General features: G+C 40.2%; 51 protein-coding genes and 1 tRNA gene. 14 read left to right on the forward strand and 38 right to left on the reverse strand.

Translation table 11 applies throughout. The features are described 5' to 3' along the window. The 4 genes from EZL74_RS12010 to EZL74_RS12025 all read left to right on the forward strand — a co-directional run. Positions 1–903 (forward strand): IS3 family transposase (locus tag EZL74_RS12010; RefSeq protein ID WP_131476864.1); only part of this gene is annotated, 903 nt, incomplete at its 5' end. A gap of 293 nt (positions 904–1,196) precedes the next feature. Next, positions 1,197–2,888, forward strand: coding sequence for a lysine--tRNA ligase (gene lysS / locus EZL74_RS12015; protein ID WP_131476865.1), 1,692 nt, complete (start codon positions 1,197–1,199; stop codon positions 2,886–2,888). A 102-nt stretch (positions 2,889–2,990) separates the two neighbouring features. Beyond that, entirely contained in the window at positions 2,991–3,434 is a 444-nt protein-coding gene (locus tag EZL74_RS12020) for a hypothetical protein (protein ID WP_131476866.1), read from the forward strand. Between the two features lie 63 nt (positions 3,435–3,497). Beyond that, positions 3,498–3,833, forward strand: a complete 336-nt coding sequence (locus EZL74_RS12025) for a hypothetical protein (protein ID WP_131476867.1) — start codon at positions 3,498–3,500, stop codon at positions 3,831–3,833. A gap of 36 nt (positions 3,834–3,869) precedes the next feature. On the opposite strand, the gene hemL is transcribed toward EZL74_RS12025, so the two are convergent. The 4 genes from hemL to EZL74_RS12045 all read right to left on the reverse strand — a co-directional run bounded on the left by hemL (position 3,870) and on the right by EZL74_RS12045 (position 7,455). Then, on the reverse strand, positions 3,870–5,156 hold the full coding sequence (hemL, locus tag EZL74_RS12030) for a glutamate-1-semialdehyde 2,1-aminomutase (protein ID WP_131476868.1): 1,287 nt from the start codon (positions 5,154–5,156) through the stop codon (positions 3,870–3,872). 34 nt (positions 5,157–5,190) lie between these two features. Further along, positions 5,191–6,099 (reverse strand): glucosaminidase domain-containing protein, encoded by a 909-nt coding sequence (locus EZL74_RS12035; protein WP_131476869.1) that lies wholly within the window; start codon positions 6,097–6,099, stop codon positions 5,191–5,193. Continuing rightward, positions 6,092–6,994, reverse strand: coding sequence for a 1-aminocyclopropane-1-carboxylate deaminase/D-cysteine desulfhydrase (locus EZL74_RS12040; RefSeq protein ID WP_131476870.1), 903 nt, complete (start codon positions 6,992–6,994; stop codon positions 6,092–6,094). Before EZL74_RS12040 ends, EZL74_RS12035 begins: the two co-directional genes overlap by 8 nt. 134 nt (positions 6,995–7,128) lie before the next feature. Next, positions 7,129–7,455: a hypothetical protein gene (locus EZL74_RS12045; protein WP_161971733.1), complete on the reverse strand. Its 327-nt coding sequence runs from the start codon at positions 7,453–7,455 to the stop codon at positions 7,129–7,131. Positions 7,456–7,486: 31 nt separating this feature from the next. Between EZL74_RS12045 and EZL74_RS12050 the strand changes: the two genes are divergently transcribed. The 4 genes from EZL74_RS12050 to EZL74_RS12065 all read left to right on the forward strand — a co-directional run bounded on the left by EZL74_RS12050 (position 7,487) and on the right by EZL74_RS12065 (position 11,086). After that, positions 7,487–7,669, forward strand: coding sequence for a DUF5522 domain-containing protein (locus EZL74_RS12050; RefSeq protein WP_131476926.1), 183 nt, complete (start codon positions 7,487–7,489; stop codon positions 7,667–7,669). 29 nt (positions 7,670–7,698) lie between these two features. Continuing rightward, entirely contained in the window at positions 7,699–9,684 is a 1,986-nt protein-coding gene (locus tag EZL74_RS12055) for a urocanate hydratase (RefSeq protein WP_131476872.1), read from the forward strand. A 17-nt stretch (positions 9,685–9,701) separates the two neighbouring features. Next, positions 9,702–10,232: a DUF4136 domain-containing protein gene (locus tag EZL74_RS12060; RefSeq protein ID WP_131476873.1), complete on the forward strand. Its 531-nt coding sequence runs from the start codon at positions 9,702–9,704 to the stop codon at positions 10,230–10,232. A gap of 89 nt (positions 10,233–10,321) precedes the next feature. Beyond that, on the forward strand, positions 10,322–11,086 hold the full coding sequence (locus EZL74_RS12065) for a polysaccharide deacetylase family protein (protein ID WP_131476874.1): 765 nt from the start codon (positions 10,322–10,324) through the stop codon (positions 11,084–11,086). A gap of 31 nt (positions 11,087–11,117) precedes the next feature. On the opposite strand, the gene EZL74_RS12070 is transcribed toward EZL74_RS12065, so the two are convergent. The 28 genes from EZL74_RS12070 to alaS all read right to left on the reverse strand — a co-directional run bounded on the left by EZL74_RS12070 (position 11,118) and on the right by alaS (position 42,380). After that, complete coding sequence (locus EZL74_RS12070; RefSeq protein WP_131476875.1) at positions 11,118–13,163, reverse strand: alpha-ketoacid dehydrogenase subunit alpha/beta; 2,046 nt, start codon at positions 13,161–13,163, stop codon at positions 11,118–11,120. A 57-nt stretch (positions 13,164–13,220) separates the two neighbouring features. After that, positions 13,221–14,291: a branched-chain amino acid aminotransferase gene (locus tag EZL74_RS12075; protein ID WP_317125837.1), complete on the reverse strand. Its 1,071-nt coding sequence runs from the start codon at positions 14,289–14,291 to the stop codon at positions 13,221–13,223. A 4-nt stretch (positions 14,292–14,295) separates the two neighbouring features. Beyond that, complete coding sequence (locus EZL74_RS12080) at positions 14,296–15,606, reverse strand: dihydrolipoamide acetyltransferase family protein (protein ID WP_131476876.1); 1,311 nt, start codon at positions 15,604–15,606, stop codon at positions 14,296–14,298. A gap of 1 nt (position 15,607) precedes the next feature. Further along, positions 15,608–16,204, reverse strand: a complete 597-nt coding sequence (locus EZL74_RS12085) for an acyltransferase (protein ID WP_131476877.1) — start codon at positions 16,202–16,204, stop codon at positions 15,608–15,610. 77 nt (positions 16,205–16,281) lie between these two features. Further along, positions 16,282–17,031 carry an enoyl-CoA hydratase/isomerase family protein gene (locus EZL74_RS12090; protein ID WP_131476878.1) on the reverse strand — a complete coding sequence of 250 codons (750 nt, stop codon included), beginning with the start codon at positions 17,029–17,031 and terminating at the stop codon, positions 16,282–16,284. A gap of 74 nt (positions 17,032–17,105) precedes the next feature. Continuing rightward, positions 17,106–19,601: a phenylacetic acid degradation bifunctional protein PaaZ gene (gene paaZ / locus EZL74_RS12095; RefSeq protein WP_131476879.1), complete on the reverse strand. Its 2,496-nt coding sequence runs from the start codon at positions 19,599–19,601 to the stop codon at positions 17,106–17,108. Positions 19,602–19,649: 48 nt separating this feature from the next. Continuing rightward, a complete protein-coding gene (pcaF, locus tag EZL74_RS12100) occupies positions 19,650–20,852 on the reverse strand; it encodes a 3-oxoadipyl-CoA thiolase (protein WP_131476880.1) in 1,203 nt (400 codons plus the stop codon). Between the two features lie 88 nt (positions 20,853–20,940). After that, complete coding sequence (locus EZL74_RS12105) at positions 20,941–21,348, reverse strand: PaaI family thioesterase (protein ID WP_131476881.1); 408 nt, start codon at positions 21,346–21,348, stop codon at positions 20,941–20,943. Position 21,349: 1 nt separating this feature from the next. Then, complete coding sequence (locus EZL74_RS12110; RefSeq protein WP_131476882.1) at positions 21,350–22,498, reverse strand: 3-hydroxyacyl-CoA dehydrogenase NAD-binding domain-containing protein; 1,149 nt, start codon at positions 22,496–22,498, stop codon at positions 21,350–21,352. A 1-nt stretch (position 22,499) separates the two neighbouring features. Beyond that, positions 22,500–23,282: an enoyl-CoA hydratase-related protein gene (locus tag EZL74_RS12115; protein ID WP_131476883.1), complete on the reverse strand. Its 783-nt coding sequence runs from the start codon at positions 23,280–23,282 to the stop codon at positions 22,500–22,502. Positions 23,283–23,311: 29 nt separating this feature from the next. After that, a complete protein-coding gene (gene paaD, locus EZL74_RS12120) occupies positions 23,312–23,812 on the reverse strand; it encodes a 1,2-phenylacetyl-CoA epoxidase subunit PaaD (protein WP_131476884.1) in 501 nt (166 codons plus the stop codon). Between the two features lies 1 nt (position 23,813). Beyond that, positions 23,814–24,566 (reverse strand): 1,2-phenylacetyl-CoA epoxidase subunit PaaC, encoded by a 753-nt coding sequence (gene paaC, locus EZL74_RS12125; protein ID WP_131476885.1) that lies wholly within the window; start codon positions 24,564–24,566, stop codon positions 23,814–23,816. Position 24,567: 1 nt separating this feature from the next. After that, positions 24,568–24,852, reverse strand: coding sequence for a 1,2-phenylacetyl-CoA epoxidase subunit PaaB (gene paaB, locus EZL74_RS12130; RefSeq protein ID WP_240034599.1), 285 nt, complete (start codon positions 24,850–24,852; stop codon positions 24,568–24,570). A gap of 47 nt (positions 24,853–24,899) precedes the next feature. Further along, positions 24,900–25,856 (reverse strand): 1,2-phenylacetyl-CoA epoxidase subunit PaaA, encoded by a 957-nt coding sequence (gene paaA / locus EZL74_RS12135; RefSeq protein WP_131476886.1) that lies wholly within the window; start codon positions 25,854–25,856, stop codon positions 24,900–24,902. Positions 25,857–26,028: 172 nt separating this feature from the next. Next, positions 26,029–27,102, reverse strand: a complete 1,074-nt coding sequence (gene paaE / locus EZL74_RS12140; RefSeq protein ID WP_131476887.1) for a 1,2-phenylacetyl-CoA epoxidase subunit PaaE — start codon at positions 27,100–27,102, stop codon at positions 26,029–26,031. A gap of 115 nt (positions 27,103–27,217) precedes the next feature. Next, positions 27,218–27,796: a TetR/AcrR family transcriptional regulator gene (locus tag EZL74_RS12145; protein WP_131476888.1), complete on the reverse strand. Its 579-nt coding sequence runs from the start codon at positions 27,794–27,796 to the stop codon at positions 27,218–27,220. Positions 27,797–27,841: 45 nt separating this feature from the next. After that, positions 27,842–28,489 (reverse strand): response regulator transcription factor, encoded by a 648-nt coding sequence (locus EZL74_RS12150; protein ID WP_131476889.1) that lies wholly within the window; start codon positions 28,487–28,489, stop codon positions 27,842–27,844. 1 nt (position 28,490) lies between these two features. Beyond that, positions 28,491–30,269, reverse strand: a complete 1,779-nt coding sequence (locus EZL74_RS12155) for a tetratricopeptide repeat-containing sensor histidine kinase (protein ID WP_240034597.1) — start codon at positions 30,267–30,269, stop codon at positions 28,491–28,493. 224 nt (positions 30,270–30,493) lie between these two features. Beyond that, a complete protein-coding gene (locus tag EZL74_RS12160) occupies positions 30,494–32,404 on the reverse strand; it encodes a tetratricopeptide repeat-containing sensor histidine kinase (protein WP_131476891.1) in 1,911 nt (636 codons plus the stop codon). Between the two features lie 52 nt (positions 32,405–32,456). Then, positions 32,457–32,735, reverse strand: coding sequence for a hypothetical protein (locus EZL74_RS12165; RefSeq protein WP_131476893.1), 279 nt, complete (start codon positions 32,733–32,735; stop codon positions 32,457–32,459). 36 nt (positions 32,736–32,771) lie between these two features. After that, positions 32,772–33,272: a hypothetical protein gene (locus EZL74_RS12170; protein ID WP_131476895.1), complete on the reverse strand. Its 501-nt coding sequence runs from the start codon at positions 33,270–33,272 to the stop codon at positions 32,772–32,774. 33 nt (positions 33,273–33,305) lie between these two features. Further along, positions 33,306–33,848, reverse strand: a complete 543-nt coding sequence (locus tag EZL74_RS12175; protein ID WP_131476897.1) for a DUF6252 family protein — start codon at positions 33,846–33,848, stop codon at positions 33,306–33,308. 89 nt (positions 33,849–33,937) lie between these two features. Further along, positions 33,938–35,353: a TolB-like translocation protein gene (locus EZL74_RS12180; RefSeq protein ID WP_131476899.1), complete on the reverse strand. Its 1,416-nt coding sequence runs from the start codon at positions 35,351–35,353 to the stop codon at positions 33,938–33,940. A 66-nt stretch (positions 35,354–35,419) separates the two neighbouring features. Beyond that, the gene (locus tag EZL74_RS12185) at positions 35,420–37,261 is read right to left on the reverse strand and encodes an outer membrane protein assembly factor BamB family protein (protein ID WP_131476901.1); all 1,842 of its coding nucleotides are present in this window, start codon (positions 37,259–37,261) and stop codon (positions 35,420–35,422) included. 27 nt (positions 37,262–37,288) lie between these two features. Continuing rightward, positions 37,289–37,660: a hypothetical protein gene (locus EZL74_RS12190; RefSeq protein ID WP_131476902.1), complete on the reverse strand. Its 372-nt coding sequence runs from the start codon at positions 37,658–37,660 to the stop codon at positions 37,289–37,291. A 75-nt stretch (positions 37,661–37,735) separates the two neighbouring features. After that, positions 37,736–38,689, reverse strand: coding sequence for a GSCFA domain-containing protein (locus EZL74_RS12195; protein WP_131476904.1), 954 nt, complete (start codon positions 38,687–38,689; stop codon positions 37,736–37,738). A 67-nt stretch (positions 38,690–38,756) separates the two neighbouring features. Then, a complete protein-coding gene (locus EZL74_RS12200) occupies positions 38,757–39,548 on the reverse strand; it encodes a hypothetical protein (protein ID WP_131476906.1) in 792 nt (263 codons plus the stop codon). A gap of 195 nt (positions 39,549–39,743) precedes the next feature. Further along, complete coding sequence (gene alaS / locus EZL74_RS12205; protein WP_131476908.1) at positions 39,744–42,380, reverse strand: alanine--tRNA ligase; 2,637 nt, start codon at positions 42,378–42,380, stop codon at positions 39,744–39,746. A 277-nt stretch (positions 42,381–42,657) separates the two neighbouring features. Between alaS and EZL74_RS12210 the strand changes: the two genes are divergently transcribed. The 5 genes from EZL74_RS12210 (at position 42,658) to EZL74_RS12230 (ending at position 45,938) form a co-directional block, all read left to right on the forward strand. After that, a complete protein-coding gene (locus EZL74_RS12210) occupies positions 42,658–43,638 on the forward strand; it encodes a M23 family metallopeptidase (RefSeq protein WP_131476909.1) in 981 nt (326 codons plus the stop codon). A 52-nt stretch (positions 43,639–43,690) separates the two neighbouring features. After that, complete coding sequence (locus tag EZL74_RS12215) at positions 43,691–44,023, forward strand: MerR family transcriptional regulator (protein ID WP_131476911.1); 333 nt, start codon at positions 43,691–43,693, stop codon at positions 44,021–44,023. A gap of 65 nt (positions 44,024–44,088) precedes the next feature. Beyond that, complete coding sequence (locus EZL74_RS12220) at positions 44,089–44,682, forward strand: LemA family protein (protein WP_131476913.1); 594 nt, start codon at positions 44,089–44,091, stop codon at positions 44,680–44,682. 9 nt (positions 44,683–44,691) lie between these two features. Further along, positions 44,692–45,129 carry a TPM domain-containing protein gene (locus EZL74_RS12225; RefSeq protein ID WP_131476915.1) on the forward strand — a complete coding sequence of 146 codons (438 nt, stop codon included), beginning with the start codon at positions 44,692–44,694 and terminating at the stop codon, positions 45,127–45,129. Then, positions 45,129–45,938, forward strand: coding sequence for a TPM domain-containing protein (locus tag EZL74_RS12230; protein ID WP_131476917.1), 810 nt, complete (start codon positions 45,129–45,131; stop codon positions 45,936–45,938). The genes EZL74_RS12225 and EZL74_RS12230 overlap by 1 nt, the downstream gene beginning before the upstream one ends. Positions 45,939–46,004: 66 nt before the next feature. Here the strand turns inward: EZL74_RS12230 and EZL74_RS12235 are convergent, their stop codons facing one another. Together EZL74_RS12235 and der are read right to left on the reverse strand one after the other, a co-directional pair. Next, a complete protein-coding gene (locus tag EZL74_RS12235; RefSeq protein ID WP_131476918.1) occupies positions 46,005–48,788 on the reverse strand; it encodes an outer membrane beta-barrel protein in 2,784 nt (927 codons plus the stop codon). Positions 48,789–48,889: 101 nt separating this feature from the next. Further along, entirely contained in the window at positions 48,890–50,200 is a 1,311-nt protein-coding gene (gene der / locus EZL74_RS12240) for a ribosome biogenesis GTPase Der (RefSeq protein ID WP_131476920.1), read from the reverse strand. Between the two features lie 92 nt (positions 50,201–50,292). Here der and EZL74_RS12245 point away from each other — a divergent pair, with 92 nt between their 5' ends. Then, the gene (locus tag EZL74_RS12245) at positions 50,293–50,796 is read left to right on the forward strand and encodes a cation diffusion facilitator family transporter (protein ID WP_131476922.1); all 504 of its coding nucleotides are present in this window, start codon (positions 50,293–50,295) and stop codon (positions 50,794–50,796) included. On the opposite strand, the gene era is transcribed toward EZL74_RS12245, so the two are convergent. The 4 genes from era to EZL74_RS12265 all read right to left on the reverse strand — a co-directional run. Beyond that, positions 50,797–51,687 (reverse strand): GTPase Era, encoded by an 891-nt coding sequence (gene era, locus EZL74_RS12250; RefSeq protein WP_131476924.1) that lies wholly within the window; start codon positions 51,685–51,687, stop codon positions 50,797–50,799. A gap of 118 nt (positions 51,688–51,805) precedes the next feature. Next, a complete protein-coding gene (locus EZL74_RS12255) occupies positions 51,806–52,084 on the reverse strand; it encodes a GIY-YIG nuclease family protein (RefSeq protein WP_240034598.1) in 279 nt (92 codons plus the stop codon). A 23-nt stretch (positions 52,085–52,107) separates the two neighbouring features. After that, positions 52,108–52,180, reverse strand: a tRNA-Met gene (locus tag EZL74_RS12260). Between the two features lie 336 nt (positions 52,181–52,516). Beyond that, a partial coding sequence (locus tag EZL74_RS12265) for an integrase core domain-containing protein (RefSeq protein ID WP_204745140.1) occupies positions 52,517–52,838 on the reverse strand: 322 nt, incomplete at its 5' end.

A 52,838-nucleotide genomic window follows, 5' to 3' on the forward strand; every position in this document is an offset into this window, starting at 1 on the left:
ATGAAACAAGACTTTCCTAAACTGGGAATAGCTGTTTTATGCCGATTGTTTGGCAAAACAAGACACGCCTATTACGATTGTTTATGGCGTAAAGAAAGTAGTTTAGTCAAAGAAGATGTCATTCTTCAGGAGGTGCTCAACATTAGAAAAGACTTACCGCGACTGGGAACCAGAAAGCTGCATTATTTAGTTCAAAATAAGTTAATGTCGCATCAAATAGCTTTTGGTAGGGATTATTTATTTGATTTATTGTCAGAACATAAACTGTTGATTCGTCAAAGAAAAAGAAAAGCCATAACYACTGATTCCAGACATTGGATGAGAAAGTATAGCAATCTGCTAAAAGGACTTGCTGTAACAAGACCAGAACAAGTTTGGGTAAGTGATATCACTTATATCCGCCTAACCAATCAGTGGGGCTACCTGAGTTTAATAACCGATGCTTATTCAAGAAAAATAATGGGATATAGTTTTCGTCAGGACCTGGCAGCAGAAGGCTGTATTGAAGCTTTAAAAATGGCATTGAATAACAGACAGTATGGTCAATCGATTATTCATCATTCCGATAGAGGCTCTCAATATTGTTCTCATAACTACGTTGATTTATTAATGAAAAATAATATTGCTATAAGTATGACTGAGAACGGAGATCCCTATGAAAATGCATTGGCAGAGAGAGTTAACGGCATCATTAAAACAGAGTTCAACCTTTACAGTAGCTCATTAGGCTTTGATCAAACAAAACATAGAATAAGTAAAAGCATTAAGTCTTATAATGAACTAAGGCCACATGCCAGTTGTGATTATTTAACCCCTAACCAAGCACATTTACAATCAGAAATATTAAACAAGAGATGGAAAAACTATAATAGAAGTTTTAATCATGAAAAAGCAATTGTATAGCAACTTTAGGATTAAAAAGTATATTTGTATAGCTATAATAGGATTTATTTAATAACTTGTATAGTTATTTTAGGACGGGTCAGTCATCTGTTTGTCTGTCTTGTCCCACATAGCAAAGGCATAGATAGTGCATGAAGAGTGTATGAAAACAAGCATTATGTAAAACAGACTCCTCACCAAACGGCAAAACAAAACCAAACCCATTCACCCCCGCAAAGACAAACATTTTCAAATTCCTGCAGTAGCAAATTTTCAAATTATCGTTATCTTTGCACGCTTAAATACAATACGATATGCAACTTTCCGAACAAGAAATCATTAGAAGAGAGAAGTTAAACGCTCTGAGAAACTTAGGAATCAACCCTTATCCGGCGAATTTATTTCCCGTAAGCCACACATCAAAGCAGGTTAAGGAAAATTTCGAAGAAGGAAAGAAGGTTATTTTGGCCGGACGCATCATGAGTGACCGCGATATGGGAAAAGCGTCATTTGTAGAACTACAGGACAGCGAAGGGAGAATCCAATTGTATTTTAACCGCGACGTACTTTGTCCGGGTGAAGACAAAACGCTTTACAATCAGGTTTTCAGAAAACTAACCGATTTAGGGGATTTCATAGGTATAGAAGGAGAATTATTTTTAACCAAAGTAGGCGAAAAGTCTGTTCGGGTTGACCAATTCACTTTTTTAAGCAAAACATTACGCCCGCTGCCATTGCCAAAAGTAGATGACGACGGAAAAGTACACGATGCCTTTAACGACGCTGAGTTGCGTTACCGCATGCGATATGTGGATTTGGTAGTAAATCCACACGTAAAAGAAGTATTCATCAAAAGAACCAAGTTGTTCAATGCCATGCGTACCTTTTTTAATGCGGCCGGTTATATGGAAGTCGAAACCCCGGTATTACAATCAATAGCCGGTGGTGCCGCAGCACGCCCGTTCATCACCCACCACAACAGCTTAGACATTCCGTTGTACATGAGAATTGCCAACGAATTGTATCTGAAACGATTAATCGTAGGTGGATTTGACGGGGTATATGAATTCTCTAAAAACTTCAGAAATGAAGGAATGGACAGAACCCATAATCCTGAATTTACAGCCATGGAAATTTATGTAGCTTACAAAGACTACAATTGGATGATGGAATTTACCGAAAACCTGCTCGAATATTGTGCCTTACAGGTAAACGGAACAACTGAAACTACCTTTGGCGAACATAAAGTGAACTTTAAAGCACCTTATGCCAGAGTTACCATGACCGATGCCATCAAAAAATTCACCGGTTTCGATATTTCAGGAAAAAGTGAGGCCGAACTTTTTGAAGCAGCCAAAAACATGGGTATAGAGGTAAATGAAACTATGGGTAAAGGTAAATTGATTGATGAAATTTTCGGCGCCAAGTGCGAAGGCAACTTCATCCAGCCGACTTTTATTACCGATTATCCCAAAGAAATGTCGCCTTTGTGTAAAGAACACAGAGACAACCCCGAATTGACGGAACGTTTCGAGTTGATGGTTTGCGGAAAAGAAATAGCCAACGCCTATTCAGAATTAAACGATCCTATTGATCAAAGAGAACGTTTTGAAGCCCAGTTGAAACTCGCAGAACGCGGTGATGACGAAGCCACACAGTTCATAGATAACGATTTCTTACGAGCACTCGAATACGGAATGCCGCCAACATCAGGATTGGGAATAGGAATGGATCGATTAACCATGTTTTTAACCAACAATGCCTCCATACAGGAAGTATTGTTCTTCCCGCAAATGCGTCCGGAGAAAAAACAATTGGATCTAACCGAAGACGAAAAACTAATCATCAGTTTATTGAAAACCGAAAACAATCAAAACCTGGCCCAACTCAAAGACAAATCGCAATTAAGTGGAAAAAAATGGGATGCTGCAATGAAAGGATTAGCCAAACACGGCCTTACCAAGGTAATGGTTGACGGAGATAACAAAACAGTAGTTTTAAACTAAAAGAAAGGAACTCGATGGAGTTCCTTTTTTATTTTTTCATAAAGATTAAACCTTTTTTTCTCATCTTTGTCTCATATCAACTTAATTTAAAAAACAATAACAATGAAAAAAGTAGTATTAGCCGTAGTAATGTTAGTGGGATTAACTACATGGGCTCAGGAAAAAGAAACCAAAAAAGCAGACCGAAGAGAGTTAACGACCGAACAAAAAGTAAACTTACAGGTTGAAAAAATGACCAAAGACTTGGAACTAAATGAGAAACAAGCCAAAGACGTCAAGGCATTGGTGACCAAACAAGTTGAAAAAAGAGAAGCTAAAAGAGAAGAACTTAAGCAACTCAAACAGCAAAAAGACCTGAAAAGAGGAGAAATGAAAGAGCAAATGGAGAAAGAACAAGAGGCTAATACTGCTGAAATGAAAAAAATCCTGACTCCGGAGCAGTTCGCCAAATGGGAAAAAATGAGAGACGAAAGAAAAACCATGGTAAGAGAAAAAATGCTGGAGAGAAGAGAGCAGAAATTAAATCCGATGGAAAAACAAAAATAAATTTTGAAAAGAACTAAAAAGACCTTAGCTTTGAGGTTATTATTTCACTAAAAAAACTTCAAAATGAAAAAATTAATTGCTGCTTTAACTCTATTATTAGCCTTTTCAATAAGTGCAAATGCACAGGAGAAAAAAGCTTCTGACTTTTCACCTAAAGAATTAGGTCAAAAAGATGCTGATGATTTGACCGCGCTATTAGGCTTAAATCCAACAGAAAATGCAGATTATGCAAGACTCTTCGAAGGCAAATACAAAACATTGGAAGACAAAACTCTTTCACAAGAGCGCAAAGATGTTTTAGCAAGAATCATTGAAGACAAAATAAAAGCAGGTTTAAAAGCGGAACAAGTGGATAAACTTGACAAAAACCAAGAGTTGTTAAAGCGCTTAACACATTAATCAAATAAAAAAGCCTCGATTCTCGAGGCTTTTTTATTATAGCGTTTGGGCAACTTTATTGATTGCGTTTATTGTGAAATCAAGATCCTCATAAGTCAGAGCATCTGTAATAAACCAGGTCTCATATGCAGAGGGCGCTATGTAAACCCCTTCATTTAAAAGCCCGTGAAAAAACCTTTTGAACGTATCATTATCTCCGTTCTTAGCCGTTTGAAAATCAACTACAGGTTCGGCATCAAAATGCACTGAAATCATCGAACCTACTCTATTGATAGTAAAAGCCATCCCATTATCAGTCAATACTTTATGAATTCCTCTGTGCAAATACGAAGTTTTCGCTTCCAATCGCTTAAAAACTTCAGCATCCTTATGTAAGGCTTCCAACATAGCCAACCCCGCTGCCATAGCCAACGGATTACCCGAGAGAGTACCCGCCTGATACACAGGTCCTAGTGGTGCCAGATGATTCATAATCTCGTTACGTGCCGCAAAAGCACCCACTGGCAAACCGCCTCCTATTACTTTTCCGAAACAAACGATGTCCGCTGTAACTCCATATAATTCCTGAGCTCCTCCTTTGGCCAAACGGAACCCGGTCATAACTTCGTCAAAGATTAACAAAGCGTTATTTTCATCACAAATCTGACGAAGAGCCTGCAAAAAGCCTTCTCTAGGAGGAACACATCCCATGTTCCCGGCAACAGGTTCAATGATAATGGCGGCAATTTCATTTTTATTGGCGTCAAACAAAGCTTTTACATTTTCCAAATCATTGTAATTGGCCAATAAGGTATCTTTAGCAGTTCCCTGTGTTACTCCCGGACTGTTAGGGGTGCCGAAAGTACTGGCTCCGCTCCCCGCCTGAATCAAAAACGAGTCAGAGTGCCCATGATAACAACCGGCAAATTTGATAATCTTATCGCGTTTGGTATAACCCCTGGCCAGGCGAATAGCACTCATACAAGCCTCTGTTCCCGAATTCACAAAACGAATTTTATCGATATTAGGAACCATCGAAATGGCTAAGGATGCAATTTGAGTTTCCAATTCGGTGGGCATTCCAAAAGACGTACCGCTCTTGGCTCTTTCGATTACAGCTTCAACAACAGGAGGAAAAGCGTGTCCCAATATCATGGGTCCCCACGAATTAATATAGTCTATCAATCGGTTCCCGTCTTCATCATACAGATAGGCTCCTTTCGCACTTTTAGCAAATAACGGAGTACCCCCGACTCCTTTAAAAGCTCTTACCGGAGAATTTACTCCCCCCGGAATTACTTTTTCAGCGTCAGCAAACAACTGACTGCTTCTTTGATAAATCATAGAATGAGATTTTAATGTATTTTCTTTGGAAAATTTATTTAACAATGATGCTTTGTCCCAACGACAAAGTATTGTCGGTCATATTGTTTTTCTTTTTTAATTCTTCAACCGTAATGTTAAATCTTTTTGAAATAGAATACAAGGTATCACCTTTGACAACAGTATAGGTAGAAACATCATCGTTATAAACAATCTCCTTTTTAGTGATGGTTACCGGAGCAACAAATGGTTTTCCTAAAACCTCCGCATCGTATTTACTGAGCTGATAACGCTCAATCAATGCAATTAGTTTCTCCGGATATTTAGGGTCGGTAGCATAACCGGCATTTTTTAAGCCTTTTGCCCATGCCGCATAATCATCTTGCCCCAACTGAAACAAAGGAGAATAGCGCGGTCTGCTGGTTAAAAAGTAAGAATGATCCCGAAAAGACTCACTGGGATCCTGATACTTGCGGAAACACTCATTTTCTTCATCATCGGTATAACTGATGCTCGGACCGTCCCACTCCTTATGGCACTTGATTCCAAAGTGATTGTTAGCCTGAACGCTCAATGGCCCTGTTCCGGCACCCGATTCTAAGATAGCCTGACCCAAGGTCACACTGGCAGGAATCTTAGTTCTCACCATGTTGTCTTTGGCTACATCTTTGTACTTATCAATGTAATCCAACACCATTTGTGTAGTAACTTTTACACGAGTGGTAGCCTCTAAAACTACAGTAGAATTAGACCTGTTTTCATTGGTTGAAGTAGTCTTTTTTTGAGACTCCGCAACTTCAGACTGCTTTTTGTTCTGTGGTGTATAAATAGGTCTTTTCGTCCTTTGCACTACCGGAGCATTCGTTTTCCTCGGATCGGGCTTAGTCATTCTGACTACTGCCTTGTTGCTGCTACAGGAAGCAGTAACAATTAAAAGAAGCAATAAAATAAGTTTCTTAATCATTGATAATTATTTCAGTTAGTTTTTTTTGTCGCAAACTCTTATTCATTCCGGCTATTCCTTGCAGTCCTCCGGTGTGAATCATCAGTATTTTAGAATCTTCCGGAAACTTATTCTTGTGTATCATATCTAAAACTCCAAAAACCATTTTACCGGTATAAACAGGATCCAGAGGAATTTGGTATTTCAGATAAAACTCGTTTACAAAAGCAATCAATTCGTCCGATACTTTAGCATATCCTCCGAAATGATAGTCCGTAATCAGTTCCCAGTTGGTATTCTTAGCAAAGCTACAAATATCTTCGTTCAAAAAATCACCTTTTAACACCGGAAAACCCAAAACTTGTTGACCGCTTTTTGAACAATTGATAAGACCCGAAATTGTACCTCCTGTACCAACTGCACAGCAAATATAATCAAACGCCGCATCCTCATCCGTTAAAATCTCCTCACATCCCTTTACTGCCAAATCATTGGTTCCGCCTTCAGGCAACAGATAGAAATCGCCAAACTTATCCATCAAACATTCCAAAAAAGTGATTTCATTTTTTTCCCGGTAGGCTTCTCTGGACACAAACTCAAAAACCATTCCCAATTCTCTCGCTTTATACAGTGTCGGATTTTCGGCAACTTTATCTTCCAACTCTTCCCCTCTGATAACCCCTATAGTCTGAAAACCGTACTCCTTACCGGCAGCGGCCACCGCCAGGATGTGATTGGAAAAAGCACCGCCAAAAGTCAACAGAGCGGTCTTTTGCTCATGTCGGGCTTGCGCCAAATTGTACTTGAGTTTTCTGTATTTATTCCCCGAAATTAAAGGATGTAACTCATCTTCACGCTTAATATAAAGAGTGATGCCTGAGCCTTCCACTGTTATTTTTTGATTGTAACTTTTCAAAAAAATATTTTTACAAAGGTACGAAAAGCGCAGTGTATGGCGAAAAAAGAACTCCGAAATTACAACCTGAGAAAACAGGATTTGATTCTGTTTTTAACAGCATTGCCCGGGAAAAACTATTCAAAAACCAACCCTTATTTTCTCCTTCTGATGAAATTAAAAAACGGCCGGCTCTTTAAATACTCAAAATCATTCTCCTTTTCGTAAGCTTCTTTTTCAAAAGAAATCTCTCTGTAGGCTGCATTCCAGTTTCTCAACCTGCAGTAATGCACTAAAAACGCAATGAAATACCAAATCAAAAAAGGCAAAACCAAAAGCTCTGATTGTTGTCTGAGGTGAATTCTTTCGTGATTCAGCAACACCTTGTCCTGTTTAGCCGTTTCGTTCTTTAAGAAGACAAAAGGAAAAACCGCAAAAGCTTTATATCCTTCAGGAAGTAAATATTTGGAAACGATGAGTATCATTACTGCTAAAGTCTTTAAATTTGTAGTTATGATTGAGCAAAATAACGAAAATAAACTAACCAAAGGAGAGGATTATTACCTAACCCCCGAAGGATATAAAGTGTTTACCGAAAAATACCATCTCAAACGAGGGTATTGCTGTCGGAGCGGTTGCCGCCACTGCCCCTACGGTTTCGACAAAAATACCGGTACCATAAGGCCCAAAAAATAACACCAAACTAAAAATATAATTTAACTCAAATGACTTTTCAAGAACAAATTTTAGCAGGAATTCCGGATGCATTACCCCAACCGAAGCCCTACGAACCCGAAATAAACCATGCACCAAAACGCAAAGAAATACTAACCGAGGAAGAGAAAAAATTAGCCTTAAAAAATGCACTGCGTTACTTCGAACCAAAGCATCATGCAACCTTACTTCCGGAGTTCAAAGCCGAATTGGAAACCTACGGACGCATTTACATGTACCGTCTTCGCCCCGATTATAAAATGTATGCCCGTCCCATTTCAGAATATCCGGGTAAGTGTGAACAGGCCAAAGCCATCATGCTGATGATTCAAAACAATTTGGATTATGCTGTAGCCCAACATCCTCATGAACTGATTACATACGGCGGTAACGGAGCCGTGTTTCAAAACTGGGCACAGTACCTTCTAACGATGAAATATTTGGCCGAAATGACCGAAGAACAAACCTTAGTCATGTATTCTGGCCACCCCATGGGATTATTCCCTTCTCACAAAGAAGCTCCGAGAGTCGTCGTTACTAATGGAATGGTAATCCCCAACTACTCCAAACCCGATGATTGGGAAAAAATGAATGCCCTGGGCGTTTCACAATACGGTCAAATGACAGCCGGCAGTTACATGTACATTGGTCCACAGGGAATTGTTCACGGAACCACCATCACAGTTCTGAATGGTTTCAGAAAAATAAAAAAATCACCTGCAGGAAGTTTATTTGTAACCTCAGGATTGGGCGGTATGAGCGGGGCTCAGCCCAAAGCCGGTAACATCGCCGGATGCGTTACCGTTTGCGCCGAAGTTAATCCGAAAATTACTCACATCCGTCATTCACAGGGTTGGATTAATGAAATTATAGACAATATTGATTTGTTAGTCCCAAGAGTAAAAAAAGCATTAGCAAATAAAGAAGTAGTCTCTATCGCCTACCTCGGGAATGTCGTAGATATCTGGGAACGTTTCGACCGGGAAAACCTGCACATCGATTTAGGTTCGGATCAAACTTCACTACACAACCCATGGGCCGGAGGATATTACCCGGTTGGTTATTCTTTTGAAGAATCGAATACCTTAATGGCTGATAATCCTGAATTGTTTAAAGAAGAAGTACAAAAAACACTGCGTCGTCATGCCGCTGCTATTAATAAACATACCGCCAAGGGAACTTATTTCTTTGACTACGGAAATGCATTCCTACTTGAAGCTTCCCGCGCCGGTGCTGATGTAATGGAAAAACACCCTACTATCGGCCATGAATTCAAATACCCAAGTTATGTGCAGGATATTATGGGTCCTATGTGTTTCGATTACGGATTCGGACCCTTCCGTTGGGTATGTGCTTCCGGCAATCCCGAAGACCTTGCTAAAACCGACAAAATAGCTTGTGAAGTCTTAGAAGAAATGATGAAAAATGCCCCCGAAGAAATCCAACAGCAAATGGCTGATAATATTCAGTGGATTAAAGGAGCTCAGGAAAACAAACTCGTAGTAGGTTCACAAGCCCGAATCTTATACGCCGATGCCGAAGGAAGAATTAAAATCGCGGAAGCATTTAACCAAGCTATAGCCCGTGGCGAAATTGGCTATGTGATTTTGGGCCGCGACCACCACGATGTATCCGGCACAGATTCTCCGTATCGTGAAACTTCGAACATTTATGACGGTTCCCGTTTTACAGCCGACATGGCCATACACAATGTCATTGGCGACAGTTTCCGTGGCGCAACCTGGGTCTCCATTCACAACGGAGGCGGTGTCGGATGGGGCGAAGTAATCAACGGAGGTTTCGGCATGGTCCTCGACGGAAGTAAAGAAGCGTCGCGTCGTTTGGAATCGATGTTGTTTTGGGATGTCAACAACGGGATCTCACGAAGAAGCTGGGCCAGAAACGAAGGTGCCGTTTTCGCCATAAAAAGAGCCATGGCCACGCAACCTTTGTTAAAAGTTACCATCCCTAACTTAGTTGATGAAGCATTGTTATAACACTTAATTTGAATACCATGAAAAAGGTTGCCTTTATTCCGGTTTTATTCCTAATCCTAACTTCTTGCAGTTCTGTGAGAGTGAATTCGGATTATGACAAAAAAGTAGATTTCACTCCATTTAAAACGTATGCCTTTCTCAAATCGGGGATTGACAAGGTTGAAATATCCGATTTAGACAAGAAGCGCATCTTGCATGCTATAGATGATGCCATGGCCTCTAAGGGATTTACCAAAAGTGAATCGCCCGACTTACTGATTAACTTTTTTACCAAAGAAAGGGAACAGGTCGACGTCAATCAATTCAACGCGGGCTGGGGATATGGCTGGGGCTACGGATGGAACCCTTACTTTTGGGGCGGCCGCACCACTGTCAATCGTTACACCGAGGGCACTTTGTACATTGACCTGATAGATGCCAAGAAAAAAGAACTCATCTGGCAAGGCGAAGGCGAAGGCGTTCTGACCAAAGACACCAACAAAAAAGATGAAGTCATCAAAGAATTTGTAACCAAAATTTTGGAACAATACCCACCACAAAAAAAGTAGTCGGTATTAATGACTGATAAGTAGATTAAAAGCCATGACATGATTGTTGTGGCTTTTTTTATTATTTTTAATCGTCAAAAAATCTTGTTATGAGCAAAATAATACCCTTTCTGCTTTCTGTCTTACTTTTTAGCTTCATTATTTCTTGTAACAAAAAAACTCCCGAAAAACCGCAAGCGGGGGTCATTATTACTTTTGACGATGCTTACGTTGACGAGTGGTTTGAAGCTGATAAAATCCTAAAACCATACCATTGGAAAGCCACATTCAACGTATGCCGCATAGACTCGATTGGCGAACCGCAACAACGCAAACTGCATGAGCTCCAACAGGAAGGACATGAAATTGCCGGTCACGGATACCACCATCTCAATGCAGTGAAATTTGTAGCGGAAAACGGCATCAGTCAATACCTCAAACAAGAAATTGACCCTATGATGGTTTCCATGAAAAAGAGAGGTTTCAACGTAACATCGTTTGCCTATCCTTACGGCGAAAGAAGTCCGGTACTTGACACGGCCTTAAAAAAGCAATTCAAAATCATCAGGGGAAGAGCCTTTTGCGGAGATTTACCTGAAAAAGAAGGCTGCTACTTTCATGGTTCCAAATACGTGTACGCTTTTGATATTGATAACAGCCATGTGCATTTCAGCTACCATTATCTTTTAGAACTTTTAGATTATGCCAAGAAAAATAACATGATATTACTGTTGTGCAGTCATAAACCGGTCAAAGAAGTGACCGATAATTATCAAACAAAAATGGAAACGCTTGAGTTTTTATGCAATTACGTAAAACTCAACAATATGAAATTTTACACCTTGCGGGATCTGGATCAATGGGTAAAAAAGTAGCCGCAAACAATCTGAATTTGCGGCTATATTATTAGTAATTTAAAAGCTCTTCCATTTTGTCCCGAACTTTGTCGGCATTGGGAATCATGGTAAATTCCAACGTACTGTTAAGCGGTATGGCCGGCATATTCTCCGATCCAATCACCATCACAGGAGCATCTAAATATTTAAAACAGTTTTCCTGAATCAATCCGGCTAAACTACGGGCAAAAGAGTTATTGGTAGGTTCTTCGGTTACCACCAGACACTTTTTAGCTTTTTTAACCGATTTAAAAATAGTTTCTTCATCCAACGGATACAACGTTCTCAAATCCACGATTTCCACTTTGTTTTTCATCTCCTCCGAAGCATTCAGCGCCCAGTGCACACCCATTCCGTAAGTAACAACTGTAATCGTTTCTTCGGTTTCCTGTTCCCAAATTTCCTGAACAATATTAGCCTTACCAAACGGCAACAAGTAATCTTCACTAGGCTCATTAACTCTGGCTGCATCAGTACCTTTTACCTTACTCCAGTATAAACCTTTGTGCTCTAAAATCACCACCGGATTCGGGTCATAATAAGCTGCTTTGAGCAATCCTTTTAAATCGGCACCATTACTCGGATAAGCTATTTTAATGCCGCGAATATTAGTCAACACACTTTCTACCGAAGACGAATGATAGGGTCCGCCACTGCCGTAAGCGCCAATCGGAACACGCAAAACCATGCTTACCGGCCATTTCCCATTCGACAAATAACTCGAACGACTGACTTCAGTGAATAACTGATTCAAGCCCGGCCAAATATAATCGGCAAACTGCACCTCAACTATCGGTTTTAATCCAACGGCTGACATCCCAACCGTAGAACCCACAATAAACGCTTCCTGTATCGGAGTATTGAATACACGCTCGTCACCAAACTTTTGGGCCAAGGTCGCGGCCTCCCTGAATACACCGCCTAAACGTCCGCCTACATCCTGACCGTACAACAAACATTCTTTGTGCTTTCGCATTAATTCTTCTACAGCAAACAACGCACAATCCACCATTACTACTTTGTCTTCGCGCTCCGGATTTCGCTCACCTACTTCTTCTGTAACAGGCGTCGGGGCAAAATCATGCGTAAACAAATCTTCAGGCGAAGGATCTTCGGCCACTAAGGCTTTATCGTAATCGGCTTTTACCTTAGCAACAGCCGTAGATTCTATTTTTTGAATATCCTCTGAAGTAAATCCTGCATCCAGTAATTGCTTTACCAAAACCGGATAAGGGTCACGCGATTGCGCTTCTTCCAAATCATCGCGGTACCATTCCATTCGAACCCCGGAAGTGTGGTGATTCAGCAACGGTACTTTGGCATGCACCAAAAACGGCCGGCGTTCTTTGCGTATGGTTTGCACCACTTTTTGAACCGCTAAATAACTCTCCGTAAAATTAGCCCCGTCAATCGATAAGGCTTCTATTCCATTAAATCCTTTGGCGTATTCAAAAGCATTTTGGGCTCGGGTTTCAGCGGCATTGGCCGAAATATCCCAACCGTTATCTTGTACCAAATACAAAATCGGCAATTGTTTTAAGGCGGCCATTTGCAACGCTTCGGCAATTTCTCCTTCGGTCACCGAAGCATCGCCAAGCGAACAAACCACAATTGGACTTTCCTGATTTTTATCTACTATTCCAATGTTTTCTTTATACCAAAATCCCATAGCAGCCCCCGTCGCCGGTATAGCCTGCATCCCTGTTGCAGAGGATTGGTGCGGAATTTTAGGCTTGTCGGCATCTTTCAAACTCGGGTGGCAATAATAGGTTCGCCCGCCCGAAAACGGATCGTCTTTCTTCGCCATCAACTGCAACATTAGATCATAAGGCTGCATGCCAATACCCAGCAACATTGCATCATCACGATAGTACGGAAATGCATAATCCTGCGGCAACAACTGCATGGCCATCGCAATCTGTATAGCTTCGTGTCCGCGGGAAGTAGCGTGCACGTATTTGGACACGGTTTTAAAATTAGCTTCATATAAAGTCGCCATCGCCTTAGCCGTAGCCAAGGTTGCAAACGCTTTTTCAAGTATCTTTTTGTCTAACATTTCCATTATGCTAAACCCTGACAGAGTTTCGAACTCTGTCAGGGTTATTTTATTTAATTATTTTGCTTCTACCAACCACCCAAATGTATCTTCAATTTCCTGAATTTTTATCCCGTTCAAGGTATCATTCACCATTACCGAAACCGGATTATCTTCCGGCAACTTAATAGTCAAGTCAGCATTGCCAATTTCTTCAATCATCGCAATTCCCACCGCAGTTCCCACACCAAAAGCTTCCTCTAAAGTTCCGTCTTCAGATACTTCTCTAATTTCAGTAATGGTAATCGGACGTTCTGTAACTTCATATCCTTTGTCGCGCAGCAAATCAATCACACTCATACGGGTGATTCCTGCCAAAATAGAACCGCTCAAATCCGGAGTTACAAACTTCCCTCCTATTTTAAAGAAAATATTCATGGTTCCCACTTCCTGAATTTCTTCAAAGTTTTGGGCATCCAACCAAAGTACTTGGTCGTATCCTTTGGCTTTGGCATATTCGGTTGGGCGAATAGCAGCAGCATAATTCCCGGCCGCTTTAGCTTCTCCGGTTCCTCCGTTTACGGCACGTACGTATTTCTTTTCGGCATATAGTTTTATCTTTCTGCTGAAAAAAGGACCTGCCGGCGAAGCCATGACAATGAATTTAAAACTAGTGGCGGCACGCATCCCAATAAAAGGCTCATCAGCATACATGAACGGACGCAAGTACAAAGCGCTTCCGGGTTGTGTCGGAATCCAGTCTTTTTCCAAAGCGGTGAACTGTTTCAAAGCTTCCACGAACAAATCTTCCGGAAACGAGGGCATTCCCATACGGTCCGCACTGTGATTCAAACGCTTGGCGTTCTCATATGGACGGAATAATAAAGGGGTTCCGTCTTTACCCAAAGTAGCTTTCATCCCTTCAAAAATCGCCTGACCATAGTGCAAAGCCATAGCCGCAGGATGTGTTGGTATTAAGGCCAACGGTTCAATTCGGGCATTGGTCCATTCGCCGTTTTGATAATCGCAAACAAACATGTGATCCGTAAACTGGGTTCCCATTACGATATTGTTGTTCAGCTCTACCTGACTGACTCTGGACTGTGCGACTTTGTTTATTTTAATCGAATGTGTCATTACTTCTTGCATGATATTATAAAGTTGTAGTTGTGTCAAATTGTTCTAAATAATCGCCTACTTTACGCAGGAACGAACCTCCTAAAAATCCGTCCACCACGCGGTGGTCAAACGAAAGGGAAAGGAACATCATACTGCGAATGGCAATTTCATCGCCTTTAGAAGTCGTAATCACTTCCGGGCGTTTCTTGATAATTCCGAGAGCCAAAATAGCCACCTCGGGTTGGTTGATAATGGGCGTTCCCATCAAACTGCCAAACGTTCCCACATTAGAAATGGTAAACGTACTGCCTTGAATTTCTTCGGGTTTTAATTTGTTATTTCGAGAAGCTTCAGCCAAAGTATTTACGTCTTTTGCCAAAGCAACTAAATCTTTTTCATTGGCATTTTTCACCACAGGAACAATTAAATTCCCCGAAGGCAAAGCCGTTGCCATTCCGATATTGATATCTTTATGAACGATGATATTCTTTTCATCCACCGAAACATTAATCATCGGAAAATCGACAATGGCTTTGGCTACAGCCTGCACAAATACCGGTGTAAAGGTCAGTTTCTCGTTGTATTTTGACTGGAACTTGTCTTTATTTTCATTACGCCAATTCACTAAATTCGTCACATCCACTTCAATGTACGAAGTCACATGTGGCGAAGTTTGTTTGGAATACACCATGTGATCCGCAATCATTTTGCGCATGCGGTCCATTTCTACAATATGGTCTTTGCCCTCCACAAAATTGATTTTGGGTTTTGGATAAACTGAAGTTGCTGGTTGTTGGTTGTTGATTGATGGAATACTTTTGAGAGGATATTTTCTATTCTTCAAATACTGAAACACATCGCTTTTTTGCAAACGCCCATCGGTTCCCGAACCCGGTATGCTTTGTAATTCTTCTATCGATAGATTTTCTTTTTGTGCAATGGAAATGATTAAAGGGGAAATAAAAGCGTCCGGATTGGTTTTGTGTACAATATTCTGTAATGTTGGTTTAGACGAGGGTTCAACTCTCCCCGACTCCACAATCTCTTGCTTGGCTCCGCTCCGTTCACCTTCGGCTCGGATCTTTCTTGTTGCTTCTTGAACTCCTTCAGCATCAATCAAAGCTAAAACAGTTCCCACCTCAACCACGGCATCCTTGTGAAAACGAATTTCAATAATGGTTCCCGATACTGGTGAGGGTACATCGCTGTCCACCTTGTCCGTAGCCACTTCCAGTAGGGTCTCCTCAGCTTCCACAAAATCACCTACATTTTTCAACCAAGTAATGATGGTTGCTTCAGATATGCTTTCGCCCATTTTGGGCATTTTGAATTCTACTATCGACATTTTATTTTTTTCTAAATTCTTCCAATGTTTTATAAAACGCTTCCTGCGTTGGACGGTCTTTCGGAATTTCCCGTAACGGCTCTACGGCTCTTAAAGTTTCATAACATTCCTTGGGCAATTGTTGGTATAAGGCTGTTCCTTTAGTCTTCCATTCTAACATCTCATCCGAAACGTCTTTAACAACTACCGCCGGATTTCCGACTACAATTTTACGATTCGGAATGACGGTTCCGGCTTTGACAAAACTCAAGGCACCTATGATACATTCATCACCTACATTGACATCATCCATAATCACGGCATTCATTCCTACCAAACAATTCGCACCGATATTAGCTCCGTGAATAATGGCACCGTGCCCAATATGCGCTCCGGCTTTCAAAACCATTGTCTTTCCGGGAAACATGTGAATGGTACAATTTTCCTGTACATTGCAACCGTCTTCAATAATGATTCCCCCCCAATCGCCACGAATGGCAGCACCGGGCCCTACATAAACGTCTTTCCCGATAATGACATTACCCGTAACCGCAGCCTGCGGATGGATAAAACTGCTTTCGTGTATGACCGGGATAAACCCTTTGAATTCGTAAATCATATTTTTTAGATGATAGATGATAGACGGATAGATTATAGATTACTGTCTATTCTCTCTTCGTCTCTTATCTTATGTCTTTATTTAAATTTTTCTAATGTCTTCTTGGTAAAATCAGACAGCACCAATCTTCCGCTGATAGCGGCTCTTTCGGCTAACAGATTATCCCAATCTTCGGTACCGCGCCAAAATATTTTTTTCATTTCGGCCATTGCTTCCGGATTGTAAGTGCATAAATGCTTAGCAAAAGCCAGTACAGCTGTATCCATTTCCGCTATGCTTTCGTATACATGGGCAAACAATCCTTTTTCTTTGGCCCACGACGCTTCATAAAAAGTATTGGCATCAATGGCAATTTGTGACATGGCTGAAACGCCCATTTTACGTTCGATTGCCGGTGACACTACGAAAGGTCCTATGCCGACGTTCAATTCGCTTAACTTAATCGCGGCAAATTTGGTGGCCATACAATAGTCGGTTGAAGCGGCAATTCCTACTCCTCCTCCTACCGTTTTCCCTTGGATGCGTCCGATAATGAATTTCGGGCATTTTCTCATGGCATTGATCACGTTGGCAAACCCTGAAAAAAATACTTTTCCGGTAGCCGCATCATCAATGGCGATTAATTCTTTAAAGCTGGCTCCGGCACAAAAAGTACGGTCACCTCCGCTTTGCAGAATGATTACTTTAACATCGTTGTTATTCCCAACTTCGGTAATCGTGTTGGCTAATTGTGCCAAAATGGTACCCGGTAACGAATTTTGTTCCGGATGAAAAAATTCAATCGTGGCGATGTTGTCCTGTATAGTATGTTTTACGTATGCGTCCATGTTATGTTTATTTTCTAGCCCCGATTGCAGCAAGTTACCATGTAACGCGGAAAGCGGGAAATAGCTTCAAATTATTATAAAATTCCGAATTGCTCGAAATGATGATTCAAATGTTTTCGTTCTAATAAATACGATTCGTAACGGTTTAATTCACCGAAAACCATATTTTTCATAACCGCTTCGGGGTTTTCTTTGAAAAAGGTTGTATAGTTTTCTCTGGCTTCGAAGAATTTGGTTTTGGCTGTTTCAAAATCGGGATGAACTAAATCTTCCAATTCATCTTTCTTCATCGTTGGGAACTGGGTGCCACGTGGAAACTTTTCATAGTTGTATAATGAATTATGCACCTTGTCTAAAATCTTCTCAGGGGTGGCAATGTCAAAATCCTGAATTTCACCCGACATGATGCGATAGCCTTGCTCTAAATGTTCCAACAAATGTTGGGGCGTTAATATTCCCCATTGCGGCTTAGCATCAGCCGTTAATTTGTTGATACACTCGGTCACTTTTGCATCGGTCATTTCCACAAAAACTTCCTGTTTTTTCTGCACCATAGTCAAAATGGTCGCTACTGCAACCAATTCGTCAGTCGTATCAAAAACTTCTACAAACCACTTTACAATACCGCTCGGATGCTCGGCTGAAGCTACATCTCTGTCTACTTTTTGCTTGCAGGTTAAACGTACATACACCGTGTCATTATGGTAAATCGGGCGTAAGAAACGGCATTCTTCCAAACCATAATTGGCAGCAACCGGACCTTTATTCGGGTACACAAACAACCCGGCAGCGGCGGCTAAAATGAAATACCCGTGTGCCGTACGTTTTTTGAAAATACTGCCATCCAACGAAGTGATATCAGTATGGGCGTAAAAATGATCCCAAGTGATATTGGCAAAATTGATGATATCAGTATCTGTAACCGTTCTGTTGTGTGTACGTAAAGACATACCTGGCTGGATGTCCTCCCAATGGTATTGGAACGGATGCTGGGTGATTTCTTTATAGGCCGAATTCGGTTGGTAAATACCTGTAATTTCGGTTAAGGTAGTTGGTGAACCTTGCACGGCGCAACGCTGCATATAATGTTTGATTCCGCGAACACCGCCCATTTCTTCTCCGCCTCCGGCACGACCCGGACCTCCGTGTACTAACAATGGAAGTGGCGAGCCGTGACCCGTACTCTGCTTGGCATTTTCACGATTCAATACTAAAATTCTTCCGTGATGCGAAGCGGCATTTACTACATATTCTTTGGCAATGTCATCCGAATTGGTAACAATTGAAGACACTAACGAACCTTTACCCATTTGAGCTAACTCTATAGCTTCATCAATTGTTTTGTAAGGCATTAAGGTGGATACCGGACCAAAAGCTTCGGTTTCGTGAACGGCTGTATTTTTAAACGGATGGTCTTCGCGCAACAACATTGGGCTGATAAACGCTCCTTTGTCATCGGCTCCGATTAATTCCAATCTATCAAAATCACCATAAACAACAGCAGCTGTTTTGGCAATTTCCGAAACTCTGTTTTTGACTTCGGTCACTTGATCTTTAGAAACCAAAGCACCCATGCGCACTTCTTTTTGTCTCGGGTCTCCTATGGTTACTCTGTCTAATGCTTTTCCGAGTGCCGTTTGCACCTCATCCATTAAGTTTTCGGGAACAATCATACGACGGATAGCGGTACATTTTTGACCGCATTTCACGGTGATTTCACTTCTTGCCTGACTGATAAACAAATCAAACTCGGGCGTTCCCGGAACGGCGTCCTCTCCTAAAATAGAAGCGTTCAGGGAATCAGCCTCCATATTAAACGGCACGGATTCGCTGATGATTCTTGGATGAGCTTTTAACATGCGTCCGGTTGATGCTGAACCCGTAAACGTAACAACGTCCTGGCTTTCCACCGTATCAATCAACGTATTGGCAGAACCGCAGATTAATTGCAAGGCACCTTCAGGCAAAATATTAGAAGCTATGATTTCACGAACAACCGCTTCGGTTAAATAGGAAGTAGAAGTTGCCGGTTTTACTACTGCCGGCATCCCGGCCATCCAGTTCACCGCACATTTTTCTAACATTCCCCAAATCGGGAAGTTGAAGGCATTGATATGCACAGCTACTCCTCGTTTGGGCACCAAAATATGATGCGCCATAAAACGACCGCCGCGAGACAAGTCAATAGGGTCGCCTTCTACGTGATAGGATTGGTTGGGGAATAATTTTCGCAACGAAGCATTGGCAAACAGGTTACCAAAACCTCCTTCAATGTCAATCCAACTATCCACCCGTGTGGCACCGGTTCTATAACTGATTTCGTAGAATTGTTCTTTGCGTTTGGTCAAATACATGGCCAAACTTTTGAGCATGTTGCCGCGCTCCTGAAAGGTCATTTTGCGGAGTTTTTCGCCACCTTTGGTTCTTCCGTAATGCAGGATTTCGGCAAAGTCCAAGCCTTGTGTAGAAGCATGCCCTACGATTGCCCCGGTAACCGAATCAAACAACGGAACGCCTTCTCCGGCGCCTGATGTCCAATTCCCTAAAACGTAATTTTGTATTTTGCTCATATTCTATTTTTTTAGATCAGACAGGTTAAAAAAACTATCTGGTCTTTTTTATACTCTTTCAATAATGGCGGCATAGCCTTGTCCGACACCGATACACATGGTAATTAAGGCGTACCGTTTTCCTGTCAACTGTAATTCCAAAGCAGCAGAATAGGCTATTCTGGCACCGGTTACGCCCAGTGGATGTCCGATGGCAATCGAACCCCCGTTTGGATTCAGTCTTGGGTCATTATCGGCAATGCCCCAAGCACGTGTACAGGCCAATGCTTGTGCCGCGAAAGCTTCGTTCAGTTCGATGATGTCGATTTGATCTAAGGTTAAACCGGCTTTTTCCAACGCTTTATTGGTGGCTTCTACCGGACCAATTCCCATGATTCTTGGTTCTACGCCAACTATGGCTGAACTTACTATTCGGGCTAATGGTTTTAAGTTGTATTTTTTTACAGCCTCTTCCGAGGCGATAATAGTTGCTGCCGCACCGTCATTCAATCCCGATGCATTTCCGGCCGTAACGCTACCGTCTTTTTTGAAGGCGGGACGCAATTTGGATAAACCTTCCATTGAAGTGGTTGGTTTGATAAATTCATCTTTGGAAAACTGAATCGCATCGCCTTTGCGTTGCGGAATTTCTACCGTTACGATTTCTTTGGCTAATCTTCCTGAGGCTTGCGCTGCGGCAGCTTTTTGTTGACTGTTCAACGCAAAAGTATCTTGATCTTCACGAGAAATATTGTATTTTTCTACCAGGTTTTCGGCGGTTTCTCCCATAGCATCGGTGCCGTACATTGCGTGCATTTTGGGATTGATGAAACGCCAACCAAAACTCGAATCATACATTTTACTATCGGTTCCGTAAGCCGCGGATGGCTTAGAAACTACCAATGGGCCTCGGGTCATATTTTCGATTCCACCAGCTATAAACAAGTGTCCGTCACCAGCTTTGATGGCTCGACTGGCATTGATGATAGCTGACAAACCTGAACTACATAAACGGTTTACGGTTTCACCTGGAACGGTATACGGTAATCCTGCTAAAAGTAGCGACATACGGGCTACATTGCGGTTATCTTCACCGGCTTGATTGGCGCAGCCCATGATGACGTCATCGTAGGCTTCTTTTGGGATACTTGGATTTTTATCGGTTACAGTTTTGATGACCAAAGCCCCTAAATCATCGGGGCGAACCGATGCCAGAGATCCTTGGTAACTTCCGATTGGAGTTCGTACTCCGTCTATAATGTATGCTTCCATTTTTTTATTAATGGATAATTGATAATTAATAATGGATAACTATAAACCCAAAAACTTCAATTGTCAATTATCAATAGTTAATTGTTAATTATTCTTCCCATTCTTTGGCGGTGCGGTAAACGACCCCTTTGAACAGGGCAACCAATTCGTCGCCTCGTTTGACTTCTATGATATTGAATCCTAATTTATTGTTCACTTTTTCTATGACCGACTCCGCCGTTAAATAGTCGCCTTCACTAACCGCTTCAATATGATTGATGGAGGTTTCGATGGAAACGGCAAACCTGCCATGAGTATTGGCGGCAAACCCGAAAGCGGTGTCGGCCAGGGAATAGGTGATTCCGCCGTGAGCCTTATACATGCTGTTGAGCATTTCTTTGCGTACGGTCATGCCCACTTTGCAACGCCCGATTTCACATTCTAAAATCTCGATACCCAACCATTGGCTGTAGGCATCCTGACTTAGCATCTTGTATGGGATTTTGGTTCCTTCCATATTAGAAAAAGGTTTTATTAGCGGCGCTCATTCTTCTTAATAAAGCACTGCAACGGTATCTGTCTTCGTGGTATTCGTTGTATAGTTCATCCAGTTTTTCTACGCACCATTTGATGCCCAATTCGTCGGCCCAGGCCAATAATCCTTTGGGATAATTAACCCCTTTGGTCATAGCATTGTCAATATCTTTGGCTGAGGCAATGTTCAAAAACAAAGCGTCGGCTGCCTCGTTGATGAGCATTACGATTACACGGTCAAATATTTTTTGAGCCGATTTTAAATCTTCTGTCGGATTTGGCAATTCTTTGCTGTAATCATAAAATCCACGTCCTGATTTTCTTCCGTAAAAACCGGCTTCCGCCAATCGCTTTTGTGTGAACGAAGGTTTGAATCGCGGATCAAAATAAAAAGCGGTAAACACAGTTTCGGTTACCGTATAATTGACATCGTTTCCTATGAAATCCATGAGTTCGAAAGGCCCCATTCGGAACCCACCGATGGTTTTCAAAGCCCAGTCTATGGTGGCAAAATCAGCAACACCTTCTTCGTACATCCGGAGACTTTCGCTATAAAAAGGACGGGCCACACGGTTTACAATAAAACCGGGGGTGTCTTTTACCTGAACGACCACTTTTTTCCAACCGGCTATGGTTTCTAAAGTAGTTTTTAAAACTTCTTCACTGGTTTGCACCGCCGGAATAATCTCGACCAACTGCATTAGGGGTGCCGGATTGAAAAAATGAATTCCAATGACGCGTTCCGGTTTTTGACAAGAAGCTGCTATGGAAGCTATGGATAACGAAGATGTATTGGAGGCTAAAATGGTTTCCGGTGAAACATAATTCTCTAATTCGGCAAACAGTTTTCTTTTGATTTCGGCATTCTCAACAATGGCTTCAATAACCAAATCCGAATGCGACAAATCGCCCAAAGCATGGGCATAAGAAATATTGCTGATGATTCGGAACTTTTCGTTGGCATCGATTTTTTCTTTTTCTACCAATTTTGACAGTGTACTTTCTAATGTGGCTTTGCTTTTAGACAGTGCCTCCTGATTGGTGTCGTAAATCTTAACTTCACAACCGGCGGTAGCGGCTACTTGAGCTATTCCGCTTCCCATAGTTCCCGAACCTATTACTGCTACTTTCATACTACTCACCTTTAAATTCTGGTTTTCTCTTTTCTACAAAAGCAGTAACTCCTTCGTTGTAATCATAGGACGAACTGGCTTCTATTTGTAAATCACTTTCTAACGCCAGCTGTTGTTCCAACGAATTATTCATGGATTGATTAAGTAATCTTTTGGTCAAACCAATTGCTTTGGTTGGCATAGCAGCTAAGGTTTCGGCTAAGGCTTGCACTTCTTCTTCAAAAGTAGCTGTTGGATATTCTTTGTAAATCATTCCCATGATTAGTGCTTGAGCAGCATTTACTCTGTCGCCCAACATCATCAAGGCAGACGCTCTTTGGAAACCGATTAATCGCGGTAAAAAGAATGTTCCGCCACTATCAGGCACCAAACCAATTTTGCTGAATGCCTGAATAAAACTGGCATGTTCGGTAGCTACTACGATATCACAGGCCAAAGCGATATTGGCTCCGGCTCCGGCCGCTACCCCATTTACGGCAGCGATTACGGGTTTTTCAATGGTTCTGATTTTTTGGATAATCGGATTATAATGTTCTTCCAGAATTTTTCGGAATCCCGGATTAATCTCGGGTGTAGTGACTTCTTTTAAGTCTTGTCCGGCACAAAAAGCTTTTCCGCTTCCGGTAATTACTATAGCTCGGACCTCTGTATTTGTGGCACAATCGTCTAATTTGGCTTGTAACGACAACGCCATTTCCCGGTTGAAACTATTGAATACTTCCGGGCGATTGAGTGTAATCCATGCGATGCCTTTTTCAATTTTTATTTCAATTGAATTGCTCATACCTATTTTATTTTAAAAACCTAAACGGTTTATTTTAAACATTTAAAGTAGTCAAAAGGCTCCAAACAGTCTTCGCATTGAAACAATGCTTTGCAGGCTGTAGAACCAAACTGACTCACTAATTTCGTATTCAAAGATCCGCATTGCGGACATTTCACTACTTTTTTATTTCCCAATAAGGCTTCTTTATCAACTTCTGCCGATAGCGGGGAAGCAATCCCGTATTTTTCCAGCGCCTGTCTTCCTTTTGGCGTAATCCAATCGGTGGTCCAAGCCGGAGATAAAATCAAATCTACTTTGGCTTCATAACCCTTTGCTTTGAAAGCGCTTTTGATGTCATCGCCAATCACATCCATCGCGGGGCAACCACTGTAGGTTGGTGTTATTTCAACGTGAACAATGTTGTCCACTAATTTTGCCGAACGCACCACTCCCATTTCCACTATAGAAAGTACCGGAATTTCAGGATCGGAAACCGATGCCAAAATTTCAAACAGTTCTTGGTCGATATGGAGTTCGGTGGCTGTCATCTTACCAGGTCATGTTGGGATACGTGCGTTGCATGTATTGCAGTTCAGTCAGAATATACCCCATGTGTTCCGAGTGAATTCCCATTTTTCCTCCTTTTTGGAAGTATTCAATGGTTGGTGTTTGCAAAGTAGCTTCTTCTAAAATGCTGCTTACTTTTTGGTAATATCCGGCTTTGAGATGAGTTACATCTACTCCAATTCCTTCTGCAACCATAGCTTTATCGGCATCCGTTTGATGAAATAACTCGTCAGTAAATATCCACAAATCATTTATGGCTGTTTGAATTCTGTTGTGACTTTCTTCTGTACCGTCACCTAATCTTCTGATCCAATCCGAAGAAAAACGAACGTGATACAATACCTCTTTTATGCTTTTCTTAGCTATAGCCGAGAGAGTTTCGTCTTTGCTGTTCTGCAATTCTTCTAACAAAGCCAAATGAAACACATCAAACAAAAACTGTCTGGCAATGGAATAACCAAAATCCGTATTAGGCTGTTCTACCAAAAGCACGTTTTTGTATTCTCTTTCCAAACGAAGAAAGGCAACCGTGTCTTCGGTCGCATCGCCTCCTTGTAATTTGGCAACATATTGGTAGTAACTGCGTGTTTGTCCCAACAAATCGAGTGAAATGTTGGTCATGGCAATATCGGTTTCCAAGCTGGGTCCGTGACCGCACAATTCTCCCAAGCGCTGTCCTAAAATCAAAGAATTATCAGCAATACCCAGTATGTATTGAATTAAATTGTTGTTCATCTTACATGTGTTTTAATTCTTCGGGCAATTCGTAGAACGTTGGGTGACGATATGCTTTGTCCATAGCCGGTTCAAAAGTTTCCCCGTTATTTTCCGGGTTGGATGCTGTTATTTGTGCTGATGGTACTACCCAAATACTCACTCCTTCCATCCGGCGTGTGTATACGTCGCGGGCATTTTCTAATGCCATAGTTGCATCGCTGGCGTGAAGCGAACCGCAATGACGGTGTTCTAATCCGTTTTTACTTCTTATAAATACTTCCCAAAGTGGCCAATTCTTCATAATTATGAATTTTAAATTATGAATTATGAAATTTCATAATTCGTAACCGATTATATTGCTTTCTTTTCTTCTTTATTTGCTTGTTTTTCGGCATAAGCCACAGCGGCATCACGTACCCAAGTTCCATTTTCCCAAGCTGATTTTCTGGCTTCCAATCGCTGTTTGTTACACTTTCCGTGGCCTTTTACCACTTGCCAGAACTCATCCCAATCGATTTCTCCAAAATCATAATGTTTGCGCTCTTCATTCCATTTCAGTTTGTCATCCGGAATGGTTAATCCTAAAATATTGGCTTGCGGAACGGTTTGGTCCACAAACTGTTGACGCAATTCATCGTTGGTTTTGCGTTTCAGTTTCCATTTTACCGATTGTTCCGTATTTGGCGATTCTTCGTCTTTAGGACCAAACATCATCAAGGAAGGCCACCACCAACGGTTGAGTGCATCTTGTGCCATGGCTTTTTGCTCGGGCGTACCGTTGCAAAGGGTCAGTAAAATTTCATAACCCTGACGTTGATGAAAACTTTCTTCTTTACAGATTCGAACCATTGCGCGAGCATAAGGGCCATAGGAAGTTCCCATTAACGCTACCTGATTCATAATCGCGGCACCGTCAACCAACCAACCAACGGCACCCATATCAGCCCAGGTTATGGTTGGATAATTGAATATGCTGGAGTACTTGGCTTTCCCTGAGTGTAATTGTTCGTACATTTCTTCGCGGGAAATTCCGAGTGTTTCTGCGGCACTATACAAGTACAATCCGTGACCGCCTTCGTCCTGGATTTTGGCTAGCAACGCTACTTTTCTTCGTAACGATGGCGCGCGGGTAATCCAGTTGGCTTCGGGAAGCATCCCTACGATTTCGGAATGGGCGTGCTGCGAAATTTGACGAATGTGAGTTTGTCGGTATTTTTCGGGCATCCATTCTTTGGGTTCAATTTTCTCGTCTCTGTCGATACGAGCCTGAAACAGGGCTTCTAAATTTTTAACTTCTTGTTCTGACATACTTTTTAGGGTTGTGTTCCAGTTCAGTCGCCGTAATATTTTACTTTGCAGTAACTTTGAACGATTATATTTTTTTATTCAATTCTTTTACTAATTAGCCCCGATGGCAGCAGTTACCGTGTAACGCGGACAGCGGGAACAGGGTTTCTGAAACTGCCCGAGCCATTTGCTCCTACAATCCGAAATCGACCACCACTTTTTTGGATGTCGGCACGGCTTGGCAACTCAGCACAAAATTCTTAGCCACCTCATCGGGTTCTAAGGAATAGTTGAGTTTCATTTCGACCGAACCGTCAACCACTTTGCAACGACAGGTGCTGCACACTCCACCCTTGCAGGCGTAAGGCAAGTCGGCTCCAGCGGCAATGGCTCCGTCGAGAATGTTATCGAAATCTTCGCCCATAACGAAGTGGAATTCCTTACCTCCATCAATAATGGTGACTTCGGTTCCTTCGACTTTTTTCTCTACTATTTTGCTGATGCGCTGTTTGTCTTCTTCGGAAAGCCCGGTGTTGAATAATTCGTAGTGAATTTTGGCAGCCGGCAATCCTTTGACTTGTAATGCATCGCGTAACAGGAAAATCATTTCTTCGGGACCGCAAATGAAGCATTCATCTGTGGTGGGAATGTCGATGATTTTATCGGTCAGTACTTCGATTTTTTCATTGGTAAATCTGCCATTGAAAAGTTCGGAAGCGCGATGTTCTTTGGTTAGGAAATGGAAGATTTCAAAGCGGTTGAAATATACGTTTTTCAGTTGCTCGATTTCTTCTTTAAAGATAATAGATTTTACGGTTCCGTTCAAATAAAATAATTTAAACGTACTGTTAGGCTCTGCGGCCAAATGTGTTTTGATGATGGAAAGTATGGGCGTAATTCCGCTACCGGCCGCAAACGCGATGTAATTTTTGGCTTTTGTTGAATCGACTTCGGTGAAGAATGTACCATTGGGCGGCATTACATCTAAAACATCTCCTTTTTTCAGCGTATGGTTGACAAAAGTGGAAAATAAACCGTCGGTAATTTTTTTGACGGCCACCTGCCATTTGTTCTCCAAAGGACTGGAACACAAAGAATACGAACGACGTACTTCGGCACCGTTTATGGTGGTTCGCAACGTTAAATGCTGTCCTTGTTTGTATTGAAATTCGGCTTGAAGTTCTTTTGGAATGTCAAAAGTAATGACCGAACAATCTTTGGTTTCTTTATAAATATCAGCAACTTTGATGCTATGAAATTTTGCCATAAATCTGATTTAAAATAAAACTAACAGTTGTTAGTTTGCTATGCAAAATTAAGTATTATTTATTAAAACGGAACTACAACGTTTGAAATTTTAACAGCTTAAAGAGGGTTCGCCATTAATGTATTACAATTCCGTTTAACAAAACCTGAATCATATTAGAAGTTAAGGTTTTAGAGTCGGGACTTTTTTTCTTTCCGTACCAAAGATACAATGTTCGCAAAGTGGAAAGTATGGAAAAAATAATCACCTCGAGATTGAGGTTTTTGATTTCGTTATCGGCGATCCCTTTTTTGATAATGGTTCGGAAATTTTCTTCGTATTCTTCGCGCATTTTGATGAAATAAGCCAACTCGGTATCGGACAAATGCATCCAATCGTTGTTCAGGCAAGCTAAAGCATTGGCATCGCGCAAGGTAATATCGATGTGGAGCTGGATGATTTTTTCAATTTTTTTGATGGTACTTTCCTCAGAATGCACTACCTCATCCATGGTTTGGGTGAATTCTTCGGCAATTTCAACGATAATCAATACCAGAATTTCCTGTTTGGATTTGATGTGATTGTAAAGGCTTGCCGCTTTGATATCCATGGCCTGGGCAATATCGCGCATGGTTACGGCACTGTATCCTTTTTCTTTGAAGAGTTTGGCTGCTACCGTTATGATTTCCGTTTTGCGATCGTTGATTTTCGTCATAGTCCAAATATAAAACTATTTCCGAATAACCAACAACGGTTAGTTTTAAATCAGATTATTGTTTTTGGCTTTTTGAATGGCTTCGAGTTTGTTGTGGACCTGCAGCTTGGTGTAGATATTCTCAATGTGTTTTCTCACGGTGGATGGCGACAGGAATAAATTATCCGCAATAACGTTGTAATTCAACCCTTTGCTGAGTTGTTCGAGTACCTCAACTTCCCGAACCGTCAGTTTGATGTCTTCGTCACATTTTTGTTCAAAATCGACAGGATTGCGCAACAATTTTAATGTTTTCAGAGCGATAGAAGGATTCATGGCCGCACCGCCATTGAGCGTTTCTATAATTCCTTGATGCAGTTCTTTGGGATTGACTTCTTTCAGAAGATAACCGTCAGCGCCCGCTTTGATGGCATTAAAGATATTTTCATCGTTATCAAAAACCGTCAGCATGATAATCCTGATTTGCGGGTATTTACTTTTGATAATTTTGGTGGCTTCAATTCCGTTGCATTCGGGCATTTCTATATCCATCAGAATTAAATCGATGTTTTTGTTTTTCTCTAATTTTTGCTGCAAATCGCGACCGTCAACAGCCGTAAATTTTAAAACTAAATCTTCGAAAAAAGACAATTTTTCGGCTATTGCTTTCTGCAGAAAAACATTGTCATCAACTATGGCTATTTTTACTGACATCTTATGGCTTTTTAAAACACAAAACAATCGTAGTTCCCAATTGTTTCTGCGAAGTTATACTAATTTCCCCGTTTATTTCTTTAGCGCGTTTTTTCAGATTATTCATGCCGTTACCCAATAGCAGCTGGGTTTCATCAAACCCTTTTCCATTGTCTTTTATAGTGATACGGAACGTGTCATTTTCTTTGAAAACAGTTACCGCTATTTTGTTTGCCAGCGCGTGTTTGAGACTGTTGTTAATGGCTTCCTGAATGATTCGGTACACATTCATCCCTTCAATAGAACTGAAAACACTAGCCTTGAGCTGCTCATCGCATTCAAATGTAAACTCGATGCCTTGCGAAGCCAATTTGGCTTTTTCGATGAAATTGGATATGCGCGACTTCAGGTCTTCAAACGTAATTTCATCTTTATTCATGGCCCAAATGGTATCACGTAATTCGTAAATGGTTTCTTTGGTGAACCCGCTGATGGCTGTTAATTTTTCTTCCAGTTTTTCATCGGCTATGGTAAATGCGTACTTGAGATTATCCAAAGAGGAAATAATGAAAGTAAGCTGCGCACCGATGTTGTCGTGTAAATCTCTTGAAATTCTGAGGCGCTGCTCCTGTAGTTTATTTTGGGTTTCTATTTTGAGCAAAGCATCTTTCAGTTCGTTATCTTTTTGCAGTTGAATGGTTTTCAGTTTTTGTCGATTAAAAAATATAAAACCGATAAGGATAGCAAAGAGCGCTAACGAAAATGCTGCTAAAATCCAGATATTCTTCTCGGCAATTTGTGCCCTTTGTAACAGAATTTCTTTTTCTTTTTGTTCGGTTTCATATTGGGTATCTAACTCGGCCTGTTTGGTCCTGATGTCAGTATTCATGATGCTGTCTTTACTCTGCACGTGATTCTTGAAATGGAACAAAGCTTTTTTATAATCGCTGTTGTTTTCGTACACCTCAGACAAACCTTTATAATTATCTTCAAGCAAATACGGATAATGGTATTTCCGGCTCCAAATAATGGCTTTTTCAAAATAAACAATAGCTTCCTTGTCGTTGCCAATTTCTTTAAAATAATACCCATAAAAGTTCAGATTTTCAGCTATGCCAAAAACATCATTAATCCTGACCCGGATTTGATAGGCATAATCAAAAAGTTTTTTGGCCTCGGCAGGTTTCTTCTGCATCAATTTTACAAAAGCAATTTTATTAGCACTATACGGAATACCGATGCTGTCATTCTTCTTTTCCTTGAGAGCCATCGCTTTTTGATAAAAATATAAAGCGCTGTCGAGCTCCTTTTTCATTTCTTTTAAAACACCGTAATTATCGTAAAGCGAAGCCAAAACTCCTTCATCTTTTATGGCTTCGGCCATTTTGACACCCTTTTGCATGTTGTCCAATGCTTTTTGCATGTCGCGCCTTTTGAGTTGATACCCATATTCGCCATAGGCAGAAGCCAGTTGCCTAGTCAACTTTAGTTTATCGTACCAACGAATTGCATTGAGCATGCAACGGGCATTTTTATCGTATTTGCCCTGATAATAATAAACCAATCCGAGGTTGGCATAAGAATCGGCTATACCTTTGAAATAGTTGACTTTTTGGGCATTAATCAGATTTTGGGTAAACCATTTAATCGATCGTGGGGTATTGGCAATTTTCTTGTCGTACGGGAGGTTGTTGATTGAATCGATTTGGATTTTCGTGACTTTATTTTGAGCACAAACCGAGAGTTTGGACCAAACCAGAAAGATGAAAACAAAAATTATTTTTACTTTTCTAAAACTCACATTCAAATATTTATTCCATAAATTTAAGTATTTCAAATGAAAAAAAGTCCTTTCCAAACAAATTGATTTTGCTTGATAAATCAAAGTTTGAAAAGGACAACAATAAAAACAACCTGTTTTTAATTTTTGAAATCGTTCATGGATTGCTTTACAAATGTGCTGCCTTACCGTCAAAAAAAAAATACGACAGATGCCGTATTTAATTTGTTACCGTTAACCGGGAATTATGCTTTTCGATTGGGAATAGTAATAGTAATTATGGTGCCTTGGTCTTGTTTGGAATGAATTTCTATGGTACCTCCGACATCGCTGATTCTTTTTTTCATATTCGCAATTCCGTTGCCTAGTTCGACTTGTTCTGCATTGAATCCTTTACCGTTATCACGGACAGACATAACAATCGAATCGCCATCCGGTTGAATGGTAATATAGATGTTCGATGCTTCAGCATATTTGATACTATTATTTACAGCTTCCTGAATGGTTCGATAAATATTCATCCCTTCTAACGAAGTGAAAGCAGTATTTTTCAGAATAGGATTAATGTCGAAACCAAACTGTATTTCTTCTTTGGCTTCTCTGGCTTTATCAATAAAATTATGAATGCGGGTCTGCAAATCTTCAAACGAAATCTCGCTTTTATTCATGGCCCAAATCGTATCCCGAAGTTCAATTATCGTAGATTTGGCAAACGTGCTGATGTTGGTTAATTTGTTGTCGAGCCTGGCATTTTGCAAATCAAAAGCATATTTGATGTTATCTACTGATGATATGATGAAAGTTAGCTGTGAACCGATATTGTCGTGCAAATCTCTCGAAATCTGCAACCGTTGTTCCTGTAATTTATTTTGTGTTTCGATTTTGGCAATAGCTGATTTAAGTTCAAACTCCTGTTTTTGTTGTTTGTTTTTGAGTTTCTGACGGTAATAAATCAAATAGGAAACAATAAGAACCCCCAAGACGAGCCCCGCTAAAACAAGAGACTGAATGTTCTTTTTGCGGATTTCATTCTCTTTTTCCAGAATTTTTGTTTTTGACTGCAACAGTTGTTTTTCTTTCTTCTCGTTTTGGTATTTGGCTTCTAGCTCGGAGAAACGCTGTTCGCGTTCGACATCAAAAACGGAATCCCTGAGTTTGATGTAATTTTCTTGTTCCTGAACCGTTTTTTCCAAGTTGTTTCGCTTTTTCTCAAACTCGGCTTTCTGAAAATAATAATCTCTTAATTTTTCGGCACTATTGCTTTTTTTAGCATATTCATAAGCCGTTTTAAATAACTTTTCGGCTTTTTGAAAATTATTCAGTTGGCAGGCAATGGTAGCCAAATTGGTATAACAGGTAGCTCTTTCGTAGTAATAGTTAAAATCTCTCGTCTCATTGCCATTGGCAAAATTGACATCGCATATTTTAAGCGAAGTCGCAATCCATTTTTCAGCCTCTTTATACTTTTTTTGTTTCAGCAAAGTATTCCCGATATTGTTGTAGGTATCCGAGATTTCTAAAGTATCCTTTCCTTTGATGTATTTAAATACTTTTTTGTGGTAATACAAAGCACTGTCAGGTTTTTGCCAATCGTCGTAATTTATAGCGATAGCATTGAGTGTATTACTGATGTATTTTGGATCTGATTTTTTATTGGCCAACCATATATTCAGAGCTTTTTTACCATAGTAAATCCCTTTTTTATAACTTTCAAAATCGTGGTAGGTAAGCGATAAATTGGTATTGAAAAAAGCAATCCAATTTTGTTTATTAGCAGATTCGGCTAGTTTCAAACCAGCAAGTGAATAACTGATAGCTTTGTCGTACTGACCGTTTTTGCGGTATACTTTGGTTATGTTATTGTAAACCGTCAGCAGCGCGTCGTTATTGGCTGTTTTTTTTAATAAGGCAATGGCTTTTTCACCATAATAAATGGCGCTGTCGGGCTTGTTGTAATCACCGCATCGGGCATTTTTACAAAAAAAATATTCGGCTTCATCAGCCTGAGTTTTGATGCTTTTCTTAGCTATTTTAAAGTAATAATCCGAAGAGTCCTGAGAAGTATAGGCTTTAACGAGTAGCTTTCTAATTTCCTGCGCCGTTGCGGAAGAAATAAAGAATAAGATTAAGCAACTGTAAATTAGAATTCTTTTCATCTGAAGATTTTACATTATAAATATAGCATAAATGTTAAAATTTCAACACTGCTTATTTATTTTTCGCCTCCAATTCTTCAAACAATTGGTAATTCAGGTCGAAGATTTCTTTGCTGAGAGTTGCATTGACGGTCTTCATTTTTTGTTTTAATTCTTGTGTAATCAATAATTGATTGTTCTGAACCCGTTGCTCCTGACTGATATGAATAATAAACTCCTCCAATACCTGAAGCTTAGACTGGTATTTTGATCGATCTGTTTGAATTTTGTTTAACAGATAAACAATTAATATCAAAAAGAAAAGCGCTAAAAGAGTTACTATGTAAATCATCAAAAAAGTTCAAAACAATCAATTACAAATGATTTGCTATTGGTGGGTAATAGCATTAATATTGAGACTACCTTCGGTAATTGTTTTATCGGCAGTAGTATTATTGCCTACAAAATTGAAGGTGGCTACAATTTTATTGTTAATGGTATCACAAGTCGTAACATTTATAGTTCCCGAAGTGGAGTGAAAATAATCTCCGACAGCATCTGTTCCGTTGTTGGTGATATAAGTCAACCAGGAAGTACTCATATCAAAAGATTGTTGAGCGGCAAAACTTCCTGTCTTGGCCGGAAAATGAAATTCTACGATTTGGTTTTCTCCTTGAAATCCGTAAACGTCAATGTATCTTCCTCCCGCTACAACATTGGTATATAATGTTGCCTGAACGGTTCCGGCTGTTGTTGCAGTACCGTTAACTTTAAAGCTTAGCGGTGATGATGAACTGGGACCGCTGCTGCTGTCACTGCTGCATGAAGCATTCATTATCAACACCGTCAAAGTTAAAAGAGTAATTCCGATTTTCTTAAGTGATTTCATTTTGTATGGCATATTAGTTTTATCAAACATCGATTACAATACTAAACGAAATGAACCTTCTGTAACCGTTTTAGATCCTCCGGAACAGTCGTCATTTTCTTTAACTTCTTTTCCGGTAAAATTGAATACTCCCTCGATTTTTGTATCATCGACAAAAGTAATTTGCAAGGTTCCGGTGGAGCTGCTGCAAAAATTAGAACTGTAAGTCGCCGAAGAAAAAGTACTGGTATTAACTTCTATCAATGACAGCATTCCTACTACTACGTCTTCTGAATTGTTCGCACTTAAATCATAGGTTCCTACTTCTAAAGTACCGTCGAGCGCATAAATTTGAATATTAACCGATTTCCCATCCATAGAAACGCCCTGAACTACCAAGTTTCCGCCGTTGTAGCCACCATTGGCAAATTGACCTTCGGCCAAAACAGATGTTCCGCCAACTTTGGCTTTCACAAATGTACCTGTAGCCGGCCCGCTAAAACCTCCGCCTCCTGAACTATCACTGCTTGAACAAGAAGTTACCAAAACTGCTAAAGATACTAGCAGAACCATTCCGAATTGTTTACATGTTTTCATAATTATTTTAGTTTAAGTTATGTGACAAATTTGTCTTTTAAACTAATTGTAATCAATACGGCATGTGTCGTATTTAACAGTTATTTTCTTTATTCTTTCTGCTGGAGTTTTTCTTTAGCTATTGAAACTGCCTTAATGACCTGTCTGCCCTCCGACACACTAGTGAAGTACAACACTTCTCCTTTTTCATCATAAAAAGGATTACCGTCATATTCAGCACTGTTTACCTTACTTCCAAGGTTTATGGGTGTCGACCATTTTTTCCAAGTATCATCCAAGCGGTAGGAAACGTAGAGGTCATTATCACCAAAAGAACTGAATCCATCACTACTGAAAAGCAGGGTTCGCCGGTCTGACAACAAATACGGAGATGCTTCCTCGCCTGCCGAATTAATAACTCTTCCTAAATTCTGAAGGTAACTGTATGTCCCATCGTCTTTCCTGTTAGCCCAATATAAGTCATGACCACCCTGAGTCATATCGGTCTCAATACCCATAATCAGAATGGTGCCGTCAGCCGTCATGGTAATCGAAGAAGTATCGTCGTAATTGGCATAAGCCGCAATCTTCAACAATGCTGTTGACTGGTAATTTTTATCTAAAAACTCATAACCGGTTTCTGTAGTTCCTTTGGTGAAACTCTTCCCCCCTTTTAGCAGATAATCAGCCTGACAAGCTGCTATAAAATTGTAGTTGGCATTTGTATTCAAAAGATCGTTTTCCCTGACAGGAGTTGACCATTTACCGTTTTGTTTGACACAAGAATAGATTATTTCTTTTTCATTCGCCTGATCGGTAAAAAAGAGTTTTTGACCATTCTCTGAAACTACAGGACAAGATGGAACCAAATTACCTAAAGGAACTGTCTCAGCTTGGGGTAAATTTTCAAACACCGGCAGCGTGTTAATTTTAGCATCCAAAGGAACTTCGGAATCCGAAATACCGATAGCGTCAATTTGTTTTTGCCCGGGTAAAAGCGCAAAATTAAATTCAACCCGCACAGCTACTACGCCCGAAACTGCATTTTCCAAAATGGCATTTTCTATACCCGGATTGAGCACTTCGGGAGCTTCCTGTATTTTTCTTCTTTTGCGTTTAAAATAATAATTCCTGTCTGCCGGAATCACTGCCTTGAATGTGGGTGTCTTATAATTTACTTTTCTTGACCAAACGGTTTGGTATTTCCCCGAGCCTGTATCAACTCCTATCTTGACCACACAGCCGGCATTGAGATTTTCAAAAACCGCCACTTGTTTGACCGTTTGCGGATTTTCAAAACCAACTTCTACCCACTCATAGCCATCCAAGGCCTGTTTAGGCATCCAGGCGTTGGGACTCGGACCTCCTTGCGGAAAAGCATCGGGTCTTCCTAAAATTCTTTTGATTCCGTTTTGTTTTCCGCCCAAATCAGAAGAAAACTTCAGAACTTTAGCTGCCCATTGTACCTGTTGTGCCGCGGTTGAAAGTGAAACTAAACATAATAGTAGTAATATTGTTTTTTTCATAATCTTAAAAAGCTAAAAAAAGGGCTATAAAATACTCTATAGCCCCAATCCAAAAAACCACAATTATTAATTATTCACTTTGATTTTTTCAACTTTTCTGCCTTTAAAAGCAAAAATATATTCTCCGTCAGAAGTGATGTCGATACCGGCACCATATTTTGGACTTCCTCCTTTTCCTTTTGACTGCACCGAACCTTTGGTTTCTCCGTTAGTCATATCAATACCGTAAATGATATTTTTACTGTTTCTTTGATCTCTCAGGAAATAGTTATCTCCGATGTGGTAGAAATAATCCACTCCTTTTATCTTTTCAGAAGCATAAGCACGTGAGCCGTCTTTTTTGTTGTAAGCAGCCAATCCTTTTTCGGAAAGCACTACTACTTTATCATCAAAATCAATCACATCGGTAGCTTTACCTACTTTGGCGTCGTTGTGTTTTACATCGTACAATTGTTTTCCGCTGGCAATGTCATAGCTGTAAAATTCATCGCCATCACCTACAAATACGGTTCTATTGTCTTCCAAAATCAAATCAGTGATTCGTTTGTCAAATTTCTCCGAACGCCAAGCTGTAGTCCCGGTTTTATCATCTAAACACAACACCGAATTTTTCTGTGCTTTGTAATCCCAATAGATGTAAGGCACCCATTGTTTCATTCCGCCGCCGCCAAAACCACCCAAGGCTCCTAATCCACCGGCTACTCCTCCCGAAGTTTCTTCCAATCGGTATTCCTGTACTTGTACTTTACCTCCTACTTGTACTAAAATTTTATCTCCTGCTTTATAAATGTTCGGCATACAGAAAGCACCGGTTATTTTTTCAGAGGCCCAAATCAGTTTTCCTGAATTCAAATCGTGTTTTTCAACGTATTTAGTTCGGTCTCTTGTTCCTAAAATTACGATGTAAACAGCGTCATCAGTAAACAAAGGATCAGCTATAGTTCTGTATATTTTAGAACGTTTCCCTCCGCTGAATAATCCGCCATTGGCTCCTGCCATATCATTTTCATAATTGACATTCCATATTTTTTGTCCGGTGTTGTAATCGTAAACATTCATTCCGTCCAGATACATGAATATTTTATCCCCTTTAATCCACAAATCGATAATAGCACGACGGGTTACCAATTCTTTCTCAATGGTTCCAAGGAAAGTAGCATCCCAAAGTACTTCTCCATTGGCAGCGTTGATACGTACCAATTGGTTTTTAAACCCTGAGAACAAAGCACCCAGAGCCGTAGGCTTGAAATTCACCATGATGATTTCATTTCTTTTGGCGTCGTATACATATTTACCAACACCCCCTTTGAAACGGTTGGTTTCCCAAATTTTCTCTCCGGTATTGGCTTTCACCAAAATCACCGAATTTCGTTGAGAAATTAAAAAGGCATCCAATTCATCAATGTATTTCACGGTTTCCAATTCTCCCTGATCGGTTCCTTCTTCGGTTTTAGCACCGCCTTTCGGAATCAAGTCCTGGTATAATTCAGAGTTCCATAGTTCTTTTCCTGTGGCTAAATCAAGGACCGCTACACGGTCGGTACCCATACTTCTTCTGTCAAAAAGAAACAAATAACCACCTTTATCTTTCCAAATGGTGTATTGGTACTCAGAATTATTGGTTTTGTTGGTTGTCAATTTTTTATAGTCTCCACTCCAAACCGCTTTTCCTTCAGCGTTTAATACAGAAGCCGAGTTGTCATCGGTACCAATGATGTACTGTCCGTCTCCATCGCAAAGAGCTAATCTGGTAGCCTTGTTATCAAACTCTGATTCCCAGACTGTGGCAAAACTTCCTGATTTTTTTCCGGCCGATTTACCTTTGCCTAATAGTTTACCGAACTGGGCATTTGCCGGTAATGTGACAGCTAAAACCAGCGTCATCATTACTAAAGTACTTTTTTTCATATTCTTATTGTTTTTATTGTTAGGTTGCTAAAAGGTTGCGGTATAGCGTATTTTATACCGTTGTTGTTTTTGTAATTTGAATTGAAATTTGTGTTGCAGTATGTAATCCGACATAAAATTGATGAAGTCAATGTTTTTGATGTCGCTGTCAACTTTGAAGAATGAAGACACTTTACCATTTTGTACTACACCGATATCAATAACCATAGTTCCTTTGATATCAGGGAATTTCTTGTTCTTCTTTTTCAGAAAATCTTCAGCATGAAACACGTCATCAATTTCTTTGGTTACGGTGGCTGAAACTTCTTCTTCATCCGTAAGTACAGGCTTTTGAGCAAAAGCAGGAGTAGCACACAATACAAAAAGAAATGCTACCCAAACGGTTTTAAAAATTTTCATGATACAGGTTGTTAGTTACCCAGCAAACCTATATGTAAAACCCATGGGAGAAAATACGGCAAATGTCGTATTTTGTTAAAATTGCATGTGCGGATAGCGTTCTTGCAGCCTGATAATCTTTTGGTTAAGATTGTGCAAAAACTTCAAGTGATTTTCAGAATTGGGATTAAACGGGCGATGTGCCAGTCCTTTTTGCAGGGCATCAACTTCTTCCATTACAGGATAACTATTTTCTGTTATTTGGGTTTCCGCAAAACGTTGCCAAATGTAATCAATGGCAGTTGGATTGGGATGGAGCATATCTTCGGCATAAAAACGATAGTCGCGAAGCTCATCCATCAGAATCTCATAGCTGGGAAAATAATTAAAAGTCGAAGCCGTATTGGCAAATGAAAGATTATGAATAGCCGTGATTAAATGAGCCTTGCTGCGCTGATTTTCAACAAATCCGTCCTTAAGATGTCTTACCGGAGAAACCGTAAAAGTGAAGTGACAATCCGGATTTAATTTCCGAATTAAATCGATAGTATTTTGAATGGATTGCTCAATAACTGCTACTGAAAGAATCTCTTTATCGAATTGATTCTGCGGAACTTTATGGCAATTAGCCACTAACTGTTCGGTTGCCTTTAATTTGTAAACCCAAGAAGTACCGTAAGTAATAAGGATGTGTGTAGCATTAGAGATATGGAGATGCAGCTCGGTTACTTTTTGATTTAAGTTATTCAAAAAAGTGCCTTTATCGGGTTGGCTTAGCTCTGAATGTACCTCATAGCTGTGCCATAAATCGTTGTAAAAAAAAATGTCCTCATCAGTAAAAAACTCCTGATTTACTGCTCTCAACACCAATTTTTCAATAGAAACCGGATTGAAAATAATTCCAAAAGGATTGACCGTATTGCGGAATTTGAAGTACTCAAACTTGGCTGCCATGTTTTCGGCAAAGCAAGAACCCAAAGAAACTATTTTGGAATGATAATCAATGGGATTACCGTTTTTGGGAATGGGAACCGAGGTAGAAAACTGCATTAGTAATCAAATATTGTTGACACAACCCAAGTTGAATCATCATTAATTGTCACAAAGCTAACAGAAATTAATTATAAAAAAACTGTGATTTTGAATGATTTGAATTCTCTACTCCAAAAAACGGTTTTTCAGAAACAATTTCAACCGGATAATTTTCAGCGTCGTATTTGCAAACATGGTTGTAAAGATTGGCAGCCGAAATCACCTGATCTGTATCCATATACCGGATAGTCGATTCTTTGTAAATGGTAATAACGTTATTAGCAGAAGCCGCAGTAAATTGATCCAAAAGTTTATTAAAACCCAAAACATTAATCAATGGATTGTTTCTGGAATCGTATTGATAGGTTTGCACTTGTGTTGATATTATATTGATTCCGGCATCATCAAAAGTTCTCTCGTCTTTTACAAGATTACCGTTTTGGTAATACAAAACTCCGTGAAAAAGGACAATTTCATTGCCGTCATTATCTTTAGTGGTTTTTTCATAAGTCACTGTACCATTGGTATTGTGAACAAAATGCATTTCGTAATTTAGCGAAGAAACCACTTTTACCAACAAATCATTTTGATATGTATAATTTAAGGTATTTTGAACTAAAGTGGCATTATTAACCTCAACAACAGTAGTAATCAAATTGTTAGTATAAGTAAAGTCAGTGCTTTTGGCATCACTGTCAATGCTTACGATTTTATTTCCATCATAAATAAAGATAGCTTCGGTTGATGAACCGTCTTTAGAAACTTCAACTAATCTTTTAAGTAATTTTTTTTGATTGGAAGTACTGTCGCTTGAACAAGAAGTAAAGGCTAAAACGGCAACAGCAGCAGAGCAAAGTAATTTAATAACATTTTTCATAGTAGGCAATTTAAGGCATTGATAAATTGGGGATTCATCAAATGTAAGTCAAATGTAGAAAAGCACTCAAAAAGCAAAAAAGTAATTCGATATACGACAAATATTTCTGTTATATAGCACTTTACGTCCTGTATTGAAACAAAATACCCTTTCAATTCAGCATTGAAAGGGTATCGTTTTTATCTTTTAAATGAATTACTTCACAAAATCCACTGCCTTCTCAAGGGCTTCTTTGATTCCGGCCACATTTTTTCCTCCAGCCGTGGCAAAGAACGGTTGTCCACCGCCGCCGCCTTGGATGTATTTCCCCAATTCGCGTACCACTTGTCCGGCATTTAGGTTTTTGGCTGTGGTCAATTCTTTAGAGATGTAACACGTTAACATCGGTTTATCGTCTTCGGCTGTGGCCAAAACCAGGAATAAATCGGTTCCTAAAGTTCCCAATTCGTAAGCCAAATCTTTGGCGCCTTCTGGGTTCAAATCGACTTGTATAGCCAAGAATTTCACGCCGTTTATTTCCTGTAATTGGGAAGCCAATTCGCCTTTGAGGTTTTTGGCTTTTTCTTTGACCAATTGCTCGATTTGCTTTTTGAGTTTGGCATTGTCCTCTTGTAAAGACACCACGGCTTTCAAAGTGTCCTGCGGGTTTTTCAACGCTTCTTTGATGGATGCCAAAGCCTGTTCCTGTTGCGTAAAAAACGCTTTCACGGCATCGCCGGTAATAGCTTCGATACGACGGATTCCGGCGGCTACCGCTCCTTCGGAAACGATTTTGAAATGCCAGATATCAGCCGTATTTTTCACGTGTATCCCGCCACACAATTCTTTACTGTCGCCAAATTCAATCATACGAACCGTGTCGCCGTATTTTTCTCCAAATAGCGCCATAGCGCCTCTATCCAAAGCTTCTTGAATGGGAATATTTCTGTATTCGCCTAATTGCAGCTGAGCTTCAATTTGCGCATTGACCATCGCTTCTACCTGACGTAACTCTTCCTCGGTAACTTTCGCAAAATGCGAAAAGTCAAAACGCAGGTAATTCGGGTTGACCAACGACCCTTTTTGCTCTACGTGGGTTCCTAAAACCGTTCGCAACGCCAAATGCATCAAATGCGTCGCGGAGTGATTTTTGGAGGTTGCCGTTCTTAAATCGGTATTGACTTTGGCGACAAACGTTGCCGTTATATTTTCGGGCAGTTTTTGGGCAAAGTGCAGGATTAAATTATTTTCTTTTTTGGTATCGATGATCTCGATGGTTTCGTTGGCGGAAACCAACGTCCCTTTGTCCCCTACTTGTCCGCCGCCTTCCGGATAGAACGGAGTATTGTCTAAAACAATTTGGTACAACACGCCATCTTTTTTAGAATCGACTTTGCGGATGCGGGTGATGTTGACTTCGTTTTCGGTTTGGTCGTAGCCCACAAAAGTTTCTACATTCCCCGGAATCAACACTTGCCAATCTTCGGTAGATACTTCCGAAGCGGCACGGGAACGCGCTTTTTGTTTTTCTAATTCGGCCTCAAACTCCGACTCGTTGAATGAATAGCCTTTTTCTTTTAAAATCAGTGCGGTTAAATCTTTCGGGAAACCGAACGTGTCGTACAATTCGAATACTTTTTCACCTTTCACTTCTTTGCCGGTAGCTTCGGCTACCACTTTATCCAACAACTGTAAGCCTTGTTCCAAAGTTCTCAGGAAAGAAGCTTCTTCTTCGCGGATAACATTAGTAACCAATTGCTGCTGCGATTTGATTTCGGGAAAAAACTCGCCCATTTGGTCTGCTAAAACCGGAACTAATTTGTTGATGAACGGTTCTTTGGTATTTAAAAACGTAAAGCCATAACGAATCGCACGACGCAAAATTCTGCGGATTACATAGCCGGCTCCGGTATTGGAAGGCAATTGCCCATCAGCAATCGCAAAGGCTACGGCACGCACGTGATCAACAATAACACGAATCGCAATATTGATTTTGTTTTGTTCTTCGCTGATGTTTTTTACTTCGTTGGAAGTGTATTTTAAACCGGTGATTTGCTCCACTTTTTCAATTAGTGGGGTGAACACATCGGTATCGTAATTTGAGGTTACGTTTTGCATCGCCATACACAAACGTTCGAAGCCCATACCGGTATCGACATGTTGTGCCGGTAATTTTTCCAAACTGCCATCGGCTTTACGGTTGAATTCCATGAAAACGTTGTTCCAAATTTCGACGACTTGCGGGTGGTCGGCATTGACCAAACTTTTACCGGACACAGCGGCTCTTTCGGCAACGGTACGCAAATCGATGTGAATTTCTGAGCACGGTCCGCACGGTCCTTGGTCGCCCATTTCCCAGAAGTTGTCTTTTTTATTTCCGAGAATGATGCGGTCTTCGGGTACATATTGTTTCCAAATATCAAAAGCTTCTTGGTCAAACGGCACGTTCTCGGCCGGGTTGCCCTCGAAAACCGAAACGTACAAACGGTCTTTGTCTAATTTTAACACTTCAGTCAAAAATTCCCACGCCCAAGCCAGTGCTTCTTTTTTGAAGTAATCGCCAAACGACCAGTTGCCCAGCATTTCGAACATGGTGTGGTGGTAGGTATCAAAACCTACATCCTCTAAATCGTTGTGTTTTCCGGAAACGCGAAGACATTTTTGGGTATCGGCTATTCTTTTGCTTTTGGGCGTTCCGTTGCCTAGAAAGTACTCTTTGAATTGTGCCATTCCTGAATTGTTGAACATCAGAGTGGGGTCGTCTTTTAGGACAATTGGAGCCGAAGGGACGATTAAATGCCCTTTGCTTTCAAAGAATTGTAAATACGCTTTTCGAATGTCTTGTGATTTCATTTCGGATTGTTAGACGGTTAGATCTTTATATTTTTAGATTTAAAATGGTTTGCTGCTTAGCCCCGATTGGCAGTGCTACCGTGTAGCACCGAAAGCGGGAACATGGTTTACTTTTTGCCCGAGCGATTCGCTTCTGAACCTTGGGCTGCACCTGAGATAAGTTCGAACTTGAAACAGGTTCAAATTAAAATTTAGCGATTGACTGAAACATTTGCTAAATTTGTTCGTATAACCATTGTTTGCTTAAAACCAGCACAAAAATAGTATAAAATAAAAAATGGCGAAGAAAGTAAAGTATTATTTCGATCCCGAAAGTTTGGCTTACCGAAAAATTAAACCAAAACTATCCAAAAAACTGGGTTACATCGGGTTGTTTATTTTGGCTTCTGCACTTTTTGGTTTTTTGTGTTTTGTGGTTTTGTTGAATTCTTCCTTTTTAGAAACTCCGAAAGACCGTTTGCAGGCCCGTGAAATTGAGACCATGAAACTCAAGTACGCGATTTTGAATAAAAAAATGGATCAGATTGATGAGGTTTTGGGTGATATAGAAGATCGCGACAACAACATTTACCGGGCTTATTTCAATACATCTCCCATTCCGGCCGAACAGCGAAAAGCCGGTTTTGGCGGAGTAAACCGATACAAGGAACTGGAAGGCTTTGACAATTCGGAGTTGGTTATCAACACCTCAAAACGCGTAGATGTGATTTCAAAAGAGTTGGCAATACAATCTAAATCGTTGGACGAAATCCTGAAGTTGGCCAAGGAGAAAAATAAATTATTGGCTGCCATACCGGCGATACAACCGGTTAAAAACGAGCAGTTAAAGAGAATGGCTTCGGGATTTGGTTACCGTACCGACCCGTTTACCAAAGTGCGTAAAATGCATGAAGGAATGGATTTCACAGCTTCGACCGGCACTCCTATTTTTGCTACCGGAGATGGTGTAGTGGTGAGTGCAGACAATTCAAAGTCGGGCTTTGGAAACCACATAGAAATCAATCATGGCTATGGCTACAAGACATTGTACGGTCATTTGAGCAAATACAAATGCAGGGCCGGGCAACGGGTAAAACGCGGCGACATCATTGGCTACGTGGGCAGCACCGGAAGAAGTGAAGCACCGCATCTGCATTATGAGGTGCACAAAGACGGCAAAGTAGTCAACCCGTTGAATTTTTACTACGGAAATATTTCGGCGGCGGAGTACAACGTGATTTCGAAGTTGGCAAATCAGGAAAATCAATCACTGGATTAAGCTGAAAAGTGGCTTGTGGTCAGTTTTTAGTATTCGGTTAAAAAATACAATTATGCAAATAGAGCTAAAAGAAGGAAAAAGATATTACAGCATTGGCGAGGTGGCCAAAGCATTTAATGTAAACGCTTCCTTAATTCGTTTTTGGGACAAGGAATTTGACATTCTTAAACCGAAAAAAAACGCCAAGGGAAACCGGATGTTCACTCCGGAGGACGTTAAAAACCTGCAACTGATATACCACTTGGTAAAGGAGCGCGGATTCACTTTGGACGGGGCCCGAATTCATTTGAAAGAAGGACAGAAAAAAACATTAGACAAGTTTGAAATCATCAGCAAACTGGAAGGTGTGAAAATGCAACTGCTCAACATTAAGAATCAACTTTAACTGTTTGGTTTTTGTAACATTCAAAACAATTTAAAAACAAATAACAAATCTTAAATAAAACGAAAATGAACTTTAGAAAATTTTTACCTTGGATTATTGCCGTAGTTGTAATTTTTGGAATTTACAGTTGGGTGAAAGGAATTAACAATACCGCTGTTGAGTTAGGACAAACAGTAGAACAATCTTGGGGAGATGTGCAAACCTCCTACCAAAGAAGAAATGATTTAATTGGCAACTTGGTGAATACCGTAAAAGGAGCTGCTGATTTCGAGAAGAGCACTCTTACTGCAGTTATCGAAGCGCGTGCCAAAGCCACATCGGTAACGGTTGACCCGACTAATATTACACCGGAACAATTGGCTGCTTTTAACTCAGCTCAATCGGGAGTTTCATCAACATTATCAAGATTATTGGTTTCTGTGGAACGTTATCCTGAACTGAAAGCCAATCAAAACTTTCTCAAGCTACAAGATGAATTGGCCAGTACCGAAAATCAAATTTTAACAGCCAGAACCCGTTTTAACGAAGCTGTAAAACCGTACAATACACACATCAAAACATTCCCAAACAGCTTGTTTGCCGGTATGTTCGGTTTCAAAGAAAAAGCCTATTTCCAATCGGTGGAAGGCGCTGAGAAACCGGTAGAAGTAAAATTCTAATCAGGTACAATGTCTAAAGTAGAAGACTTTTTAACTCCGGCAGAAGAACAAGAAATCGTGAATGCCATTGGCATTGCCGAAAAAAACACTTCCGGAGAAATCAGAGTACATATAGAAAAAGAAACCGCTATGGCTCCCATAGACCGAGCCGTGGAGGTTTTCAATCAACTTCAAATGCACCAAACTAAGGAGCGCAACGGTGTATTGATTTATCTGGCGGTAGAGAGCAAACAGTTTGCTATTTGCGGAGATGAAGGCATTAATAAAAAAGTAGCCGCTGATTTTTGGGACACCACCAAAGACGTTATGCTGGCTCATTTTAAAAATGGTGATTTCAAACTGGGTTTAATTGACGGCATTCTTAAAGCCGGCGAACAATTGAAAACTCATTTTCCTTATCAGAACGATGACACCGACGAACTTTCCAACGAAATATCAAAAGGATAATGAAACAGTTATTTACCAAAACTAAAATCCTGACGTTTTTCGTTTGTCTTTTAGTAACCCAAATTGGTTTTGCGCAATTTACTATTCCGAAAAAACCTGACGTTCAAACTTCGGTTTACGACTATGCCAACTTATTAAGTGCTCAGGAGAAAACCCAACTCGAGGAAAAACTGATTCGTTATTCCGATTCTACTTCTACTCAAATTGTCGTAGCAACAGTGCCTACTATTAACGGCGAAGACATTGGTTTGCTGACACCCAAATGGGCTCACGAATGGGGCATCGGACAGGCCAAAGAAGATAATGGTGTTTTTATTTTAGTGGCTCAAAAAGAGCGCAAAATATGGATTTCTCCCGGTTATGGTCTTGAAGACCGTTTAACCGCAGGAATTGGCGGCGAAATTACCCGAAACATTATTATTCCCGAATTCAAAGCCGGCAGTTATTACAAAGGATTGGATAAAGGAGCTGACGCATTGTTTGATGTTTTTAAAGGAAAATACAAAGGCGAACGAAAAAAGAATAAAAAGGAAGATAATTTTCCCATTATCCCGGTTCTTATCATACTCTTTGTCATCATCATCATAATCATTAAAAACAAAAACAGCGGAGGCAATTCCGGCGGCCGTGGAGGTGGAATGGATTTAGCAGATATCATACTGTTAAGCAGTCTGGGTCGCGGTGGTGGCTTTGGGTCATCCGGAGGTTTTGGCGGTGGCTCCTCGGGAGGAGGTTTTGGCGGCGGCGGATTCGGTGGCGGATTTGGCGGTGGCGGATTCTCCGGAGGTGGTTCCGGCGGAAGTTGGTAAACTATCACATATGAAAACAAAAAACTCGTTCATTGGAACGAGTTTTTTTATTGTTGAAACACATGATTAGTCGTCTATGAATATACCTCCCTCTGATTTCTTTTTGCCTCCGAACTTTTCCAGTTTATAGGTCAAAGAAAACATCACGTATCTTTTTAAGACTGTATTTTCAGCATCAATAATAGCGGTTGAAGTTATGGTTCGCTTGCTGCTTAAATTTTGATCGAGCAGGTCATACACTTTAACTTTGGCCAGCATTTGATCTTTGAAAAAATTATAACCCAAACTCACATTCCATAAATAAAAATCTTTTTTAAAACCTTCGGCTATGCCTGAGTTGTACGTGTATCCAAAATCACTCCCAAAGACAACGTTTTTGGGAAAATAAGAGGTGATTTCAATTTTGCCATTGTGCTTAAACGTATTGGCATTATCAATGATGTAATTTTTATAATCGGTGCTGTTGTATGAATATCTGTAACTTGACGAAAGTGTAATCAATTTGTCGATGCTCCAGGTCATGCTTACTTTTGGGTTGGTTTCAACAGAACGGGATTCGTATAAAACCGCATTGGTTAAACCTTGGTCTAAATTGTAATTAAAATCGATACCGGTACTGAAACGCAGCATGCGCTTTTCTTTTTTAAACGATTTACTCCAGCTGGCACCCAAATATCCCATTATTCCTTTATCGACATTTTCATAAGTTGTAACCGATTTAAAATTGGCATCATAAACGGTGGATGACACTACCTCATCTTTGGTGAAATAAAACCCGGAGTACAAATAATAGCCCGAGCGGCTGGCATAATCATAATTGTTAAAATTAAAGTAAACATTATGACGCTGCACCGGACGCAGATTTTCATTTCCGACAATAGTATTGAGCGGATTAGATAAATTTTCCACCGGCAGCACCTGTACCGCTTCCGGAACTTGTGTCGTAAAGTTATAATTGGTGTAGATGGATTTTGATTTGTCTATATTGTAGCTCAAATACCCCTGAACTCTGGGAAACACATAGTTTTTGTTTCTGTTGGTTGTAGTTCCTAAATAATCAGACTGTGCATCAAACTTGGTAAATTCAGGGCCTATGTTGATTCTTCCGTTGATTTTTTGTTTACCGATTATAATTCCCGTAGAAGGAAAATAAGTAGTTACTTTAGCATTCGTTTGATTGGATTGTATGGCATTAAAATAGGTGTAATCATTAGTACTGTTATCAAAATCAAACGTAGCAAAACTATTTTTAGTTTTCCGATAGGTTACTTCCGAGGTCAGGCTCAGGCGCAGTGAATCGGTTAAGGGTTCTCCGTAGCGGACTTCCAGTTTCACGTAATCATTCCTGTCTTTTTCAAATTTGTTTTGCTTTCTGATGTCGTTGAGCGAATTATCGGCAAAAAGCGTAGCCGAATTAGTGCTCAGAAAGTTATCGCGTCGTTTAGCATCGGTATTAAAATTAATCACCATTCCTCTTCTCTTCTTTTTGAATTGCTTACTGAAACTAGCGTCGATGCCATAACGTGAATTTTCGTTTTCGGCGTAGTCATCATTGCTGCTACTGTTCAATTCGTTGAAAGCTTCATCGGTAGTTTGCTGCGAACTTTTAAATCTGTTTTTGGACAAACCTTTAATAAACTTGGGGCTAACAACCACCGTGGCTGATGAATCGACAGGAATTTCGAAATCAAAACTAACGTTGTGACTGTTGCTGATGCTGTTGGTTAAAGAAGACGAATTGGTAAACGTTCTTCCGGAAGGCAACAAATTGATTCTGTTGGTGCGGTTGGCATTTTCCGATTCGGCATTGGCAAAATAATAACTCCCGTTAACATCAACTTTTTTCATCCATTTATCCTGATAATTAGCCCCGACCAGATTGGATTTTGTGATTCCTTCCATCCCACCAAACCTCATGTCATTGATACCAAAAGATCCTCTTTCGTCATCATAATAAATCGAATTATTTCGGCCACCACCCATGTTGTCAAAAATCTCGTCCATCGAAAAACCTACCGAATTGATGTTATTGGACGAAGCTAACAAACTGATTTTGCGTTCGCCTTTGAAATAATTGAGCAACAAACTGGATTCATACCGTTTATCAGAGCCTTTGCCTGCCACCACTTTGCCGAATAATCCTTTGTTTTTATCTTCCTGTATGGTCAGGTTGATGGTTTTGTCCTGCGAACTCGAGGCCTCTCCCGAAATTTGTTCGGATTTAGTTTTGGTATCTACTACCTGTACTTTATCTATGATTTCGGCCGGGAGGTTTTGAGTAGCGATTTTGCCGTCTTTACCAAAAAACGGTTTACCGTTGACCAAAATATTACTTACCTCTTTCCCGTTAACTGTTATTTTACCTTCGGGAGAAATTTCGACACCGGGCAGTTGTTTTAACAGTGCTTCCACATTGGCATCGGCCCCTACTTTAAACGAAGAGGCGTTAAACTCTAAAGTATCTTTTTTGATTCTGATGGGAGGAATTTCAGATTTCACCACCACTTCATTCAGTTCATTGACCGCTTCCTGCAGCTCTATAACCCCAAAATCTTTATCAGCAGTCAAAGCCGTTATGTCTTCCTTAAAATCCTGATAACTGATATAGGAAACTTTGAGGTAGACTTCTTTTTGTAGTTTTTTTATTTTAAGCGAAAAGCCTCCCAGTTTGTTGGTAATGGTATAATCAACCACCGAAGAATCTTTAACTGAGGTAAAATAAACCGTTGCCGACTCAATAGGCAGTTTGGTTTTGGCATCGACGACTTTACCCTTGAGGGTAATAGTATTTTGGGCAAATGCTATTGAAGTACTGAAAAGAACAAAGAACAGCAGGAGTGATTTTGGCATAAAAAAAAATTAGCAGTTACTATTTGACTAAGAACAATAACGGCTAATTTCTGACTTTAGTATGTAATGCTAAAATTTTCTTACTTCATTTAACATTTTAATTATTTTTCTCTGATGTAAATATCAATCGGAACTCCTTTGAAATCCCAGTGTTCTCGAATTTTATTTTCTAAGAAACGCTTGTAGGGTTCCTTAACATATTGCGGCAAATTGGCAAAAAACACAAACTGAGGCGTTGGTGTTGGCAATTGCATGCAATATTTGATTTTCACGTACTTTCCTTTGAGAGCCGGTGGCGGATAAGCTTCAATGAGTTTCAACATATAGTCGTTGAATTTTGAAGTAGGGATACGCTGTTTGCGGTTTTCATACACCTTTACTGTTTCCTCCAAGGCTTTCAGCAAACGCTGTTTGGTTAAGGCTGAAATAAAAATAATCGGCACATCAGTAAAGGGTTGTAATTCTTCGCGAATTTTATTCTCATAATCGCGGGTTGACATGGTATCTTTTTCAATCAAATCCCATTTGTTTACTAAAATGATAACACCTTTTCGGTTTTTCTCGGCCAGCCAAAAAATACTTTGGTCTTGTCCTTCAAAGCCACGGGTGGCATCAATTAAAAGGATACACACATCCGAATGCTCAATGGCACGCACCGAACGCATGACAGAATAAAACTCTAAATCTTCTTTTACTTTGGCTTTTCTTCGGATTCCGGCAGTATCTACCAAGTTGAACTCAAAACCAAAGCGGTTGTATCTCGTATCGATAGAATCTCTTGTTGTTCCGGCGATATCGGTCACTACAAATCGGTCTTCCCCGATTAAGGCATTGATAAAAGAAGATTTTCCGGCATTAGGTCGACCCACCACACAAAATCTTGGTAAAGCTTCCTCTTCTTCGGTTACTTCGGGCAATTCGGGTAATACTTCAACCAGTTTGTCCAACAACTCCCCTGTTCCGCTTCCGCTGATACTGGCAATCGTATAATATTCGCCTAATCCCAAATTATAGAATTCCACTGCGTCTTTTTCGCGCATGGCATTGTCCACTTTATTCACAGCAACTAAGATGGGTTTGGTAACTTTTCGCAGCAGCTTAGCCACTTCGGCATCCATTGGGGTTATTCCCTCTTCTACATCTACCACAAAAATAATGGCATCGGCTTCATCAATGGCCAGCTCCACCTGACGGCGAATTTCTCCTTCAAAAATATCATCAGAACCTTTGATATAACCACCGGTATCGATTACTGAAAACTCTTTTCCATTCCATTCGCTTTTGCCGTAATTCCTATCGCGAGTTACCCCGCTGACTGAGTCAACAATAGCTTCTCTTCTTTTGATTAAACGGTTAAAAAAAGTCGATTTCCCTACGTTTGGTCTTCCAACTATGGCTACAATATTGTTCATAATCATTTTAAATATGGTGCAAAGGTAGTATTAAAGAGCACAAATTCAATTATTTTATTAATTTAGTGTGTATTTGCAACCCCTCTTCAAACATGGAGACTCACAACGACATACGCTTAAGACCTCGATTTTACAGAGATATCGATGAAGATATTGACACTGTCAGACAAAAGTTTATAGAATATGCCAAGCATGTTCCTCCGGGGTTTTTAATAAAAATCAGGCCCAACCATATTCAATTCAGCATACAAGGGGAGAAACAAAAATATTGGTCGCCTCATTTGTCTATTGAATTGGAGGAAAAGATTGGTAATGAAAAAAATGCCACTCACATCAGGGGGCTGTTTGGTCCGGCTCAGACTTTGTGGACATTCTTTGTATTCTTACACTTTATTATTGCCGGGATTTTTTTAGTATTTTCGATGTTTGCATATTCTAACTGGATGTTGCATCAGCCTGTCAAAGGCAATCTCATCGTAATTGCGCTGATGGTTATCAGTTGGATATTGTTGTATTTTATTGGGAGACAAACCCGCGCTAACGGCTACGGCCAAATGGAAGAATTGGAACGAGAATTTTATAAAATAATTGGTTAATTATTTTTGATTGTACCCAAAACGGCGCAACTGATAAGCGTTACTTCTCCAGTCTTTATTGACTTTTACATACAACTCGATGTGGATTTGTTTTCCGAAAAATTTCTCTAAATCGATACGCGATTCCATTCCTACTTTTTTCAGGGCAGCTCCTTTGTGCCCTATGATAATTCCCTTTTGGGTATCGCGTTCTACCATGATTACGGAGCGGATTCGGATGATTTTTTCGTCTTCCAGAAATTCTTCGGTTTCGATTTCTACCGCATACGGAATTTCTTTGTCGTAGTTTAAGAGTATTTTTTCACGTATGGTTTCGTTGACAAAGAAACGCTCGGGTTTATCGGTCAGTGCATCTTTGGGATAATACGGTGGTGACTGTGGCAACAACTCCAATATGCGGGCAAATACTTCCTGCACATTAAAATTTTCGAGCGCTGAAATCGGGTAAATCTCAGCATTGGGCACTTTACTTTTCCACAAATCTATTTGTTCCTCCAGCTGTTCCTGATTGGATTTGTCAATTTTGTTCAGCAGCAATAATACCGGAATTTTGGAATGGATGATTTTATTAAAAAAAGCATCGTCTTTTAATTCTTTCTCGCCTATTTCCACCATGTAAATCAATACATCAGCATCTTCAAAAGCCGATTTCACAAAATCCATCATAGAACTTTGCAACTCATACGCAGGCTTGATAATACCGGGAGTATCTGATAATACCACCTGAAAATCCTCGCCGTTCACAATTCCTAAAATCCGGTGGCGGGTAGTTTGCGCTTTGGATGTGATGATAGACAATCGTTCGCCTACAAAGGCATTCATAAGGGTTGATTTCCCTACGTTGGGATTGCCAATGATGTTTACAAAACCTGCTTTATGCTTTTGCTCCATACTGAAATGTGAAACAGAATTAAATTAAAAAAAGCCACCCAAAAAATGGATGGCTTTGAGTTAGTAGCGGGAACAGGACTCGAACCTGTGTCCGCCGCGGCGGATATGAGCCCGAAAATTACAATTGAGCAATAATCTCTTTTATAAACTCTCTTCCTTTACCAGCCTTTAAGATTTTTTCTCTTTTCAAAGCCTCAGATTTTGTTGTGAAAAACTCTACATGAACTACTTCCCATGGTCTAAATTTGATTGTGTATCCTTTTTTACTCAAATGATTATGAGATTTAAATCGTTCAATCAAATTGGAAGTGTAGCCTATGTAAACTTTGTTATGCTCCTTTGAGAACAATATATACACAACAAATTCATCCATTTCAATACAAAAAAAGCCACTCACACGGAATGGCTTTTTGGTGGTAGTAGCGGGAACAGGACTCGAACCTGTGACCTTCGGGTTATGAGCCCGACGAGCTGCCTACTGCTCTATCCCGCGCTGTTTCGAGTGCAAATATACAACGAATATCCAATAAGTCAAGTAAAAAGTTAAAAAAAACTGATTTACTGTGTAAATAAAGGGTAAGTGTTTGAGGTTTAACCCTGCTCTTATAATGCTTTGACTGTAATTAAAGGAATGCATTACCAACTTAAAAGACGCTTTGTTCTATTTTACATAATGCTTGTTTTCATACATTACTCATACACTATCTATGCCTTTGGTATGCTTTTGCTATGCTTTTGCTATGCTTTTGACCCGTCCTAAAATAACTATACAAGTTATTAAATAAATCCTATTATAGCTATACAAATATACTTTTTAATCCTAAAGTTGCTATACAATTGCTTTTTCATGATTAAAACTTCTATTATAGTTTTTCCATCTCTTGTTTAATATTTCTGATTGTAAATGTGCTTGGTTAGGGGTTAAATAATCACAACTGGCATGTGGCCTTAGTTCATTATAAGACTCAATGCTTTTACTTATTCTATGTTTTGTTTGATCAAAGCCTAACGAGCTACTGTAAAGGTTGAACTCTGTTTTAATGATGCCGTTAACTCTCTCTGCCAATGCATTTTCATAGGGATCTCCGTTCTCAGTCATACTTATAGCAATATTATTTTTCATTAATAAATCAACGTAGTTATGAGAACAA

This window comes from Flavobacterium silvisoli (assembly GCF_004329815.1).
In the GTDB taxonomy this organism is placed as follows: Bacteria; Bacteroidota; Bacteroidia; order Flavobacteriales; family Flavobacteriaceae; genus Flavobacterium; species Flavobacterium silvisoli.

Excerpts from the sequence above, each read along its gene's own strand:
- lysS (WP_131476865.1), top strand. The coding sequence starts at position 1,197 with ATGCAACTTTCCGAACAAGAAATCATTAGAAGAGAGAAGTTAAACGCT.
- EZL74_RS12020 (WP_131476866.1), top strand. The coding sequence starts at position 2,991 with ATGAAAAAAGTAGTATTAGCCGTAGTAATGTTAGTGGGATTAACTACA.
- EZL74_RS12025 (WP_131476867.1), top strand. The coding sequence starts at position 3,498 with ATGAAAAAATTAATTGCTGCTTTAACTCTATTATTAGCCTTTTCAATA.
- hemL (WP_131476868.1), bottom strand. The coding sequence starts at position 5,156 with ATGATTTATCAAAGAAGCAGTCAGTTGTTTGCTGACGCTGAAAAAGTA.
- EZL74_RS12035 (WP_131476869.1), bottom strand. The coding sequence starts at position 6,099 with ATGATTAAGAAACTTATTTTATTGCTTCTTTTAATTGTTACTGCTTCC.
- EZL74_RS12050 (WP_131476926.1), top strand. The coding sequence starts at position 7,487 with ATGATTGAGCAAAATAACGAAAATAAACTAACCAAAGGAGAGGATTAT.
- EZL74_RS12055 (WP_131476872.1), top strand. The coding sequence starts at position 7,699 with ATGACTTTTCAAGAACAAATTTTAGCAGGAATTCCGGATGCATTACCC.
- EZL74_RS12060 (WP_131476873.1), top strand. The coding sequence starts at position 9,702 with ATGAAAAAGGTTGCCTTTATTCCGGTTTTATTCCTAATCCTAACTTCT.
- EZL74_RS12065 (WP_131476874.1), top strand. The coding sequence starts at position 10,322 with ATGAGCAAAATAATACCCTTTCTGCTTTCTGTCTTACTTTTTAGCTTC.
- EZL74_RS12070 (WP_131476875.1), bottom strand. The coding sequence starts at position 13,163 with ATGTTAGACAAAAAGATACTTGAAAAAGCGTTTGCAACCTTGGCTACG.
- EZL74_RS12075 (WP_317125837.1), bottom strand. The coding sequence starts at position 14,291 with ATGCAAGAAGTAATGACACATTCGATTAAAATAAACAAAGTCGCACAG.
- EZL74_RS12080 (WP_131476876.1), bottom strand. The coding sequence starts at position 15,606 with ATGTCGATAGTAGAATTCAAAATGCCCAAAATGGGCGAAAGCATATCT.
- EZL74_RS12085 (WP_131476877.1), bottom strand. The coding sequence starts at position 16,204 with ATGATTTACGAATTCAAAGGGTTTATCCCGGTCATACACGAAAGCAGT.
- EZL74_RS12090 (WP_131476878.1), bottom strand. The coding sequence starts at position 17,031 with ATGGACGCATACGTAAAACATACTATACAGGACAACATCGCCACGATT.
- paaZ (WP_131476879.1), bottom strand. The coding sequence starts at position 19,601 with ATGAGCAAAATACAAAATTACGTTTTAGGGAATTGGACATCAGGCGCC.
- pcaF (WP_131476880.1), bottom strand. The coding sequence starts at position 20,852 with ATGGAAGCATACATTATAGACGGAGTACGAACTCCAATCGGAAGTTAC.
- EZL74_RS12105 (WP_131476881.1), bottom strand. The coding sequence starts at position 21,348 with ATGGAAGGAACCAAAATCCCATACAAGATGCTAAGTCAGGATGCCTAC.
- EZL74_RS12110 (WP_131476882.1), bottom strand. The coding sequence starts at position 22,498 with ATGAAAGTAGCAGTAATAGGTTCGGGAACTATGGGAAGCGGAATAGCT.
- EZL74_RS12115 (WP_131476883.1), bottom strand. The coding sequence starts at position 23,282 with ATGAGCAATTCAATTGAAATAAAAATTGAAAAAGGCATCGCATGGATT.
- paaD (WP_131476884.1), bottom strand. The coding sequence starts at position 23,812 with ATGACAGCCACCGAACTCCATATCGACCAAGAACTGTTTGAAATTTTG.
- paaC (WP_131476885.1), bottom strand. The coding sequence starts at position 24,566 with ATGAACAACAATTTAATTCAATACATACTGGGTATTGCTGATAATTCT.
- paaA (WP_131476886.1), bottom strand. The coding sequence starts at position 25,856 with ATGTCAGAACAAGAAGTTAAAAATTTAGAAGCCCTGTTTCAGGCTCGT.
- paaE (WP_131476887.1), bottom strand. The coding sequence starts at position 27,102 with ATGGCAAAATTTCATAGCATCAAAGTTGCTGATATTTATAAAGAAACC.
- EZL74_RS12145 (WP_131476888.1), bottom strand. The coding sequence starts at position 27,796 with ATGACGAAAATCAACGATCGCAAAACGGAAATCATAACGGTAGCAGCC.
- EZL74_RS12150 (WP_131476889.1), bottom strand. The coding sequence starts at position 28,489 with ATGTCAGTAAAAATAGCCATAGTTGATGACAATGTTTTTCTGCAGAAA.
- EZL74_RS12160 (WP_131476891.1), bottom strand. The coding sequence starts at position 32,404 with ATGAAAAGAATTCTAATTTACAGTTGCTTAATCTTATTCTTTATTTCT.
- EZL74_RS12165 (WP_131476893.1), bottom strand. The coding sequence starts at position 32,735 with ATGATTTACATAGTAACTCTTTTAGCGCTTTTCTTTTTGATATTAATT.
- EZL74_RS12170 (WP_131476895.1), bottom strand. The coding sequence starts at position 33,272 with ATGAAATCACTTAAGAAAATCGGAATTACTCTTTTAACTTTGACGGTG.
- EZL74_RS12175 (WP_131476897.1), bottom strand. The coding sequence starts at position 33,848 with ATGAAAACATGTAAACAATTCGGAATGGTTCTGCTAGTATCTTTAGCA.
- EZL74_RS12180 (WP_131476899.1), bottom strand. The coding sequence starts at position 35,353 with ATGAAAAAAACAATATTACTACTATTATGTTTAGTTTCACTTTCAACC.
- EZL74_RS12185 (WP_131476901.1), bottom strand. The coding sequence starts at position 37,261 with ATGAAAAAAAGTACTTTAGTAATGATGACGCTGGTTTTAGCTGTCACA.
- EZL74_RS12190 (WP_131476902.1), bottom strand. The coding sequence starts at position 37,660 with ATGAAAATTTTTAAAACCGTTTGGGTAGCATTTCTTTTTGTATTGTGT.
- EZL74_RS12195 (WP_131476904.1), bottom strand. The coding sequence starts at position 38,689 with ATGCAGTTTTCTACCTCGGTTCCCATTCCCAAAAACGGTAATCCCATT.
- EZL74_RS12200 (WP_131476906.1), bottom strand. The coding sequence starts at position 39,548 with ATGAAAAATGTTATTAAATTACTTTGCTCTGCTGCTGTTGCCGTTTTA.
- alaS (WP_131476908.1), bottom strand. The coding sequence starts at position 42,380 with ATGAAATCACAAGACATTCGAAAAGCGTATTTACAATTCTTTGAAAGC.
- EZL74_RS12210 (WP_131476909.1), top strand. The coding sequence starts at position 42,658 with ATGGCGAAGAAAGTAAAGTATTATTTCGATCCCGAAAGTTTGGCTTAC.
- EZL74_RS12215 (WP_131476911.1), top strand. The coding sequence starts at position 43,691 with ATGCAAATAGAGCTAAAAGAAGGAAAAAGATATTACAGCATTGGCGAG.
- EZL74_RS12220 (WP_131476913.1), top strand. The coding sequence starts at position 44,089 with ATGAACTTTAGAAAATTTTTACCTTGGATTATTGCCGTAGTTGTAATT.
- EZL74_RS12225 (WP_131476915.1), top strand. The coding sequence starts at position 44,692 with ATGTCTAAAGTAGAAGACTTTTTAACTCCGGCAGAAGAACAAGAAATC.
- EZL74_RS12230 (WP_131476917.1), top strand. The coding sequence starts at position 45,129 with ATGAAACAGTTATTTACCAAAACTAAAATCCTGACGTTTTTCGTTTGT.
- EZL74_RS12235 (WP_131476918.1), bottom strand. The coding sequence starts at position 48,788 with ATGCCAAAATCACTCCTGCTGTTCTTTGTTCTTTTCAGTACTTCAATA.
- der (WP_131476920.1), bottom strand. The coding sequence starts at position 50,200 with ATGAACAATATTGTAGCCATAGTTGGAAGACCAAACGTAGGGAAATCG.
- EZL74_RS12245 (WP_131476922.1), top strand. The coding sequence starts at position 50,293 with ATGGAGACTCACAACGACATACGCTTAAGACCTCGATTTTACAGAGAT.
- era (WP_131476924.1), bottom strand. The coding sequence starts at position 51,687 with ATGGAGCAAAAGCATAAAGCAGGTTTTGTAAACATCATTGGCAATCCC.